Source organism: Paraburkholderia ginsengiterrae, assembly GCF_001645125.1.
In the GTDB taxonomy this organism is placed as follows: domain Bacteria; phylum Pseudomonadota; class Gammaproteobacteria; order Burkholderiales; family Burkholderiaceae; genus Paraburkholderia; species Paraburkholderia ginsengiterrae.
In genome coordinates this window covers 1-57440 of record NZ_LXKA01000033.1, presented here as the reverse complement: position 1 = coordinate 57440, position 57440 = coordinate 1, and the positions used below count along the sequence as shown (strand labels likewise).

Sequence of the window (57440 nt, the reverse complement as noted above, 5' to 3'; positions counted from 1 at the left end):
AGCTCGTGGTCCGCCTGTCCCGGCGCAATCTGGGCGACCCAGTTGGTTTCGACGCGCCGCATGCATAACGCAAGCGCCGACAGATGCTGGGACGTGCAGTGAGCGGGCAGTTCGACAAGGCCGACCTTGATATCGCCACGCTCGATCAGCCGTTCGGCCGCGGCCGTGCTTTTGGCGTGCAGGGCTTGCCAGCCGGCGGCGGCCAGAAATTCGACGAGTTTCTGATCGGGCGAACTCGACACGTACAGAACCGTGCGTTCCGTGTCCACAGGCGTGCAAGTCGTAGTCATGTTACCCCCGGTGCAATGCTGCTCTCAGGACTGCTGTTCGTCGTCATCGACACACCGGCAAATGGTGCCGACATGAGACCAACTGAGCCATCCGGGCCGATTGCTCGGACCCGGACGGGATTGGACACCGCATCCGGCTTTCCTGCATGCCGCCCGGCGGTGACGTATTCACAGTAATGGCGATGGCGGGGGCATGACCCGGGCGGCGCGAGCCGCGAGGCGCTGCACATTAAACGTACCGCGGAACGGCGTTCACCGTTGCAACCCGCCGGACGGTCCTATCCCCGAATCACAAAAACCGTTTCTTACCTCGTTGGCCTGATACGAGCGCTCTACCTGGCGCATAGCTGAACCATATGCGAAAGCGCTTTTTCGCGCCATACAAATAAATCTGGATTCAGAAACGTTTTTCGCAGCCGTGTGCGCCATCTGGCGGTTTAAAGGTTACTGAAAATTACCAGCCATGGCTGGCTATGGGCGGTATCGCACATACGGCCTCCAACAAGGTGAGGCAGGGGCGAAACCGGCCACGCTATTGCCGCGTTGAGTTGCATTGCGTTGTCTCACGCTTGCGACACATCGGGCGGCGGGCTGCGAGCGTGGCTAACGGAGCGCTTGCCGCGGCCTGTTTGAGCGGCTGCGAGACGCAACCCTTGCCCAGACGCAGGGCGCGGGGCCCGCACGGCGATCCTGCCCGCGGTCATTGTTTCCGGGGGCGCGTCGGCGGCTGAGCCAGGCGCGTGTCGAATCCGAATCAACCCGTGCGGCGGACGGCCGCCGTCCCCATGCATTGCCGCAATAATCACCGTGGCATGCGGCTTTCGGGGTGCCTGGCATGGGCGTTGCAATAAGGACATCACAGCGAATGCGTTGCCGCCGGTCCGGAGCACGGGGAAGCCAGGATGTAGAGAGGCCGGCGGCAAACACAGACTTCGTTGACGCGGCCGGGGAAGCCATATGCGTCTGACGAGGGTGCGGCGGGGCCACTGACAAGCGGACGTCAAAAAAGAACGGGGCGCATGATCGATACGGGGTATGGGTCATGCGCCACCGGACGACGCGAAGCGATGTCCTCGCCACTTTTTTCCGTCTGGTTTAACGGACGCGAACGGGTGGCGATAACGACAGATTTCACGCTCGCGCGGTTGGCGGGCGAGCCATACCAACAACAGTGACAGAACAACGACGGGGCAGCGCACGGGCGGGGACCAGCCGGCGCGAAGCAGCGGGGAGGAATGGCCAGAGTCTCCATAGAGGGGCGCTTGCTACGAGGTGGACCGGACGCCGTGTCCGCGAATGCGCGGACACGGCGCACCTGGCCGAGGTTTGGGAAGGCAAATCTTTCGGGGGTTGTCATGAACGAACAGATCATCAAGCTGACCGCGGTGTGGTCGGACCGTCAAAGCGCCGCGCGTCCTGCCGGCGTCTCCTATCAACGGCATCTCGCCGCGCCGCGCGCGTTGTTCGCAGCGCCCCCGGTCGATCTGCTGACGCTGGTCATCGCCGAGGCGGTGAAGCGGCGCGCGCAAGCGGAAATTCAGCGCGAGGCGCTGCGTGATGCGATGTACGAGATGCCCGTGGCGCCGGATCGCCATCAAAGCTACGCGCCGGACATCAACCCGTCTGATTCCGACGAATAACGGGAACGTGGAGTGTTATCGCGTTGGCCTCATTAACTGAACGGCGTCAGACCGGCGGAGAGCCGACATGATCGACATCTTCCTGATTTCATCCAGCAGCGAATGTGCGCGGCAAATCGTGGCGCGTCTCGACGCAAGCGGCGTGGCTTACCGCTTGCGCACCGCCACCGGCCCGGCGCGGCAACTGCGTACGCACGACCGTCAGATCCGCAGCGCCGATCTGCTCATCGTCGCCGATGCCGATCTGGAGCCGCGCGACCTGGATGGCGTCGAGGAGGTGCTCGCCTGCACACCGGCGCTGCATTGCATCCTGGTGACGCCGGAGCCGTCCACGGCCTTGCTGGGTGCGGCGATGCGCGTCGGCGTGCGGCATGTGCTGTCGTGGCCGCTCGACGCCTGCGAGATCACCACCGTGCTGATCCGGATCGACGCTCGCAAGAAAGACCTCACAGGACGCCGCACCGGGCGCATTATCTCGCTCGCTTCCAGCAAGGGCGGCAGCGGCACGACGCTGATTGCCGTCAATCTCGCCTATTCGCTGGCCGCGACGGGCAACCGGCACGTACTGCTGATCGACCTGAGCCAGCAATTCGGGGACGCCAGCCTGCTGCTCGCCGACAAGCCGCCACCCACCACGCTGGCCGATCTTTGCTGCCAGACGGAGCGCCTTGACGCGGCGCTGCTCGATTCCTGTGTGATGCATGTGCACTCCAATCTGGATGTGCTGGCGGGCGCCGGAGATCCGCTCAAAGCCGCTGAATTGCTGCCTGAACAGCTGGCGCGCATTCTCGCGCTGGTGCGCGAGCGCTACGATGCCGTGCTGATCGACATCGGACAAAGCCTCAATCCGTTGACGATCCATGCGCTCGATCGCAGCGATGCGATTTGTATGGTCGTGCGGCAAAACCTGCTTTATCTGCACGGCGGGCGGCGCATGCTCGATATCTTCCGGGAACTGGGCTATCCGGCCAGCAAGGTTCGGGTGGTGGTGAATCAATACGACAAGGACGCCCAGATCAACCTGCCGAAGCTCGAACAGACGCTTGGCGCGAAGGTGTCGCATCAGCTTCCGCGCGACGAAAAGCAGGTCAACGAAGCGCTCAGCCGCGGCCTGCCGCTCGTGACGCTGGCGAGAGACAGCGCGCTCGCGCACGGCATCGGCCTGCTCGCGAATATGCTGTGGCCGGCCGGCCCGGAACGCCGTAAAAGCATGATCGGCAGACTGCTGGCCGCGCGGCCGAGTGGACCGCCGCAACTCAAGCCAGGGCGGTAAGTTCATCATTGACCGCAGCGATCGCTTTCGCGAGAGCCTGAGCACCGCGAGCCTTTGGATCATTCGCGGCGCGTTCTGACGGTGTATCGTGTGGTTGCACCTGACCACTCCTGAGAACGCGACATGAGCGCAGCATCGTCCATGCAAAACGAGTCCAGCGGCTTCATTCCGATCGAGTCGATCCTGTCCAATCCGATCCTCAACACGGATTCGTACAAGGCATCGCACTACCTGCAATATCCTCCCGACGCGTCGGCCATGTTCTCGTATATCGAATCGCGCGGCGGGCGCTATGACCGCACGCTGTTCTTCGGCCTGCAAATGCTGATCAAGGAGTATCTGTGCCGGCCGATCACCCCGGCGATGATCGATCAGGCCAAGGCATTTTTCACGGCTCATGGCGAGCCGTTCAACGAAGCCGGATGGCGTCATGTCGTCGAGCACCACGGCGGCTATCTGCCGGTGCGGATTCGTGCGGTGCCGGAAGGGTCTGTGGTGCCCACGCACAATGTGCTGGTCACGGTCGAGTGCGACGATCCCCGCGTGTTCTGGCTGGCTTCCTATCTTGAGACCATGCTGATGCGCGTGTGGTATCCGATTACCGTGGCGACGCAAAGCTGGCATCTGCGCAAGACGATTCGTGGCTATCTCGAGAAGAGCAGCGACGACCTCGCGCAACTGCCCTTCAAGCTGCACGATTTCGGCGCGCGCGGAGTGTCGAGCGCGGAATCGGCGGCGATTGGCGGCGCGGCGCACCTCGTCAGTTTCATGGGTTCGGACACTGTGCTCGGCGTGGTCGCCGCGAACCACTACTACAACGAGACAATGGCGGCGTTTTCCGTGCCGGCCGCCGAACACAGCACGATTACGTCGTGGGGACGGGAGCGTGAAAGCGACGCGTTCCGCAACATGATTACGCAGTTCGGCAAGCCGGGGGCGATCGTCTCAGTGGTGTCCGACTCCTACGATCTGTTCGCCGCGCTCAAAGCATGGGGCACCGAATTGAAGCACGCGGTGATCGATTCGGGCGGCACGCTGGTTATCCGCCCCGACTCCGGCGATCCGCGGACTATCGTGCTGCAGACCTTGCGGGCGCTCGAGGCGTCGTTCGGTTCGGTAGAGAACAGCAAGGGGCGGCGTGTGCTCGACCATGTGCGCGTGATTCAGGGCGACGGCGTGAATCCCGACTCCATCGAATCGATTCTGGCCGCCATGGACGAGGCCGGATTCGCGGCGGACAACATCGTGTTCGGCATGGGCGGCGCATTGCTGCAACAGATCAACCGCGATACGCAGCGCTTCGCGATGAAGTGTTCCGCGATCCGTCTGGGCGACGAGTGGCACGGCGTGAGCAAGGACCCGGTGACGGACGCCACCAAGCGTTCGATGAAAGGGCGGCTGACGCTATTGCGCAATCGCCGCACGGGCGAGTACCGGACCACCACGCTGCCCATCGCGTGGGATGAGCGCACCGTTCAGGGCGAGTGGGATGAGGCGCTGGTGACGGTATTCGAGTCCGGCAAGTTGCTGGTCGATGTGTCGCTCGCCGAAATCAGAAGCCGTGCTCACGCGGGTGAAACTGGCTGAGGGCCGCCCGCTTGCCAGACGGCCACGCCTGACGCGCGGATCTCGACCCGGCACGGTGCGCCTTCGCGCAGGCGGGCATCTTCACTGGCAATGTCGAAACGAATCCCGGCGATATTCACACGGACATAGCGCTCGCCGCGCCGCAGTTCGACGGCGTCGATCATGCCGGCATACGCGCCGTCGGGCGTGATGACGATGGCATGTGACGAGACGCGCCACATCACGGGCACGCCCGCGGCGAGGTCGAACCCGCTCGCGTTCGTGCCGACTACCAGCGCTTCAGCAATTTCGAGCTGGCCGGGGGCGTTCATCACGCCCTCGCCGACGTTGTGCAGGCCGAGCAGCCCGGCCACCCGTATCGACACCGGCCGTTCGAACACCGCGTCGATGAAGCCCGCCTGCAGCACGCGGCCTTGTTCGACGACCAGAACTTCATCGGCCAGCAACGCCGCTTCATCCGGATCGTGCGTGACGATGATCGTCACCGCCGCAATCTCGCGCTGCAAAGCCCGCAACGACTGCTGCAAACGGCGCCGCCGCGGCGTATCCAGCGCGGCGAACGGTTCGTCGAACAGCAGCAGTTCGCTGTGCCGCGTCAGTGCCCGCGCGAGCGCGACCCGCTGCCGCTGGCCAAACGACAATTGATGCGGCAGGCGCCCAACCAGTTGCGCGAGACCCAGATGATCTAGCCAGTAACGCGCGCTGGCGGGGTCGGCGTCGACGGGAAAGGCCAGCTGGCGCGCCACGGTCATATGCGGAAACAGGCCGTAGTCTTGCGGCATGTAGCCGATCTGGCGACGCTCGGGCGGCAGCGTGTTCAGTTCCCTTGGGCCGAGCCGCACGCTGCTCGACGCATTGGACTCGAGGCCCGCAATCAGACGCAGTGCCAACGATTTGCCCGACCCCGACGGGCCGATGATCGCGAGACGCCGCGTGGCGGGCGTCCACGCAATGTCGAGGTCGAACGCGCCCAACTGGCGCTGCAAATGGAAGGCGAGGCGAGCGTCGCTGGCCGCGCCGCGGCTTGCGGTCAGATCCGCGCCGGGTTCGAGCGCGTCCTCGCCGTTTTCGGCCGACTCGAGGGCGGGCTTCTGCCGCAGACTGTAGATCGACAGCGCCGCGCAGATGATCGCGATAGCGAGCGTCGGCAGCAGCAACGGCATCATCGCCGGCAACCCCTGCCCGCCGAACACGACATAGGTATAGACCGGCAGCGAATACGGGTGATAGGCCACCATCACGGTCGCGCCGAATTCGCCGAACGCGCGCAGCCACGCGAGCACGACTCCCGCGCGAATGGCCGGCCATGCGACGGGAAGCACGACCCGGAAAAAGCGGCTGCCGGCGTGATGGCCGAGCGTCGCCGCGACGTCGTCGAGGACCGGGTCGACAGCGGCAAAGGCGGATTTCGCGGCAATGATCAGGAACGGCGCGGCCACGAACACTTCCGCGAGCACGATGCCGGCGAAGGAATCCGTCAGGACACCTTGAGTCAGCTGGCCAATCCAGCTATACGGACCGAGCAGAAAAAGCAGCAGCACGCCGCTGGTGAGCGGCGGCAGCGCCAGCGGCAACTGCACGACAAAACCGAGCAGGGCCATCTTGCGCGAATTCGAACGCGCCAGCAGATAGCCGAGCGGCACGCCGCCCAGCAGAATCGCGAGCGAGGCCACGCTTGCGCTCGCCGCCGATACGCCGACTGCCGACCACGTAGCGCGCCAGTCGACATTCGCCCAGTCCGCGGCACCGAGCTGGGGAACGCTCGCGGCAAACGGAGCGCACAGATAGACGGCCAGCAGTGCTGCCAGCCATAGCAGCGGGCGCGCGGCAGTGCGTTTCACCACCTTAATGCGCGGCGGCGTCGATCACGGCTTGCACCGAGGGCGGCATGGCTTGCACGTTGCCGCTCACGGTCGGGGTGATGACGTCCACGCCATGTTGCTTGAGCAGCGCGCGACCTTGCGCGCTCAGCAGGAAGTCGACGAAGCTGCTTGCGCCCGCGCGATTCGGCGCATCGTTGAGAATCGTCAGCGTATAGCTGGCCTTGGCTTGCAGTTCGGGCGCGGGGCGGATCGCCGGAATCTTCAGATCGGCGGTTTCCGTCGAATAGAAAAAGCCGGCGTCGAGCTGGCCGGATTGCAGACGGCCCACCAACGTTTCCTCCGGTAAAACCTGCTCGGGATTTTCCGCCGCGCCGAGCGTTTTCTCGATAAGGTCCGGCTGATGATAGAGCTCGGCCGCCTTCGTCATCATTTCGACGGTGAACGCGCCTTTAGGATCCAGTTTCGGATCGGTCCGGCCGAGGCGGATGCCCGGTTCCTGCAGCACCTGATCCCAGCGCTTGCTTTTGAACTGCGCGGCGAACTTGCTTTGCGGGTTGTAGCCGATCATCAGCGGCGATTCGGCGAAGTTCACGTACCACGTGACGTGATCGCCGTTCGCTTCGCCCATCAGGCTGTTATTCACCTTCGGGCTCGCGCTGATGAACACGTCGCCGCGGCGCAGCTTGCCCTTGATTTCGTTGGCGATCTTATTAGAGCCCGCCGCGTAGCCGCGGAAATGCTGGCCGGTGGCTTTCTCGAACGCCGGGCCGACGCTGCGCTCCATCAGGTTGACGAGCGAACCGGCGTACAGCACGTTGACCGTATCGCCACCCGAAGGCGCGTCTTGAGCCACAGCCGGCGTGGCCGTCACGATGCCGGCGGCGAGCACGAGAGAGGTGGCGAGAGAGCTGAGCAGCTTGCGAACCATGCGATAACCCCGTTGCGTTATTTAGATCGCTATATTACGACGCCGCCGCGCGATTTAGTGTGACGGCGCCGGCCGCCACCAGCGCGACCGCGCGTGCCTTGCTGGTTATGGTTGGGGACGAGCGCGGCCATGCGGCCGATATGTCCAGCGATATAGTGCGTATCGACGCCGTTTTTGCGCTGCAGCCGCCATCGCAGCGTAATATACGCACGGACATAACGAGTGAACAAGCCACTCAGGCGTCAATGCTGGAGATAACCGCGTATGGATAATGTAAATGTGATTGCCGCGCCGGCGGTCGACGCCGCACTCCTCTTGAGCGGGCGGTTCCAGCGGCCGCTGTCGTTCGGTCTCGATCAACTCAGCCGCTACGAAAGCGTGCTGGCGACGCCGTTCGATCTGCGCTGCTACACGACGAACCGCTTCATTCGCAGTGTCGAGCCCTATCGCGGCGTGCGTCTGACGACCCTCATCACGGAGGCGGGCCTGCCGAACAGCGTGCCGGGCGAATTCAAGCGCACGGTGTTCGTGGCGGTGGGGCACGACGGCTATGTCGTGACATTTTCCTGGCATGAACTCTTCAACACGCCGGTGGGCGAAAACGTTCTCGTGGCGTACGAATGCGGCGGCCGCGCGCTCACGCCGGAGGACGGCGCGCCGATTCTGTTTTCCGGCTCGGACATCCTGCCCGCGCCGCGCCACGTCAAACGTCTGGCGCGGATCGAGGCGCATGTGCTGGGGCCTTTGGCGTAGAAAGACGCGGGCGGCGAACTCTGGTGTGGGCCGTGAAGCGTGGACCGCTGGCGTAAGATGGTCCGCTGATCATCATTGCCCTGGCCCCCATGTCTGACGAACCGCTTGCACCTGCTGCCGAAGGCGCCGTAACCGGAGGCGCACCACAAGTGTTGTCTTTACCGCTGGACGCCCGGACCGCCACGCGCATGACCCGTTGGCTGGACGCGGCGACGGACCCCGCGTCGCCCGATACACGGCTCTTCGCGAAGCTGATCGCCGAGCGTGACGTGCGCCGCGAACTCGCGTTGCTCGGACTTCAGCCCGCAGTCTGGCGCGCACTGCTCGGGCGGCATTTTGCGCATGCGCCCGCGCAGGCCACGCCGCCTGTCGCCGTCATTACCGGTGAACACGCGGAGTTCGTCCGCACGCTGCATTCGCTGCTGCTCACGCACATCGGCGCGGCCGTCCACGCGGACGACGCGGCTTGCCTCGCCTCGATCATCGCGCACGCCTGTTTGCGCCCGGACCATTTGTGGCGCGACCTCGGCCTAGCCGGCCGCGATGAAGTCACGTGGATGCTGACGCGCTATTTCCCCACGCTGGTTGCGCTGAATGTCGCCAACTTGCGATGGAAGAAATTTCTAGCCGGCCAGCGCGCGCTGAGCCTGGGCCTCATGCCTGGCCCGGCGCCCGGTTGCCCGGGCTGCGAAGATTACGGACATTGCTTCCCGGACCTGCGTTGACGGCTGTTTGGCCAGGGTGGCAGCGCGAAGCGGTTCGTGTATGCTTTCGCGCATGGCCGATACCCAAAAAACCAGCTCCACACCCGCGGCAAAAAAAGTCGCGAGGGCGCGTCCCGAAGTGCGTTTCCGCATGCGCATCCGCAGCGGCGGCGCCGTCGCCCTCGGACCGGGCAAAGTCGAATTGCTCGAAGCGGTGCGTGAATTCGGCTCGATCTCGGCCGCGGCGCGCAGCCTCGACATGTCCTACCGGCGCGCTTGGCTGCTGATCGACGAACTGAACCGTTCGCTCAAGTCGCCCGCCACGCATTCGGAGCAAGGCGGCCAGAGTGGCGGCGGCTGTACGTTGACCCCGGTGGGCGAAGCCATCATTCGCCTGTACCGCGACGTCGAAGTCGAGGCGCAGCGAAGCTGCGCGAAACAGATCGCCGAATTGACCCGCCTGATCCGCGTCTGAGCGGTCGGATTCTCGAGAACGCCCTCAACCGTGCCGCAGGCAAAATGCCGAAGGCGGCGGATTGCCGGTGTGCGTGAGATGTCCAGCGGGCAGGCGGCTCATCAATTCGATAAAGCTCGCCACACTTGCGGTGCGCAACGGGTGATAGTCGATCTGATGACGCTCACACACCCGCTTGAGCGTGTTCATCGAATCGTGATCGATACAGTTGACCGGAAAGACCACGAGATCCGCTCCTGGCAACGCGCCCACAAGCAGCCCCTTGCGGTCTTCCACCCCGCCGTCGTGCACCAGCAGGTCGCCGCCGGACGCCTCCACCAGCCGCTTGAGCGCGGCATTCGAACCGGGCCTGCCGCCCACATACACAATCCGTTTGCCCTGCAAGCGCGCGAGACTCGAGCGGCGCGCGCCGGCTTCGCCCGCCGAATTCGCGACGTCCACTGTGGCGCGTTCCAGGGCATCGCACTCGCTTTGCACCAGCTTGAGCAGCCTGAGCGTTTGATCGTGGTGTTTGCGTAGCGCGAGCGCGGCTTGCTGTTCCTGGAGCGCGCGCTGCTCCGCGGCCTCGCGGCGCGTGGTATGCAGTGCGACGCGCTGATCTGCTTCGGCCAGCCTGTCGCGCAGGCGTAGCACCTCGGCCTGGAGGTCGGCGGCATTGCCGTGCAGTTGGCGGGCAGTCTGCGTCACGAATTGCGCGATCTGCTCGTTGAGCGCGGCGATCGACGCATCGCGCTGCATGCCGAGTTCCTGCATCTGGCTCTGCTGGCGCTCGAGTTTTTCTTTCAGCGCGGCGTTTTCTTCTTCCAACGCGACCAGCCGGCGGATGTCCGCGCGATTGGCGGCGCCCACCAGATGCGACAGCATGTGCAGTTCGCCGAACGCTTTCTGGCGCACCGGCATGGTGGCGAAAGGATGCGTCATCAACGCCCAGTAGGCGGGCGGAATGTCGCCGCTTTTCAGCGCATCGTCCCAGAGCGCGAGCAGGCTGACGTCGTCGGTGGCGTTGTCGAAGCGGCGGATCGCGCCTGCATACCGTTCGTCGAGCAATTTGTGGAGCGCTTTGGCGGCCGTGCCGCCCTGGCTCGCGAGTTCTACCGCCGAGTGATGAATCTCCAGGTCGCTCGCGTCACGGCGATCGAGGTCCGTGAATTTAGGCAGCAGCCTGCGCAACTCGTGCGTGCTCAGACACGTGCCGATGATCGAACAATGCAGATGGCCGTCGAGCTCCGCGAGGCGAGCGCGCCGATTGGTGTGCGGCACAGAAGCCTCGCTGGGCGTGCAGCACGGGTCGGCGGTGCGCAAGCCGGTGCTGGCAAGCTCGTCGCCGGACAGTTTCAGGCGCGTGGGCTGGGCGAGACGAAACGGGGGCGTGTGCATGGGAGTCTTGAATCCGGGGCGGCGTCAGGCGGGGCGAGCGTGCGCGTGAAAGTGCACATGAAGCGCGCCGGCATGCTGGTCGAGAACATGTCCGACGCACAGGCCCACAAAGACCGCGTCGAGCCGTTCGAGTTGCGTGACCACCTTGCGTAACGCGGCCGGGTCGTTACTGAATGCGTCCGAGAAGATCGCGTCGCGCAGTTGTTCGGCCGAGCGCGCTTCTTCGATCGCCGCCTTGAGTTCGCGCAGACGCACGAACGCCGCCGCCCTGGCCTGCTCGGCGAGCATGGAGAGCAACTGATTCAGCGACGGCGACCCGGACGTACCGACGGAGGCGAAATTCAACCGGTCCTGGCTCAGCATCAGGATGAAACGCTGGATGCTCCCGTACAGGCGCCGGTAGGCGTCGACGACGTCGCGGATCGATTCGGCGCGGCCACGATCGGACGCCGATTTCACCGCAGTGATGGTCGACGAAAGCTCGTATGGCAGGCGCTCGAGGCGTTCTGCCGGGTCGGGCAAAAGGGATCGGCTGTGCACCGTGACTTGCTCCTGCTGGCTCGTTTCGCTAGGTGGTGCGCGGCCGGAGAAGGCGTCATCACGCACCACGAAGCCTACCGTGATATTCGACAGGATATAACGAAAGGCGCCGCGAGTGTGGAACAGAAGGCGCTTCCTGGCTGCGGTGGGGCTTCTTCCTGGTTGATTTCATGCCCGCGACATTGCTGCCCGCTGTGCGGATGCGAAGCGTGGAGTCGAATGGATAGCCTGGGCGCCTTGCGCCCGCCCGCGCCAATTTCCGATATTGTGTGGTCGATGTCCGCGCCGAAGCGTCGCCGGGCATTCTCCTCGGACTGCTTGCGCGCCGGGTAAAACCCACACGACTACAACAATGACCCATCCCAACATCGAACTGATCGAGCGTTTCTACACAGCGTTTCAGCAACGCGACGCCGAAACCATGGCCGCGTGCTACGCCGACGACGTTGTCTTCAGCGATCCCGCGTTTGGCGAGCTGCATGGCGAGGAAGCGCGCGATATGTGGCGCATGCTGGTGGCCCGCGCGCAGGACTTCTCGCTGACGTTCGACGGCGTCGAAGCGGACGACCGGGCCGGCCGCGCCCGCTGGGTAGCGCGCTACCTGTTCAGCCAGACAGGGCGTCCGGTGGTCAACCGGATCGAGGCCCGTTTTGTGTTCCGGGACGGCCGCATCGCCGAGCATCGCGACAGCTTCGACCTGTGGCATTGGACGCGCCAGGCGTTGGGGATTAAAGGAACGCTGCTTGGCTGGTCGCCGTTCGTGCAGCGCGCCATCCGGTCGCAGGCGCGAAAGGGGCTCGACCTTTACCGGCGCAGGCAGCGCCGCACCTGACCCGCGCACGGCCCGCTGTCACGCTCCCTGGCGCGCTTGATATGATTCAGCCAGTTGAACCCGTAGTACTTCACGTGGACGAACGAGGATTGCTATGCCTGTAGTGGATACCGCATGGGAAGAGTGGCTGAGCACAAACGTCGCACGCGGCTGCAGTCCGGACTCGATGATCGGCGCGATGGTGCAGGCCGGCTTCGTGACTGACGCGGCGCGCGCGGCGGTGCTCAAGGCCTTCGGCGCAAGTCCGGACAGCCCCATGTTCGCCGCGGTTGCGGCGACTGAAGCCGCGCTCGCCAAAGCCGCGCCGCAAACCTATCAATACGACGAGATGCCGGTTGCGCGCGGCAATGTCATCCGTGCCCACGATCGCGACGTGCGCGTGCTGATGCGCTGCGAGCGGCCACAGGTGATCGTGTTTGCCGATGTGCTGTCGCCGGATGAATGCGCCGAGATGATCGAACGCTCGCGTCACCGGCTGAAACGCTCCACCACGGTCAATCCGGACACCGGCAAGGAAGACGTGATCCGCAACCGCACCAGCGAAGGCATCTGGTATCAGCGCGGCGAGGATGAATTCATCGAACGGATGGACCGGCGTATTGCCAGTCTGATGAACTGGCCCGTCGAAAACGGCGAAGGGCTGCAGATCCTGCACTACGGCACGACCGGCGAGTACCGCCCGCATTTCGACTACTTCCCGCCCGATCAGCCCGGCAGCGCGGTGCATACCTCGCAGGGCGGCCAGCGCGTCGCAACGCTCGTGATCTATCTGAACGACGTGGCCGACGGCGGCGAAACGATCTTCCCGGAAGCGGGCATGTCGGTCGCGGCGCAGCAAGGCGGCGCGGTGTATTTCCGCTATATGAACGGCCAGCGTCAACTCGATCCGCTGACCTTGCACGGCGGCGCGCCGGTGCTCGGCGGCGACAAATGGATCATGACGAAGTGGGTGCGCGAACGCGCTTACGGCTGAGGTGGCCTTATCCGGTGACCTAACCTGGTGGCCTTAACCGGCGGCGTTGCCGGCCGTGGCCGAGTACACGTCCGGGTTATGCCGCTCCATGTAACGTTCCGGATTCGCCGGTGCCATGAAACCATGCGGCGCGTACACGTGGTGCGCGTCCGTTGTCACCAGCATGATTCTGCGCAAACCCTGAAGCGACGGGCTCGCGAAGATGTGCTTCATCAGCGCGGATGCGTAACCTCGACCGCGGTAATCCGGTAGCACGAACACGTCGCACAGGTATGCGAAGGTGGCTTCATCCGTAACCATGCGCGCGAACGCCACCTGCTTGCCTTCGAGATATCCGCCGAAACACAGCGAGCCCGCGACAGCCCGCTCGAACGTTTCGCGCGGCATTCCCTTGGCCCATGGCGTCTCCTGAGACAGGAAGCTGTAGACCGTGTCGAGGTCCAGGTCGGCCTTGCTGCTTGAAATCGTGAGTGGGTTTGCCTGCACTGTCTGTCTCCACCTGCTTTGCCGGAATGTCCTGTTGATGGCCTAGCCCTTGGCCGGGTCTTCGTTGCCGCGCGTGCCGCCGCCGATGCTCTGTCCGGCGTTGCGCGCCAGACCCAGATAGCCGATCACGGACGCGAGCGTCACCAGGCCCGCGAACAGAAACGCAAGGCGGAAGTCGTCGAGCGTGAAGACGCGGCCTGTCGTCTCGCCGTTGAAGAATGCCGCCGCGCGCAGCGACACCGCGCCGAACGCGATACCCAACCCGATGGTCATTTGCGCCGCCGCGCTCCAGAGCGTGCTGGCGGCACTCATCTGCGGTTGCGCGACGTCGGCGTAGGCGAGGGTGGCGAGCGTCGAGAATTGCATCGAACGCGCTACGCCGTAGATAAACACCACCAACAGCACCAGCGCGAGCGGCACGTTCGGCGTCAGCAGTCCGCAGGCGATGATGAACACACCCGCCACCGTCACATCGACGATCGACACCATGCGAAAACCGTAGCGCTGCAGGATACGCGTGGTCAGCGCCTTCATGCCGAGATTGCCGAGCGCACTGGCGAGCAGCAACAGGCCCGACTTGAACGCCGACAAACCGAAGCCCACCTGGAACAGCAGCGGCATCAGATAAGGCACCGCGCCAATGCCAATGCGCGTGAACGAGCCCGTCACTACCGTCACGGAGAAGGTCGGGATTTTCAGCGTCGAAACGTCGATTAACGGATGCGGGTGGCGCTTCGCATGCTGGAACGCCACTACGCCCATCAGCAGACCGCCGAGAATGATCGCCCCGGCGATCCACGGATTTTCGCCGGGCTGGCTGGCGAGTTCCGCGCCGTACAAAATCGCCGTCAGCGTGGTGCCGCTCAGCAGCAGGCCGACCACGTCGAGCGGTTTGCGCTCGCTGCCACGCAGGTTCGGCACCAGCGCGAGCGCGACGGCCATGGCCGCCAGGCCAAACGGCACGTTGAGCAGGAAAATCCAGCGCCACGACGCGTAAGTCGTGATGAAACCGCCGATCGGCGGACCGACCACCGGCGCGGCAATCGCCGGCCAGGTGATGGTGGAAATGGCCTGCATCATGCGGCTCTTTTCCGTGCTGCGGACCACGATCAGGCGGCCCACCGGCACCATCATCGCGCCGCCCATGCCTTGCAGGAGACGGGCAGCGGTGAACTCGACGACGTTTTGCGAAAGTCCGCACAACACCGAGGCCACCGTGAACACACCGATCGCGCTGAAGAAGACCGTGCGCGACCCGCAGCGGTCGGCAACCCAGCCGCTGACCGGGATAAAGATGGCCAGCGCCAGCATGTAGGCCGTCATGCCCAGGCTGAGGCTGTTGGGGCCGACGCCGAACGAGTGCGCCATCTGCGGCAACGCCGTGGCGATCACTGTGGTGTCGAGGTACTCCATGAAGAAGGTGGCCGCGACGATATACGGCAGCCAGCCGACATGCGCGTTGCCGGTATTGCGTGTTGCGCCGCCGGTCATGACGCGATCCTCGTGGTGCGGCGAGCCTGTTCGCGTACGTCAATGCCGCGAGTGTACCGGCGCATTACGCGCGTGGTTCTGGCCTTCATGGTCTTGCGACTACCTTTAGAAATCGTGTTGCCGGCATCCGGACGAAGCGGACGGGCGAGAGGGGCGTGGCCGCCATGCGGTCTCCATTCAGGCGCTAGTGACGTCGTCAGGAGCACACGAGGCCGCCAGCCCTGAATCGTAACGCAATTAATGGCGCCACATCGTCGGCAAGGGCAACCGCCGCGCATCGGCCGGACCGGCGCGCGGCAAGGCATCTGCACAGGTCAGCCGGAAACACGATTTTCTTCGAACCGTCGCCGCTCAATCCTTCGCGGCGTACTCGCGGTCCAGCTTGTCGTACAGCGGCTTGTTGACGAGGCGTTGGCGCTCGCTGAACGGCGCGACCAGCGTCGCGTCTTCGTCGAGGCGGCCGTTGCTCTTCAACGTGCCGAGCGCGCGCTGCATGCCGAGCACCGCGCCTTGCAGCGCCGCGTTCGCGTACAGCACGATGCCGTAGCCGAGCTTGCCGAGCGCTTCGCGCGATTGCACCGGCGTCTTGCCGCCGATCACGATATTGATCAGTTGCGGCTTGTCAAACAGCGAAGGCAGACGCTCAATGTCCGCGAGCGACTCGGTTGCCTCGATAAACAGGATGTCGGCGCCGGCCTCGATGAAACGATGACCGCGCTCGATGGCGTCCTCGATGCCGTGGACCGCGGCCGCATCGGTGCGCGCCATGATCTGCAGATTGCCGTCTTCGCGGGCGTCGACGGCCGCGCGAATCTTGCCGACCATCTCGCTGGCGCTAATCACTTCCTTGCCGGAAAAGTGGCCGCATTTCTTCGGCATGATCTGGTCTTCGAACTGGATCACGTCGGCACCGCTGCGCTCGAGCACGCGTACGGTCTGGCGCACGTTCAGCGCGTTGCCGAAGCCGGTGTCGGCATCGACGATCAGCGGCAGCGCGACCGCGTCGCGAATCCGCGCCGTATGTTCGGCGACTTCGGCAAGACCGATGAAGCCGAGGTCAGGCAGGCCGAGCGACATGTTGGTCACGCCCGCGCCCGTGATGTAGATGGCTTCGAAGCCGGCGTCCTCGATCACGCGGGCGCTCATCGCATTGAAGGCGCCGGGCACCAGCAGCCCCTGGCGTTCGTTGACTTTGGCGCGGAAGGCGGCGCGGCGGGTAGCGGAAGTGCTCATGACGGTGGGTCTCCAGAAAGAAAGGTGATAAGTACGACGTACGCCTCTATACGCAGTAAGCGTGCCATTTGGCGGCGCCGGGAGTTTGTCTCAAATAATCAGTCGCTTAGTGGAAAATCGGCAGGACGGCGATTCGTGGCACAATGCGTCTGGTGTTTCGAGAAACGTTCCATGGAACGTTTCAATATTTTGAGCGGAGTGTCACGGTGTCCACTTTCACGTCGTCCCTTGCAAATGCCGATCCGGGCCGTCCCGGCGTTGCACTGGTGAGTATCAGCCGGTTGCAGTCGCTTTGCGAGACCGTCGCGCCGCGCTATGCGGGGCGGGCCCGCTTCTTTTCGGTCCGGGAAGGTTACGGCGCCGCCGTCACTGCGTTGCAGGCCTACGTGGACGCGGGCTCGGTCGACGTCGTGCTGGCCGCCGGATCGAACGGCGCCTATCTGCGCGAGAACCTGAGCGTGCCGGTCGTGACGGTCAAGGTGAACGGCTTCGACGTGCTGAGCGCGATCACCCGCGCCACCACCACGTGGCCCGGCGCGCAGATCGGCCTCGTGCTGCACGAAACCATCTCCCACGAACTCGCGGACCTGGATGCGTGGCTGAAGGTCAGCCTGAAACAGCGCGCCTATCGCTCGATCGACGAAGTGCGGCTCGCGGTCGCCAACCTCGCGGCGGAAGGCTGCGGCGTCATCATCGGCCCTGGCATGGCTTGCGATTTTGCGCAGGAGGCCGGCCTCGCCAGCGTGTTCCTGTACTCGCTCGGCGCGGTCGAGGAAGCGTTCGAGCGCTCGGTCGAACTGGCGCGCGTGAGTCGTCAGAAGGAGTCGAAACGCGTGCGCCTGAACACGATCGTCGCGCATCTGCGCGACGGTGTCGCCGCGTTCGACGAGGCCGGGCAAGTCGAAGCCGTCAATCCGGCCATGCTCGAACTGCTGGGCCTCGGTGCGTCGCAGGAAGCCTCCTTGGGAAGCAGAGACCAGGAACTGCCCGCGTTGGTCGAGCGTGCCGTCGGGCCGCTGCTGCGCGAGACGCTCGAGCACGACCAGCCGATCGAGGAACGCATCGAGCAGATTGGCGGCCGCGCGCTGATCGTCAACTGCGTGCCGATCATGGAGCAGGGCGTGCGCACCGGATCCGTGGTGACGCTGCAGGACGCGCTGGTCGCGCAGCGGATCGACCGCTCGCTGCGCACCAGCCAGCGGCCGAAGCATCTGGTCGCGCGGCACCGGCTGGACGATCTGATCGGCGGCTCGGCGGCGCTCGAACGCGTGCGGCGGCTGGCGCGCGCCGGCGCCGCACACGACGCCACCGTGCTGCTGAGCGGCGAAAGCGGCACCGGCAAGGAGCTGGTCGCGCAGGGTATTCACAACGCCAGCCGGCGGCGCGGCAATCCGTTTGTCGCGTTCAATTGCGCGGCGCTGCCCGAGGGGTTGATCGAGAGCGAACTGTTCGGCCATGAGGAGGGTGCGTTCACGGGCGCGCGGCGCGGCGGCAAGCCTGGCCTCTTTGAAATCGCCCACACGGGGACGATTTTTCTCGACGAAATCGGTGAAATGCCGGCGGCGCTGCAGAGCCGGCTGCTGCGCGTCCTGCAGGAGCGCGAGGTGATGAAACTCGGCTCGGGGCGCGCCACGCCGGTCGATGTGCGGGTGATCGCCGCCACGCACCGCGATTTGCACGCGCTGGTCGAGCAGGGCGCGTTTCGCGCGGATTTGTATTTTCGGCTCAACCTGCTTCAGATAGAATTGCCGCCGCTGCGCGAACGGCGCGGCGATGTCGCGCCCCTGGCGCGGCACCTGTTGAGCCGCAGCGCGCTCCAGTATGGGTTGTCGGCGGCGGCGCTCGACCGGGTGCTGGCGTTTCTCGAGCCCTTGTTCGAGCACTACGCGTGGCCCGGCAATGTGCGGGAGCTGGAAAATCTGCTGGTGCGCGCCGCAATTTATGTCGGCGATGATGGCGGCGAGGCGGGCCCAGACGACCAGGCGCTCTTCCCGGAATTTGGACGCATGAAGCAGGCGCTGGGCAAGTCGCCTGCGAGCGCGGCGCGTCCGGCCGCTGAAGCAGCAGAAACCGCGTCATCGCGCGCGACCCCTACCCGGGACGAGGCTCTGCACGCGCTCGAACAGGCCGGCGGCAACCGCGCCGCGGCCAGCCGGGCGCTCGGCATAGGGCGCACGACCCTCTGGCGGCTCATGAAGGAATGACTTTGTGCAGTGCGATAGTCATCGGTAGCGGGATAAATAGTAAAATTCTATCGAATTATTATAACAATCCACTTTACCTATTAAGCGTGGTCTGAGATACTAACTCCACTTTCCACCCACTCCGAAAGAGGACTCAGTAAATGCCGATCATCAACAGTCAAGTCAAACCGTTCAAAGCACAGGCTTATCACAACGGCGATTTCCAGACCGTTACTGAAGAAAGCCTGAAGGGCAAGTGGTCGGTTTTCGTTTTCTATCCGGCCGACTTCACGTTTGTTTGCCCGACCGAACTGGGCGACCTGGCGGATCGCTACGCCGAATTCAAGAAGCTCGGCGTGGAAATCTACAGCGTGTCGACCGATACGCACTTCACGCACAAGGCATGGCACGACACGTCGGACACGATCCAGAAGATCAAGTACCCGATGCTGGCTGACCCGACGCTGGCCATCTCGCGCAACTTCGACGTGCTGATCGAAGAAGAAGGCCTGGCACTGCGCGGCACGTTCGTGATCAACCCGGAAGGCGAGATCAAGCTGGCCGAAATTCACGACAACGGCATTGGCCGTGACGCCGGCGAACTGCTGCGCAAGGTGCAGGCTGCGCAATACATCGCGGCTCACCCGGGTGAAGTGTGCCCCGCCAAGTGGACGCCGGGCGCAGAAACGCTGACCCCGTCGCTCGACCTGATCGGCAAGATCTAAGGTCTCGCTACCTGTCGCAGTTAGCGCCCCATCGCACCTCGGGGCGCTTCACCGCGCGAACCTCGTCATACCGCGGTTCGCGCGTCCCCGGGCCGCACTCGTCCTATCCGGATGCGTGCGGGGCCGGGAACTCCATACCCTCGTCACGGAATCGAATCGCCATGCTTGACGCCAATCTCAAGACTCAGTTGAAATCGTACCTCGAAAAGGTTAGCAGGCCTATCGAAATCGTCGCGTCGCTCGACGACAGCGCCAAATCGCAAGAGTTGCTGGCATTGCTGAACGATATCGCGACGTTGTCGGAACGCGTCACCGTGATCGAACGCCGTGGCGACACCGAGCGCAAGCCGTCGTTCTCGATCGGCGAGCCGGGCAGGGATATCGGCATCCGTTTTGCCGGCATTCCGATGGGGCATGAATTCACGTCGCTCGTCCTCGCGTTGCTGCAGGTCGGCGGCCATCCGGTCAAACTCGAAGACGCGGTGATCGAACAGATCCGCAACCTCGACGGCGACTATCAATTCGAAACGTATTTTTCGCTGTCATGCCAGAACTGCCCGGAAGTCGTGCAGGCACTGAACGTGATGGCGCTGATCAACCCGCGCATCCGCCACGTGGCGATTGACGGCGCGCTGTTCCAGAACGAAGTCGAAGCGCGCCAGATCATGGCGGTACCGACCATGTTCATGAACGGCGAAGTGTTCGGCCAGGGCCGCAGCGGTGTGAAGGAAATCCTCGCCAAGCTCGACACCAACGCCGGCGCCCGTGCTGCGAAGGAACTGGAAAAGAAGCCGGTGTTCGACACGCTGATCGTCGGCGGCGGCCCCGCGGGCGCGGCGGCGGCCATTTACTCGGCGCGCAAGGGCATTGCGACGGGCGTGGTGGCGGAGCGCTTCGGCGGCCAGGTGCTCGACACGCTGGCGATTGAAAACTTCGTCTCGGTGACAGAAACCGAAGGACCGAAGTTCGCCGCGGCGCTCGAACAGCACGTGAAGAGCTATGAAGTCGACATCATGGACGTGCAGCGCGCCGAAGCACTGGTTCCCGGCCGCATCCACGAAGTGCGTCTGGCGAATGGGGCGGTGCTCAAGGCCAAAACCATCGTCCTGGCGACGGGCGCGCGCTGGCGCGAGATCAATGTGCCTGGCGAGCGCGAGTACCGCAATCATGGCGTGGCGTATTGCCCGCACTGCGATGGCCCGCTCTTCAAGGGCAAGCGTGTCGCGGTGATCGGCGGCGGCAATTCCGGCGTCGAAGCGGCCATCGACCTCGCGGGTATCGTGCGCGAAGTGACGCTGCTCGAATTCGGTGCGACCTTGCGTGCCGACGAAGTGCTGCAGCGCAAGCTGCGCAGCCTTGCCAACGTGACGATCGTTACGCAAGCCCAGACCACGGAAATCACCGGCGACGGCAAGAAGGTCAACGGTCTGGTCTACAAGGATCTGCGCTCGGGCGAAGTGAAGACGGTCGAACTCGAAGGCGTGTTCGTGCAGATCGGTCTCGTGCCGAACACCGAATGGCTCAAGGGCACGCTCGAGTTGTCGAAGCACGGCGAGATTGTGGTCGACGCACGCGGTGCGACGTCGGTGCCGGGCGTGTTCGCAGCCGGCGATGTGACGACGGTGCCGTTCAAGCAAATCGTGATCGCCGTGGGCGAGGGCGCGAAGGCATCGCTTTCCGCGTTCGACCATCTGATCCGCAATAGCGAGGAATTGGACGAGGTTAGTCAGGCAGAGGCGGAAGCCGAAGTAGCGGCTTGACGCGGGTAGTGTGAGTCAGGGACGGCGGCCTTTGGGCCGCCGTTTTTGTTTGTACTCGCGCGGTATTCAAGCGCGAGCACGATTCGAACCCGCAGCGTCAAGTACTCGTCCACGGCGCGGTCCTCCGCCACACCGCCCGACCCTCGCGCAAACGGCCCACACGACACCCAAAACGCCCGTTTCATACCGGCGCTCGAACCACAGCCCGCTTACCCCCTCCACGGCCCCGTTGTTTGGAGACTCCCACCTGGCGCGATTCCTTGGCTATCCCGCTCTCCAGGCCATATAAATCGGGGAGTGGGGACGGTTTCGCCGACCCGCGCGCCAGCATGCCGCCACGCGGACGTCTGGCGACACACAACAAGGAGGGAGACAATGGCAAGATCGCAAGCGGCCCCCGCGCGGTGGGTCGATGGCAAGCGCTACCTGTGGTTGCTCGGCGCGCTCACGATCACCCTGCCGCTGCACGCCGCCAATCTGGCGCTGCAGACCGGCTGGCACATCTTCTGGTGGTTCGGACCGATCTTCGTGTTCGGCATCATTCCGGTACTCGACTACCTGATCGGCGACGACCCCAGCAATCCTCCCGAAGACGTCGTCCCGACACTCGAAAGGGAGCGCTACTACCGACGCATCGTCTATCTCGCCACGTTCATCGAATACTTGTCGTTTTTCGGCGCGCTCTGGATCGTTGGGACGCATGCGCTGGCATGGTACGACTACCTGGGCTTTGCGCTGTCGCTCGGCGCGGCGACCGGCGTGTCGATCAACACGGCGCATGAACTCGGCCACAAGACCGACCGCTTCGAGCGGTGGCTCGCCAAGGTCACGCTGGCGCCGGTCGCGTACGGCCACTTCTTCGTCGAACACAACCGCGGGCATCATGTGCGGGTGGCCACGCCGCCCGATCCGGCCAGTGCCCGCTATGGCGAATCGTTCTGGCGCTTTCTGCCGCGCACGGTGTTCGGCAGCATTGCGTCCGCGTGGCGGCTCGAACAACACCGGCTCGAACGCCTCGGCCAATCGCCGTGGACGTGGCGCAACGAGGTCCTGCATTCGTGGGCGATGACCGTCGTGCTATGGGGCGCAATGATCGCGCTATTCGGCAAGACGGTGATTCCGTTCCTGCTGATCCAGGCCGTGTACGGTGCTTCGCTGCTCGAAGTGGTCAACTATCTGGAACATTACGGGCTTGGCCGCAAACAGCTCGCAAGTGGCCGTTATGAGCGCTGCCAGCCGCAGCACTCATGGAACAGCAATCGTATCGTGACGAATCTATTTCTGTACCAGTTGCAGCGCCACGCCGATCATCATGCGAACCCGACGCGCTCCTACCAGGCGCTGCGTCATTTCGACGGCGCGCCGCAATTGCCGTCCGGCTATGCCACGATGATCATGCTGGCGTACGTGCCGCCGCTGTGGTTCCGCGTGATGAATCCGCGCGTAGTCGCGCATTATCACGGCAACATGGCGCAGTCGAATATACGTCCCGCGATCCGCGAGCGCGTGCTGGCGCAGTTCGCGGGCTGACACGCGAGGTCAGACTCAAGCAAAAAGCCGCCCGGCAGTGTGAACTGACCGGGCGGCTTTCTTATGGGCGCAGCGTAAGTGGTGCGAACTTAACGGCGGTCGATCGAATACTTCCCAGGACCACTCACGCACAACAGCAGCAGACCGCCGATGATGCTGATGTTCTTGTAGAAGTGAATCATGTTGTCATACTGCACGGCGCCGGTCATGTTCCAGAAGTGGTGGCCGATGATGGCGGTGCCGAACGTGTAAAGCGCGAGCAGCAGCGCCAGCGGCCGCGTGAAGAAACCCACCAGGAGCGCGACGCCCACGATCAACTCCATCACCACGGCGATCACCGCCGACAGTTCGGGCATCGGCGCGCCGCTCGACGTCATGTACGCAACGGTGCCGCCAAAGCCGGTGAGCTTGGCCCAGCCGAACATGACGAACAACACCATCAACAGGATACGGGCAACGAGGAGAACGGAGTCTTTCTGGTTTTCAAACAGCGTGTAGCGCATGATTTTTTCTCTATAGGTAGTAAAGGTTTGGTTCGCCAGCATGGTCCCGGCGAACCCTACTTAGGCCGTTAAGCCTACAACGTTAAGCCCACAACTCCGACACTTCGTTATCGCGCAGGTCGAACACGAGCACTTCAGCGTCGTGACCTTGCGTGAAGGTCAGCGCTTGCTCGCCGCGGATACGGGCGCCGTCGCCTTCCTTGAACTCGACGCCGTTCACCGTGACGCTGCCGCGTGCCACGTGGACATACGCATAGCGATTGCTGGCCAGCTCGAGCCGGGCTGTTTCATCACCGTCGAAGAGACCGGCGTAGACCCGTGCATCCTGTTGCAACTGCAGCGAATCGTTCGCGCCGTCCGGCGAGAGCACGAGGCGCAACACGCCGCGCTTCTGGTCCGCGCCGAAGTGACGCTGCTGATAACGCGGCGTCGTGCCCATTTTGCCCGGCGCGATCCAGATTTGCAGGAAGTGCACCGGATCGCTCTTCGAATGGTTGTATTCGCTGTGCGCAATGCCGGTTCCCGCGCTCATCAACTGGATGTCGCCAGGCACGATCACCGAGCCTGTGCCCATGGTGTCCTTGTGTTCCAGCGCGCCTTCCAGCACGTACGAAAAAATCTCCATGTCGCGGTGCGGGTGCTTGCCGAAACCTTGAGCCGGCGCGACGCGGTCGTCGTTGATCACGAGCAGGTCGGAGAAGCCGTTCTGCTTCGGATCGTGATAGTTCGCAAAGGAAAACGTATGACGCGAGCTAAGCCAGCCGTGCTCCGCGCGGCCGCGTTGATTGGCGTGTCTGATTTCGAGCATCTTTTTTCTCCTTGAGGTGTGCGACGCGGTTCGATGTGAGGCCGCGATCCATGAACAGGAGTGTAGGTCAATCTGGATGGTTATAATCTATCCACAAACGGAAACACTGTCGCAATGGAGTAGACAATAAAATGCAGCTCGATGACATGCGCATCTTTATCGCCACGGTCGACGCCCACAATTTCACGGCGGCCGCCAACCGCCTGGCGCTGTCCAAGCAATTCGTCAGCCGCCGGGTGATGGCGCTGGAAGAGGCGCTCGGCGTGCAGTTGCTGATCCGCAATACCCGCAAGCTGGCGGTGACCGAACTCGGTCAGGATTTCTACGAGCGCGCCAAACGCATCCTGGGGGAGGTCGAGGACGCCGAGCAGGCCATGTCGCAGTTGCATGCCGGGCCACGTGGGCTGCTACGCGTGAGCGCGCCGATGTCGTTCGGCATGGCGCATCTGTCGCCGCTCGTGGCGACGTTTCTGCGCCAGAACGGCGACGTGCGTGTCGAGATGGAATTGAGCGACCGCACCGTCGACGTGGTGGGCGAGGGCTTCGACATGGCGATCCGGATCGGCGCGTTGCCGGATTCCACATTGGTGGCGCAGAAGCTCGTGGATATCAGGATGGTGGCGTGCTGCAGCCCAGGTTACGTGCGCCGCCGTGGCGCGCCCGCCGTGCCGCGCGATCTGGAGCGGCATTCCTGCCTGCTGTACGGCCATGGCGGCACGGTCAGCTGGGACTTCGTGGTCGACGGCGTGGCGAAAAGCGTCGAAGTACACGGACCATTGCGGGCGAACAACGGCGAACTGGTGCGCGACGCGGCGGTCGCGGGCCTGGGGATAGTTCGGCTTCCTGATTTTATCGTGGCCGATGCGCTCAGGAGCGGCCAGCTCGTGCCGGTACTGGAGGAGTTCCTGCCTGCCGCGACGAGCGTCAATGCAGTCTATCCGCAGCACCGGCAAACCTCGGTTACGATCCGTGCCTTTGTTGAGTTTCTGCGTGAACACTTGAGAAAGCGCTTGGCGGCGTGAGCACTACTTACCCGTTGCGGAAAATGAAGCTATAGCCGTTCAACGCCGGCACGCCGCCCAGGTGCGCGTATAGCACGCGCGAACCCGCCGGAAACTCGCCATTGCGCACTTTGTCGATCATGCCGTGCATCGACTTGCCCTCGTAGACGGGATCGGTCAGCACACCCTCGAGGCGCGCGCACAGGCGGATCGCCTCCAGCGTGCCGTCATTCGGCAAGCCATACTCCGGGCCGCCGAAGCGCTCGTCGAGCACCACGTCCTCGCTGGTGATGTCACGCCCCAAGCCGACTTTTTCCGCGGTTCGGCGAGCGATCCGGGTGATCTGCTCGCGGGTTTGCGCGGGCTTCGCGGACGCGTCGATGCCGATCACGCGCTCGGCGCGTCCGTCAGCGGCAAAGCCGACCACCATGCCGGCCTGCGTGCTGCCGGTCACCGAACACACCACGATGTAGTCGAACCTGAAGCCCAGTTCGGCTTCCTGCTGGCGCACCTCCTCCGCAAAGCCGACGAACCCCAACCCGCCCAGTGGATGATCGGAGCAGCCGGCCGGAATCGCGTAGGGCTTGCCGCCGGCGGCGCGCACGCTTTCCAGCGCATCTTCCCAACTCTTGCGAAAGCCGATATCGAAGCCGTCGGCGACGAGGCGCACGTCGGCCCCCAGAATCCGCGACATCTGGAGGTTGCCGACGCGGTCGTACACCGCGTCTGAATAGTTGACCCAGTTTTCCTGCACCAGTACGCACTTCATGCCCAGATGCGCGGCCACGGCCGCCACCTGCCGGGTCTGGTTCGACTGGATCCCGCCAATCGACACCAGCGTGTCGCAGCCCTGCGCGAGTGCCTCGGGAATCAGATATTCGAGCTTGCGCGTCTTGTTGCCGCCAAAGGCAAAGCCGCTGTTGCAGTCTTCACGCTTGGCGTAGAGCTGCACTTTGCCGCCCAGGTGGTCGCTCAGGCGCTTGAGCGGTTGGATCGGCGTCGGTCCGAAAGTCAGCGGGTAACGCGGGAATCGTTGCAGGTTCATGGCAGCTCCGGAGTCCGTTGATTGGACGCGAATCGCAGTGAGTCGCGTTAAACAGATGGTAGATAAAACCGCCAGAAATGAGCTTGCGAAAAAATGGCCTCAGGCATACCTTCTGAAACACAAAGTGGAAATCAAACTAATAAATCGACACAAAACTTCCTATGAGCGCAACAAAAGTTCGTCCTTCTTCCGCCTCGGCCGTGCCCGCCGAACCACCGCAACCGCTCGACCGCGTCGATCGCGCGATCCTGCGACAGTTGCAAGCCGATGCGTCGATTTCGAACGTCGCGCTGGCCGCCAAAGTCAAACTGAGCGCGCCCGCCTGCTTGCGGCGCGTGGAGCGCCTCAAGGCGTCGGGGATGATCCGCGGCGTGGTCGCGTTGCTCGATCCGAAGGCGGCGGGAGCGGGCATGCTGGTGATCATCGGCGTGGTGCTGGATCGCTCCACGCCCGAGTCGTTCGCCGAGTTCGAGAAAGCGGCGCAAAAGGTGGACGGCTGCATGGAGTGCCACGTCGTGACCGGCGAATTCGACTATTTCATGACGATCCGCACGCGCGACAGCGACAGCTTCAACCGGCTGCACGCGGAGCAGTTGCTTTACCTGCCGGGAGTCCGGCAAATCCGCTCGTTCATGGTGCTCAAGGAAATCCTGTCGACCACGAAATTTCCGCTGTAATGGCCGATGCAGCGCCTGCAGCAGTGAAAAAAGACGCGCATGCTGTCATGTATCCCACTCTCGTGCGACTAAGCATCGGGACCACTCGCGAGTGGCGAAATTCGCGCCGCAACGGGTGAACTGTACGGACTATGCGGAGCAACATCATGGCTTGCAGCAGACGGATATTCTTCAGATTAATTGGCGCGGCGTCGCTGGCCGGCGGCGCTTCGATGTGGCGGGTGGGGCGTGCGGCGCAAGGGGCGGATAGCGGCGCGGCCGCCGCCTACGAGGTGACGCACAGCGACGCCGAATGGCGCAAACTGCTGACCGACGCGCAGTACCGCGTGCTGCGCCAGGCAGGAACGGAGCGTCCCTTCAGTAGCGCGCTGAACGACGAGCATCGTGCCGGCACGTTCTCGTGCGCCGGCTGCAAACTGCCGCTGTTCTCGTCGAAGACCAAATTCGACAGTGGCACCGGCTGGCCGAGTTTCTGGCAGCCGCTCGATCATGCCGTCATTACGCGCACCGACACGTCGTTCGGCATGACGCGCGACGAAGTGCTGTGCCGGCGCTGCGGCGGCCATCTCGGGCACGTCTTCGACGACGGCCCCAAGCCAACCGGTCTGCGCTATTGCATGAACGGGCTGGCCATGACATTCACGCCCGCGGCCAACGGCGCGAGCTGATCGAATCAGGAGGCAGTTCATGAATTTCGACAAACGCATCGGCGGCAAGCCGGCCCGCTCACGCGCGGCGGCACTTTCACTCGCGCTCGGATGCGGCGCGCTGGCGTTGCTGTTTGCGCAACGCATGGCATTCTCATCGGAAACCGCGGTCGTGATCGCGCCGCCGGCGCTCGACGAACCGGTCTCCGCCACGACCGCTCACGAAGAGACCGCGGTGTTCGCGGGTGGCTGCTTCTGGGGCGTGCAGGGCGTGTTCCAGCACGTGCGCGGCGTCACCCGGGCCGTGTCGGGCTATTCAGGTGGCCAGCGCGACACGGCGCAGTACGAGACGGTCAGCGGCGGCGAGACGGGTCATGCGGAATCCGTGCAGGTCACGTTCGACCCGACCAAAGTCACCTATGGCCAGTTGCTGCAGGTGTACTTCTCCGTGATTCAGGATCCGACCCAGTTGAACCGGCAAGGTCCGGACAGCGGCACGCAATACCGCTCGGCGGTGTTTCCGCTGAACGACACGCAGCGGCAGGTTGCGCAAAGCTACATCACGCAGCTCGGGAAGGCGCACGCCTTTCCCGCGCCGATCGTCACGAAGACGGAGCCGTTCAAGGGCTTCTATCCTGCCGAGTCGTATCACCAGAACTACCTCACGCTGCATCCGGACTCCGCGTATATCGCCTTCAACGACATGCCGAAGATCGCCAACCTGAAGCGGCTCTTCCCCAATCTGTATCGTGACAAGCCGGTGCTGGTTGAAGCCGGGCAATAGCGTCAGGCAATATCACCGCAGATCTGAACGGCGCCGCCTCGCGCGGCGCCGTTCAGGCACGCCGCGCACCATTGCAGTGAAATCCGCGTTCCGCACGCCGTGCCCGCCTGGGAGCGGTTCGTCCCGGCGGCCGGCCCGCGCCGTCACTGCCTTCAGCCGATCAGCCTCCGTCAATTCGAGGTCAGGCCCGTATTTTGCAACTGCAGGTCCGTGATCCGTGTACGCGAGACTGGAGGTTTCCGGTGGTGAACAGCGGTGGAACGCGGGGCGGCAGGCCCCGCAGTCAGCAAACAATCCTTGCGGCAGCCTCACTGGCGGCCGCTACTCTTGGTGGTCTTGCCTTGTCAGCGCCCTCGGCTTGGGCGCAGACGCCTTCGCCGCTGGGCGAATGGCAATACTCGGTCGGCATTCCGTTGCAGAAAATGTGGCAACCGAATATTCCCGACTGGCAGGTGCGCATCGGCGCGGCGACCTCGTTCCAGCCGCGCTACGAAGGCTCCGACCGCTATCATCTGATGACCGGCCCGAGCATCGACGTTCGCTACAAAGACCTGTTCTTCCTGTCCAGCGGCGAGGGGTTCGGGGTCAATTTCGCGCAAGGCGAGAACTGGCGTGCCAGTCTTGCCGGCGTCTACGACCTCGGGCGGCGCGGCCATGACGATCCGCCGGAACTGAATGGCCTCGGCAACATCAATCCGGCACCGGGACTGAAACTGTCCGGTGAATACGTGATCTCGAAGGATTTCCCTCTCGTACTGCGGGCCGACGTCAGGCGATATTTCGGCGGCTCGAACGGCTGGATCGGCGACCTAGGTGCCTATATGCCGCTGCCCGGCAGCACGCAGAAGTTCTTCTGGTTCGCCGGTCCGAACGTGACGCTCGCGGACTCGAACTACATGAACAGCTGGTTCGGCGTGAATCAGAATCAGGCCGCGCATTCGTCGTATGCGCCGTACCACGCGAGCGCGGGCTTCAAGTCGGTGGGTTTTGGCGTGAGCCTCGTATGGCTGTTCGACAAGCATTGGTTCGCCACTGCCGACGGCGCTTTCGAGCAACTGGTGGGCAGTGCGGGCAATAGCCCGATTACGCACCGCAAGGCCAACGGCGTCGCGGACATCTCGATCAACTACCGCTTCTGACGGCGTGCTTGCGCGCTTCAATGCGATGAAGGTTGCGGCGATCCCTCTGTGCTACGCTTGCCGCAACCGAACCCCCACACGGCGAGCCGTTCTCCATCATGCGTTCCTGGCGCATCGCCCCTCCGCACCGAAGCGAACAGATCAGCACCGCGCGCGCGACCGACCTCGTCATGTCGATCTCGCATGCGAATGCCGACGCGCTCGCCGCCAGCATGCTGAACACCGTCGGCGAGTCGCTGCCCGTCTCGCAGTGCACCATCTTCGCGTATGAATTCGACGCGCGGCCGCGCACCGTTTCGGCGGCGGACCATCGCGGCGGCCGCTTCCTGCGCGATGTCGCCGACCGCTATGCCACGCACTTTTATGCACTCGACGGCAATCGCACGATCATCGGCGGTTCACACGGCAAATCTCCGCGCGACGCTTTGATGCTGCACCAGCAGCAAAGCGAAGAGATCGAGAACGAGGCCTATCGCGCGGCCTGTTACGCGCAGCCGAATGTGTCCGACCGCCTATCGTTGCTCGTGCAACCAATGGACAGCGTCTGGCTGTCGATCAATCTGTATCGCGACAGCGCCTATGGCGTGTTTCAGCCGGGCGAACTGGAACGCGTCGAAAGCCTCGCGCATCTGTTCGCTCATGCTGCGAAGAGCCACTACGCATTGCATGGACAACATCAGCAGGGCACGGCGGCGGCGATGCTCGCGCGTGTCAGGCGCGCTTGCCCGGCGCTCACGCCACGCGAGCTCGACGTGCTGCGCGGCACGCTCGAAGGCGCGACCGCTGCAGAAATCGCGCTGCAAATGGGCGTCAAGCCCGCGAGCGTGGTGACGTATCAGAAGCGCGCCTACGCGCGGCTCGGCATTTCGAGTCAGCGTCAACTGTTCGCGCTGTGCATGGTCCCCGAGTGGGGCTGATCCGGCGCGCCGGACAGCCGCGCATTATCCACGCCTGGGCCGCGCCTCGGCCTGGGTCTCGCGGTCCCAGCGTTTGAGCCACGGCATCAGGAAATCCGCGAAACCGTCCGCGGGCGGCGACAGCGCGCGCTCGGTGGAACGGTACACGCAGACTTCGCGGATGGTCTCGGGATCGACGATGCGTTTCATCGCCAGCCCGAAGGTGCGCGCCAGCGGCGCGACGTAGGCGGGCGCGAGCGTGACGGCGAGCCCCTGCGAGGCGATCCCGAAGGCCGTGGTTACGTTGTCCACCACGTCCACCGGAATGATGCGGGCTTCCGCCGGCAGATTGGCAAGCATCTGCTCGACCGCTCGCTCATGATCGCGGCCGGTGGCGACAATCGGCACGTCGCGCAGATGCGTCCACTGCACACGTCGCCGCGCGCTCAACGGATGGCTCGGCGCGCACCACATCACCCAGGGGCTCGCAAACGCCGGATCGCAGCGTACGCGTGCGCCGCTTTGCCGGTCGGGGCCGATCGCGAGATCCACGTCGCCGCTTTCCACGCGCTCGACCAGCTGCTCGACCACGGTGTCGCAAATGCGCACGACCACCTTCGGTTTGCCGCGCGCATACTCGGCGATGGCGGCGGGCAACGCGGTGGCCGCCAGCACCAGTGGCGCGCCGACGCGGACGATGCCGGCGGCGCGGTTGCGGATGTCGTCGGCCGATTGCGCGGCGGCGCGCACATGGCGCAGCACCGATTCCGCTGACGAAAGAAAATCCTGCCCGGCGCTCGACAGATTGACGCGCCGCGTGGTCCGGTCGAACAGCCGAAAACCGAGCTCGGTTTCGAGCTCGGCGAGCAACTGGCTGACCGCCGAGGAGGTCAGGCCGAGCCGTTGCGCCGCCGCGCCGATGCTATGCAGATCGGCAATGGCGAGAAATGCTTCGAACTGGCGGAGTGTGGCGCGAGTGAGTGGCATCGGGCGATTCTAAAGAAAAACTAACGAATCGTGAAAAATCGATTGATTGTGTGCAGAGAGCCGTTCACTGACACTTGTCCCAATCGACGCACGCCGTCAAACCCGCTTAGACTTTCGGCTCGCCACGAGGCCATACCGAGATCGCACCGAGCGAGATCGCACCGAGGCCGCCCCGAGACCCCATTCAAGGAATTGCCATGTTCGAACACATTCCCGCCTACCCCGGCGACCCGATTCTGAGCCTGAACGAAGACTTTCAACTCGACCCGCGCCCGAACAAGGTCAATCTGAGCATCGGCATCTATTTCGACGACGCCGGCAAGCTGCCCGTCATGGACGCCGTGCGCCGCGCCGAGAGCGCGCTGCTCGAATCGATCGGCCCGCGTTCGTATCTGCCCATGGCGGGCCTGCCGCTCTATCGCGACACGGCTCAGGCGCTGGTATTCGGCGCGAACAGCGAAGCGCGCGTGGCGGGCCGGATCGCCACGCTGCAAACCATCGGCGGCTCGGGCGCGCTCAAGGTCGGCGCCGATTTCCTGAAGCGCTATTTCCCCGGCTCGCAGATCTGGATCAGCGAGCCGAGCTGGGAAAATCACCGCGTCGTCTTCGAAGGCGCGGGGCTCACGGTCAATACCTATCCGTACTACGACGAACAGACCGGCGGCTTGCGTTTCGCCGACATGATCGAGACGATTGGCCGCTTGCCGGAAAAGAGCGTCGTGCTGCTGCACGCGTGCTGCCACAACCCGACCGGCGTCGATCTGAGCGCGTCGCAATGGGCCGAACTGGTGCCGGTATTGCAGCGCCGCAAGCTGATCGCCTTTGTCGACATGGCCTACCAGGGTTTCGGTGCTGGTCTCGAGGAAGACGCCGCCTGCGTGCGGCTGCTCACCGAAGCGGGCATTCCGGTGATCGCCGCGAATTCGTTCTCGAAGAATTTCTCGCTGTACGGCGAACGTGTCGGCGCGTTGAGCGTGGTGTGCCAAAGCGCGGAAGAGGCCGGCCGCGTGCTCGGCCAGCTGATGTCGACCGTGCGCTCGAACTACAGCAATCCGCCTACCCACGGCGCGCGGCTCGTCGCCAACGTGCTGGCCGATGCGTCGCTGCGCGCTTCGTGGGAGGCGGAACTCGCCGGGATGCGCGAACGGATTCTCGCCATGCGCGGAACGATTCACACCGGACTCGCCGGTCGTGTCGATGAAGTGATGCGCGCCCGTTATATCGCGCAGCGCGGCATGTTCACCTACACCGGTTTGAGCGAAAGCCAGGTCGAGCGCTTGCGCAGCGAATACGCGGTGTACGTGCTGCGCTCGGGGCGCATGTGCGTGGCCGGCCTGAACGCGCGCAACGCCGAGTATGTGGCGGCGTCGATCGCGGCGGTGGTGTCGGGCGCATAAGCACGGCTATTGTGACTCGCTTAACGATAACCATGGAGATGCAGATGAGCACCCTCGACCAGCCGGCGCCTGGCGCGCCGAAGACCCACGCGATGCATCCGGACGAATGGCAGGCGCGTGTGCAACTCGCGGCGTGCTATCGCATCTTCGACATGCTCGGCTGGACCGAGATGATCTACAACCACATCACGCTGCGCGTTCCGGCCAGCGTGAGCGGCGGCGAGCGGCAATTCCTGATCAACCCGTTCGGGCTGCACTACAGCGAGGTGACGGCGAGCAATCTCGTGAAGATCGATGCGCGCGGGCGCGTGCTCGATCACTCGCAGTATCCGGTGAATCCGGCGGGCTTCGTCGTGCATGCGGCGATTCACGAGGGCTTGCCCGACGCGCACTGCGTGATGCACACCCACACCACGGCGGGCGTCGCGGTTGCCTGTCTGGAAGACGGTTTGCAGCAGACCAACTTCTATAGCGCGCAGTTGCACGACCGGATTGCGTATCACGATTTCGAGGGCATCACGGTGCATGCCGAGGAAGGCCCGCGCCTTATCGAACATATCGGCGACAAGCAGGCGGTGATCTTGCGCAATCATGGCCTGCTTGCTTGGGGCCAGACCTTGCCGCAAACTTTCGCGGTTCTATGGACGCTCAACCGCGCCTGCGAGATCCAGATGGCGACCTTCGCCATGGGCCGTGCCCGGCCGGTGCCGGAAGACGTGGCGATTCGCTGCTCGCGCGACGCGTTGCAGTTCGATCCGCGCCACGGCGCGGGGCAGGACGTGTTCGACGCGCTGGTGCGGCGGGTGGACCGCATCGATGCAAGTTACAAGGATTGAAACAATGAAAGTCTGTATTTACGGCGCGGGCGCCATCGGCGGCTGGATCGGCGTGAAGCTCGCGCAGGCAGGCCACGAAGTCAGCGTGGTGGCGCGCGGCGACACGCTCGGCGCGCTGCACGAGCACGGCCTGCGGTTGATCGAAGGCGGCGTCACGCATGCCGTGCAGGTGAACGCGAGCGATAAGCCCGCGGACCTTGGTGTGCAGGATCTCGTCGTGGTGGCCGTCAAGGGGCCGGCCATGGCCTCGGTGGCCGCGCATATCGCCCCGTTGCTGAATGCGAAGACGATCGTGCTAACCGCGATGAACGGCGTGCCATGGTGGTTCTGTGACGGACTCGGCAGAGACTTCGCCGGCCAACGCCTGAAGTCGATCGATCCTGACGGCGCGATTGCCGCCGCGATTCCGACCGCGCAGACGGTCGGTTGCGTGGTGCATGCCAGTTGCCTCGTCGAGGCGCCGGGGGTCATCAAGCATCACCAGGGCAACGGGCTCATTATCGGCGAAGCCTCCGGGCAGGCGAGCGAACGCGTCGCCACGCTGACGGCGACGCTCGTGGCGGCGGGCTTCAATGCGTCGATGTCGGCGCAGATTCAGCGGGACGTCTGGTACAAGCTGTGGGGCAACATGACGATGAATCCGATCAGCGCCATCACCGGCGCGACCACCGACCGGATTCTCAGTGACGAACTGGCGCGCAACTTCGTGACGAGCATCATGCTGGAAGCGAAGGAAATCGGCGCGCGCTTCGGGATTCCGATTGAGCAGGCACCTGAAGACCGGCACGCGGTCACGCTCAAACTCGGCGCGATGAAAACTTCGATGCTGCAGGACGTGCAGGCGGGTAAAGCGGTCGAACTCGACGCGCTGGTGAGCGCGGTGAGCGAACTGGGGCAACTGACGGCGGTGGCCACGCCGTACACGGACGCACTGCTTGGCCTCGCGCGTCTGCATGCGAGCACGCTGGGTCTGTATCCGAAGCAATGAAGCGGAATCAGGCGCTGGTGGGACACACTCCGCTGGCGCGCTACGGCACGCACGGCGATGTATCAGCGCCTTATGCTGCGGGCGTAGGCGCGACTACCGGCAATCGCGCCGCCTCAATCAACGACAACGCGCGCTGCGGATTGTCGAGTTCGGTCATGCACAGCATCGCCAGACGGGCCAGATAGAGTGGCGCCTGCGCTTCGCCTGCGGCAGTGAGAGTCTTGCAGAGCGTCGTGTAGACGAGATCGAGATCGCTATCGGTCATGGTTCGGGGCTCCCAAGGTTAGTTCGTCAACGCCATGCGAATGGCGCGTTGCACGCCCGCAGCGCTGCCGTCGCGCCAGCGCGCGAGTACGTGGCCGTCGGGCCGGATCAGATAGACCGTGCCGGGGGTGGCGTCGAACAGGTCGTGCAGGCGGCCGGCGGGGTCGATTGCGTGTGAGCCTGCGGCGCCCGATGTCGCGTTACGCGTCAGCGTCACGGCTTTGAACGGAATGCCGTGTTCCGCGAGCGCTTTCTGCAACTGCTGCCAGGCGGTATCCTCGTGCGCGTCGGCGTGCGGGGTAAAGCGCAGCGCGGTAAAGCACGGCTCGAGCAGATCCGTGAGATGGATGTCGACGCTCGCGCCGTTCTCCACGCCTTTCAGCCGGCATTCCGGCAGAACCGTGCCAGGTGCCGGACCGTGGCTGAATGCGCCCGCTACATCGGTCGAGGCATCGTTAAGCGGCGACTGCAGATAGGCGATCGCATGCGTCTGCCGTGGATTGATCAACGGGCGCACCGCCGCGTGACGCTCGGCGAGACTGAGCACGGCGGTACGCATCAGGTCGAAGGCGAATGAGGGCGGCGCCATGAACTCCGTGCTCTTCATGCCGTAGCTCAGATTCTCACGCGCCGCGTACACGCGCTCGTCGCTGTAACTGTCGAGCAGCTCCGCCGACGCCACGCCGTTCACGACGCAAGCGAGTTTCCAGCCGAGATTGTCCGCGTCGTCGATGCCGGAGTTGGCGCCGCGCACGCCGAAGATCGGCACCAGATGCGCGGCGTCGCCCGCGAACAGCACCGAGCCATGGCGATAGCGCTCGAGCGTCAGCGCGTTGGCCTTGTAGACGGTGATCCAGATCGGTGACCAGTCGCCGGTTTCGTTCATCGAGTCGAGCAAGCTCTGCACGCGTGGCATGACGTTTTCGGGTTTCACGGCGGCTTCGGGATCTTCGTCGTCGCGCAACTGATAGTCGATGCGCCAGACGTTGTCAGGCTGCTTGTGCACCAGTACGGTCGAGCCGGGATTGGACGGTGGATCGAAATAAGCGAGCCGTTCCGTGGCGCGCGTGCTGTCCAGTTCGATATCGACAATCACATAGCGGCCTTCGTACGTGGTGCCGGCGAGCTTGAGGCCGAGCGCCTCACGAATCGTGCTGCGCCCGCCATCGCAGGCGACCACCCAGTCGGCCTCCATCTGCCACGCGGTGTCACCGGTGCGCAACGTGAGTGTCGCGCCTCCTGTGCCGCTTGCGGCTGGCTGCTGTTCGATGCCGGTTACGCGGGTCTGCCAGCGGACGTCAATCAGATCGGCATGCCGTTCTACTTCGTCGAGCAGCAATTGTTCGATCTGATATTGCGCGATGTTGATCATCGGCGGCAGAGATTGTTCGTCGTCCTGATGCATGGCGAAGCGGAACACTTCGGCGTCGCGATAGAAGCTGCGGCCGCCGGTCCAAGGCAAGCCTTTCTCGAGGAAGCCCTGCACGGCGCCAAGGCGCTTGAAGATCTCCAGACTGCGCCGCGAGATGCAGATCGCGCGGCTGCCGGTGCATACGCCGTCGTCGGCTTCGATCAGCACGGCGTGCACCCCCCGGCGGGCCAGGGTGAGCGCCAGCGTCATGCCGACCGGACCGCCGCCGACGATCGCCACGGATCGTCTGACAGGGTCGCGCCCGTCTGCCAACGGGGGCACGACGCCCTCGTAGTGGCGTGGCGAAAACGGATAAGGTTTGAAGGGGCGGTTCATGCGTGTCTCCTGTCGATCGGAGTTAGTGCTTCAGCACTTACTCCGATCCCATGCAAAGCTGTCGATCGGAGTTAGTGCTTCAGCACTTACTCCGATCCCATGCAAAGCTGTCGACCAGAGTTGGCGCTTTAGCGCCTTACTCTGGTCCCATGCAAAGCTCGACCAGAGTTGGCGCTTTAGCTGTCGACTGGAGTTCGCGCTTTAGCGCTTACTCCAGTCCCACGCAACGCGCCTTACTCTGGTCCAATGCAAAGCTCGATCTTCGATGCCGGGAATTCGCCCACCGGCGCAGTTTCGCGCTTGACGACAGGCGGGGCGAATCGATAACGAAGTATGAAGGAGGGTGTGCGCCGCGCTGTCCTCATTTTGGGTACAAGGCGCCGGGCGCGGCGACACGGATTAGCGGCTTGCTGATGCCGTGGTGGTCAGACGATCGGCATTGGCGCGAAACCATTCGACCGAAAAATCGACGAACGAGCGGGTTTTCGCGGAGATGTGGCGGCGATCCGCGTAGACGAGCGCCAGTTCCTTGTCAGCATTAGCAATGCCGTAGTCCGGCAGGAGTTGCATGAGCGCCCCCTCGCGCAAATCGGCCAGCACCTGATTTTCTGGCAATACCGCCACGCCCATGCCGGCGAGTGCGGTTTGCCGCAGCATCAGGGCGTTGTTGACCACCAGCGCCGCCTCCAGCGTCACGCGGCGCTCACGCTTGTCGGGCGCGACAAACACCCATTCGCCGTCATGCGAGCCTGAAGCGAGTGCGAGGAACGTGTGGGTAGTCAGATCCGACGGTTTCGACGGCAAACCTTTCGCCGCGAGATAGCCGGGAGAAGCGACTGCAATCGGACGCACACTCAGCAATGTGCGTTTGATCATGGTCGTGCCGCTGATCTGTTTGGGGAGGACGATACCGACGTCGAAGCCTTCTTTCACGAAATCGACGTGTTGATGGAGGAGTGTGAGTGCAAGTTTGACGTTCGGATACCGCTGACGATATTCCTGCAGCAACGGTGTCAGATTGGACAGTGAGAAGGAGGCGCCGGCCGCTATCCTCAAGGTGCCGGAAGGTTCGGTAGTGCCGCGAATCGCAACCAGTTCGATTTCCTCGATTTCGTCGAGTATGTTGCGGCAACCCCTTGAATATATCTCGCCCTCCTCAGTGAGCGAGAGGCTGCGCGTATTGCGATTGACAAGCCTGGTATTGAGATGAGCTTCAAGCTGCTCAAGATAACGCGTGACCATTGCGTTTGAAATGCGGAGATTGGCCGCGGCCTGACCGAATGACATGGTTTCAGCGATGTTTATAAAAACCCGCATGGCCTGAAGCTGATTCATGATTTTACCAACACGCTAAAAATATGAGAATGACGGATTCAAGGGTGAGGTAATCAAAGTATGTCGTGGCGTATGGATTATCAATAAGAATGAGTGAAATCTATTTGGGCGATGCAGGGTATCGGCAATTTCCTCTCAAAAAAAGGGGGGGATTTGTTTTGTTGGGGATCAGCAACGGTGAACTCAATTGGAGCGCCCGGTCAGATGATCTGACAATCTTTCACAGACGTTGTCACGCGTGACTTGTGCTTGGCTCGTGACGCCGTCTTAAAATAAAGTCAAAAATACTTTTGCAGGTATTTATCCGGGTGCTGGGGAGATCGGGAATCTAGAATTCGGCTTGCACATATAGCTTGTATTCCACGTTGATTTAAATGGAACGGGGCAGGTGCATGATGGTCTCGGAGGCGCTCGAGCCATGTCGTCAACTGAATTTTAAGATTTAACGCCAGGGTAATTACATGAAGAAAATCATTACTGCTACCGCTGTCACGGCAACTTTTGCGTGCGCAGCGCACGCGCAAAGCAGTGTCACGCTTTACGGCATTGTTGATGCGGGGCTCACCTATGTCAGCAACGAAGTCGGCGACAAATCCACCTTGACACCCGACGGTCGTGTCGTGGGCGGCAAGGCCGTGTTCGGCATGACCGGCGGCAATGTCCAGCAGAGCCGTTGGGGGCTGCGCGGGGCCGAAGACCTGGGCGGCGGCCTGAAAGCGGTCTTTAATCTCGAAAGCGGATTCAACATCGCGAACGGCGGCCTGGCGGCGTCCAATACGCTGTTCAACCGTCAGGCTTACGTGGGGCTGTCCAACGAATACGGTACGGTCACGCTCGGCCGCCAGTACGACTCGGTCGTCGATTATGTGGCTCCGCTGACCGCGACCGGCAGCTGGGGCGGCACGTATTTCGCGCATCCCTACGACAACGACAACGCCAACTCTTCAGTCAGCGTCAACAACACGATCAAGTTCCAAAGCGCGAACTACAGCGGCTTCTCGCTGGGCGGCACGTATAGCTTCTCGAATCAGGCGGGCTTCGCCAATAACCGGGCCTACAGCGTCGGTGCGGGATACCGGAACGGCGGCTTCCAGCTGGGCGCCGCGTATAGCCAGTTCCAAGGTATCAACACCAACCAGAGCGCTGGCGCGATCCAGGGCGGTGTGTTCGAGGACGGCATTCAGAATGTGCGCACCTGGGGTCTTGGCGGAAACTATGCATTCGGTCCGCTCCTGGTGGGCGCAGTCTTTACGCAAACCCGCTTCCAGGACAAGCTCGCGGATATCTCGGACCGTTACAACAACTACGAGATCAACGCACGCTACAACCTGACGCCTGCGTTGGCGCTTGGCGCAGCCTACACCTACACTCAGGCGTTGCGTGCGACGCCGGGCACCGGCGATTCGAACACCGGTGCAGCGCACTGGAACCAGTTCGGGCTACAGGCCGACTACTCGCTGTCCAAGCGTACGGATCTATATGCGGAAGCCGTGGCGCAGGTCGGCGCTAACAACAGCCGCGGCACCAACATCATCCAGATCAACGGTACCGCCGCGCCTTCCACGGGCAGCAATCAGGTTCTCGTGACGACCGGCATCCGTCACCGGTTCTGATTCCGCGCTTCTGTGGGTTTGCCGGTCAGCTTTCCGGCAGCCCTCAGTCCGCCGCGCCGACCTGTGCGGGATGGCGCGCGTGCTGCACGCCCGAGGCCGACTGGCATTCCTCGATCATCGCGCGGAAGCTGGGCGCCGCGTGTGAAGCGCCGGTCGCGCCCGCCTCCGGGGTACCCTCGGGCGCGCTGCCCACTCCGACCACGAGCGTGGCGCGCGGCCGCCATTCGCGTGTGCGCCGCAGCATGTTGCGCAGGTACGGCGGCGACTCCGGCGCATCGAGCGAGACGACGCAGATGATCGGCGCGTCCTTGAAGCTCGGCTCATCGGCGCGCGCGCTGCGATAGCCCGAGTGCGTGGCCATCATCGGCGCGAGGCCGTGGCGGCCCAGCAATTGCACCGCGATCGCGGTCGTGACCTCGTCGAACGCGCCGCGGCCGGGCACGCACAGCACGGACGTTTTGGCTGCCGCTGGACGTGCCTGCGAGTGGGCCACAATGTGGCTGTCGTGCCGCCCGGCGAGATCGGCCGAAGCTGGAGCCGGAGCCGAAGAGAACAGGGAGCCCGCTGTTTCGGCCGGTTCCGTGCGCGACAGCGGGTCCGGCAAGCCGTCCGCGACTTCCAGGTTTTCAACGATATCCACCAGCGCGTCGTTGACGCGCTGCAACTGCTCCGGCATCAGCACGCCGCGCATCGCGTCGTTGCGGGCGAGCTTGAGGCCTTCCAGCGCCACCTTGTCGTAGTAGTCGATCAGCGACATCTCGCGCAGCAGGCGCTCGGCCTGCACGATGGCCTCATGCGGATCGTCCGCAAGCAGCCGCTGATAGAAAGTCTGCGCGGGCGTGAGCGCGGGCTGATCGCCGAGCAGCACGGTGAGGAAATTCAGCCGGTCGGCGTAGCGTCCCAGCGTCACCACGCACAACGTGAGCGGTGTCGAGAGCACCAGACCGACCGGTCCCCACAGCCAGCTCCAGAAGATCGCCGCGACTACCACCGCCAGCGGCGACAGGCCTGATTGATGCCCGTACAGCACCGGCTCGGCAATTTGCCCGGCCACCACGTCGACCACGATGAACAGGATCAGCGTGTAGACCGCCATGGTCCATTGCGGCTGGATCGCGGCGGCGAGGAGGAAGGCGAGCAACGCCGCGATCCAGATACCAATATACGGTACGAAGCGCAGCAGCGCGGCGATCACGCCGAACAGCAGTGCGCCCGGCACGCCGATGATCGCGAGGCCAATGGCGATAGCGCCGCCCGCGCTAAGGTTCACGCCCAGTTGCGCGACGAAGTAGCGGCTCAGACGCCCAGCGGCGTCGTTGATCGCGGTCGTGGTCCGGTGCAGGTCGCGTGAGCCGAAGAGACTAATCAAACGGTCGCGCAAATCCTCGCGTTGCAGCAGGATGAAAATCGTCACGACCAGCACGATGAAGGTCGTTTCGATTGGCGCAATGGCGGGCGACAACGCGCGTTGCGCGAGCTGGATCGGCGTGGGCGACGGCTCGTGCACCTCGACCGGAGTCGGCACCGCGGGCGCGTTGCGCGCGACGCGCCCGGTGGGGCGCGGCGGAAGCGGCTTGGGTGGCGAGACCCGCTGCAGCGCGACGGCGGCGCGGCTCATCAGCGAATCGGCTCGGCCGACTGTTTTCTCCTGCACCGTTTCGATTTTCTGTTCGATGGCCTCCTGATACTGCGGCAAGTCGCCCGCGAGTTGCACCAGTTGCGCGCCGATCAGCGTACCCACCGCGAGCAGGGTTGCGAGGGCAAACAGCACGGCAATGAAGATCGACGGCAACTGCCCCATGTGAAAACGCCGCAACATCTGCACGAGCGGCGCAAGCAGAAAGCTCAGCAGCACCGACAGCGTTATCGGAATCAGCACCTCGCGACCGAAGTACAGCCCGGACACCACCACCACGCCGGTAATAATCGAGGCAAGACCATGCAGACTCGGCGTGCCTGGCGGGTACACGCGGTTCGGCCGCCCATTCGGCGGTAACGATATTTTCATGAGCACACTTTCCGGTTGAGAGGCGCGGCCGTTTTTGAGCGGGCCGTGCACGCCAGCGTGTCGTTCCGGCGTGGTACCTCAGCAAATCATATGCCCGGATTGTAGGCGCTTTGCCGGGGCCAGGCCCATTGTTTGTCCTCTGTGCTTATCCCACGTGCAGGCGCAGCAACTCGAACAGTTGCGAGCTCGCGTAGAGCAGCAGGCCGATAAAGCCGCCCACAATCGTCCCGTTGATGCGAATGTATTGCAGGTCCTTACCGATGTTCAGTTCGATCTGCCGCGACATCTCGCGCGAGTCCCAGTTCTTGACCGTGTCGCTGATGTGGCGCGTGAGGAACTGCGCAAAGTCCGGCGCCATGGCGCGGGCCGCTTCCTCGAGGTGGTCGTTCAGCGATTGGCGCAGCGCCGGATCGTTCGCGAGTTCGCGTCCGACCCATTGGCCCATTGCCGTCACGCGCGCGTGCAACGCCGAGTCGCTGCTTTGCAGATCGCGCTTGAGCCACGCGCGCAATTCGCCCCACATGTCCTTGATATACGAACTGAGGGCGTCGCCTTCCATCAGATAACGCTTGAGTTCCTCGCCTTTCTGCAGGAAGGCGGGATCGGTTTTGAGCTTGACGATCAGCTTGTGCGTGGCCTCGTCGAACTTCTGGCGCAACTGGTGCGTAGGGTTCTCGCTGATCTGTTCGAGCATGCGGTTCACGACATTGGCAATCGCCTCCGCGCCTTTTTCACTGAGCCATGCCGAAGGCAGGATCTTCTCCATGGTCGGATACTCGCTCTTCACCCAATCGACGATACGCGCGGCGATAAATTCACGCGCCTGAGGTTCGCGCAGCAGCGTCACGACCTGGTCGATGCCGGCGTCGAGCAGTTCCTGATGGCGGCCGTCCCTCGTCAGCGTGTCGAGAATGGCGCCCATAGATTGCGACAGATCGACCCTCGCCAGCACGCCGCGCAACGCGTCCTTGATGAAGACCTGGATACGCACGTCGTCGGTCAATTCCAGAATGCCGCCGGTGAGCTTGACGACGTAGTCGCCAAGACGCGCGGTGTTGGCCGGTTGCGTGAGCCAGCCGGTGATGCTTTGCGCCGGGTCGTGCTTCTGGATCAGTCCGACCAGCGAGGGCACGTCGAGAAACTTGTCCTGCACGAACACGGCCAGGTTGTCGGCGATCTTGTGCTTGTTGCGCGGAATGATCGCGGTGTGCGCGGAGACGACCGGAATCGGCACGCGGCGGAACAGGGCGGCCACCGCGAACCAGTCGGCGAGCGCGCCGACCATCGCGGCCTCCGCGATGGCCTTGATGCCGTCCACCCAGAAGCCGCGCGGCATGAACGCGGTCACCACGAAAATGCAGGCGGCGGCGAGCAGGAGCAGCAACGGGGTGCGCTTGGCCTTGGTCAGTTCGATTGCTTTGTTCATCGGCGGCAGGGCAGCGGGTCCAGGTCGATTGCGGGAGGCGGTGCAGCGCAAGGCGCGCGTCCAGAAACGCGAGTGTAGCGCCGGCGGCACGGCAACGTGGCCACCGCCTAGGACTATCTTTGCCGCGCCGGCACGGTAACATCTGCGGTTAGACTGCGACGCCTTGTTCGAGAGGGGCACAAGCAACCCACGGGCGAGGCATAGGGACGATGCAATTGAACGGAATGGAGGCACAGTGATCAGGTTTCTGCACACCGCGGACTGGCAGATCGGCACGCAATTCGGTCAGTTCGAACCCGACGAGGCGGCGCACCTTGCCGAGGCGCGCTTCGAGACCGTGCGCCGGATCGCCGCCGAAGCCGCCGCGCGCAAGGTCGACGCCGTGCTGGTGGCCGGCGACGTGTTCGACCTGCAAACCGTCTCGGATACGGTGATCCGCCGTCTGTTCGGCGCGCTGCAAGCCTTCCCGGGGCCGTGGGTCATGCTGCCGGGCAATCACGACGCCGCGCTGGTCGAGAGCGTGTGGACCCGGGCCCAGCGCCTGAACTGCATCGCGCCGAACGTGCGCGTGGTGCTCGAACCCGGCGTGGTGCTGCTGGAAGCCTGCCGCTGCGCTTTACTGTGCGCGCCGCTCACGCAACGCATCACCTACGACGATACGACCGGCTTCTTCGACACCACGGAAACGCCGCCCGGCTACCACCGCGTCGGCCTCGCGCATGGCAGCGTGAGCGGGATTCTGCAGGAAGGCATCGACTCGTCGAATCCGATCGCGCCGACGCGGGCCGCGAGCGCGCGTCTCGACTATCTCGCGCTGGGCGACTGGCATGGCCATCTGCGTGTCGACGAGCGCACCTGGTACGCCGGCACCCACGAGCAGGACCGCTTCCGCGCCAACGATCCGGGCTTCATGCTCGACGTCACGCTGAGCGAGCCAGGCGCCGCGCCGGTGGTTGAGGCGGTGCCGGTCGGTCAGTATCAATGGCATCGGTGGGAAGAAATCATCGCGGTGCCGACGGATGTGGACTCGCTTAAAACGCGGCTCGCCGCATTGGGCGGTCACGACGTGCTGCGGGTGAGCGTCACGGGCACCGCCGCGCTGGCGGACGCCGAAGCGATCCACGTGGCCGTGGAGGAAACCCGGGCGCGCGTGCGGGCCTTGCGTGTCGACCTGAGCGGCCTGCAAGTGCTGCCCACCGCCGACGACCTTGCCGAACTCGGCGCACAAAGCGGCTACCTCGCGAAAGTCGTGGCGCGTTTGCGCGGCTTGCAGGAAGACCCGCAATCCGCCCCGCACGACATCAAGCGCGCGGCGGAGGCCTTATTGCTGCTGGCGCGTTTTCAACGTGAATTGCCGCGCGAAGCGAGGTCCGCATGAAGCTGCACAGCATCGCGATTCAGGAGTTCAAACAGTTCGGCGGACGGCTCGTCATCGACGATCTGCAGCCGGGGCTCAATCTCTTCACCGGTCCGAACGAGGCGGGCAAAAGCACCATTGCGGAAGCGGTGCGCGCCGTGTTTCTGGAGCGCTACAAAGCCTCGCATCTGAAAGACCTGTTGCCATGGGGCAAGGCGAGCGGGCAGCCGTCGGTGGAAGTGAGTTTCGATCTGGACGGCACCGCGTGCACGCTGTCCAAGCAGTTCGTCACGCGTCAGCGCTGCGAGCTGAAGATCGGCCAGACCGCGTTCGGCGAGGATGAAGCTGAAGACAAGCTCGCAGCCTTGCTCGGATTTTCGCGGGCCGCGCGTGGACCGTTGAAGGCGGAGAACGCAGGCGTGCCCGGTCTCTTGTGGGTGCAGCAAGGCGGCACGCAGGAGGTGCGCGACTCGACGGGGCACGCGGTGCAATATCTGCGCGATGCGCTGACGCAACTCTCCGGCGGCAGCGAATCGGCGGGCGAGGATGCGCTGATCGCCGCCGTGCAGCGCGAGCTTCGGCAACTGCTCACCGCGCGTACGCAGAAGTCCACCGGGCCGCTGGCCGAAGCCGAACAGAACCTCGCGCGTCTGACCGAAGAGCGCGACGCATTGGAACAGCAGCGCCGCCAGTTCGAAGAGAACATCGCGCGCCTCGCCGCGTTGCAGGAAGCTTTCGACGACACGCAGCACAAGCGTCCGTGGGAGCTTCACGAGCAGAAGGCCGCGCTGGCGCAGCAACGCGCCGATGCCGCCGCGGAACTCGAGCGCGGCCTTCAACAGCTTGCGCAATCGCTGCAGGTCAGCGAAGCGGAGCTAGCGCTGTCGTTGCAGCAGGAGCAAAGCGCGCTCGAACTCGAAGCGGCCGTCACGCGCGATCGGCAGCAACTCGACGCGGCGCGGGCGGCCGTGTCGGCGGCTCAAATCGAGCATGCGGACGCGACGGCCAGCGTGACGCAATTCGAACAGGCTTCCAACGACGCCAACCGCGCACTCGAACTGGCGAACGCCGCCGTGACCGCGGCCGATCTGCGCAGCCAGATCGGACTTCTTCGCGCCGAGAACGAGCGGCTCGACGCCGCGATCGCGGACGCCAGCAAAGCGAACGATGCCGTGCTCGCGGCCACGCGCGACGCGGCGGCGCTCGAAATCGACGAGGCGAAACTGAAGCGGCTCGCCAAGCTAGCGAGCGAGTTGAGTGTCTTGCGTGCCCGCACGGAAGCCGCGATGACACGCATTGAATACCGCTTGAATAGCACGATCACCGTCGACGACGCACAAGTAAGCGGCGATGGCGTGCTGCGTCTGGAAGGAGAGAAGCGGATTGGTCTCGGCGCGCTTGGCGAATTGCGGGTGATTCCCGGCGTTTCCAATCTGCCCGCGCAATTGTCAGAACTCGCGTCGCTCGAAGCGCAACAGTCGCAACTGTTGCAAGCACTGGGCGTCGCATCTCTCGGTGAAGGCGAGTCGCGCCACGAGCAGTGGAAGGCGCTGGTCGCGCAGCAGAAGAGCCAGGCGAAGATTCTCGAAGTCCACGCGCCGCAGGGCATCGAGGCACTGCGTGCGGCATCGGCAACGGCCGCCGCGCGCATGGATGCCTCGAATGAGCGGCTGGCGGGCTTGCCCGACGTGTCCGCCGCGCCGCCACTCGACGAAGCGCGCCGCAACGCGGAGATCGCACGCGATGCACTGGAGGCAGCCCGCAAAGTGCTGGCTCAAGCCGCCGAAAAGCGCTCGACCGGCATGGCGACGGAAGAATCGCTCGCGGCCCAGTTGCAGCGCAAGGAAGCGCAATTGAGTGGCGCCGCGTTCTGCCGCAACCGCGCGCAGTGGCAGGCGAAAATCGTCGAACAGCGCGTGCAGGTCGACGCGGTGAGGAAGCAGCGCGAAGGGCGCGAGCGCGAACTGGAAGCGGCGCGCCTCGACGATCCGGCGGCCGAGGCGAAGCGCTACCGCGCGTCGGCGGAACTCGCGCGTGGCGAGCAGAACGAGCGGCAGGTCAAGATTGCCGGCTTGCGCAGTCAGCTGGAGACGGTCGGCGCATCCGGTCTCGGCGAGCGTCTGGCGGCGGTGGAGGCCAAGGTCGAGCAGGCCACGCGCCGCAAGGAAGAACTGGGTTTGCGCGCAAGCGCGCTGAGCCTGCTCGACGAAGTGCTGGTCGACGAACGCGACGCGGCGGTCGCGCAATTGCGCGCGCCGCTGACCGAGCGGCTCGGGCACTATCTGAAGCGGATCTTCCCGCAGTCGGCGATCGCGCTCGGCGACGATCTGAGTCCCGCCACGCTGGAGCGCGACGGTCGCGCGGATACGCTCGATGCGTTGAGCTTCGGCACGCGCGAACAGCTCGGCATTCTGACGCGCCTCGCGTATGCGGATTTGCTGAAGGCGTCGGGCCGTCCGACCTTGCTCATGCTCGACGATGCCGCTGTGCATACCGACGCCGCGCGGCGGGACGCCATCAAGCGCGCGCTGATCGACGCGGCCACGCGGCACCAGATTCTGGTGTTCACGTGCCATCCGGAGTTGTGGGACGACCTCGGCGTGCGGCAGCGGGCGATTGATGATTTGAAGGTGGCGGCTTAGGCAGAAGGCGTCTGCGGTCACCTTCGCTGAAAGAGTGGCTGACGCCGCGCGGGCGGCGTCATCTGCTTACTCATACCACCGCGGCGTATAGACCCACTCAACACCACCCGCGCCGCTGGCAAACCGCCGCGTCGTCGACGACCCAACGATCACCATCGTGCGCATATCCACATCGGACGAGCGCAGCTCGCCAAGCGTGATCGTGCGCAGCGTGCCCCCGGGCCGGCCAATGTCGCGGCCGAGCACCACAGGGGTGTCCGCCACGCGATATTCCCGCACGATATCGAGCGCCTTATCAAGCTGCCAGGGCCGGGCGCGCGAAATCGGGTTATAGAACGCCATCACCAGATCCGCCTCGGCGGCGTGCCTGAGGCGTGTTTCGATGATCGTCCAAGGCTTCAGGTTGTCGGACAGCGACAGCATGCAGAAGTCGTGTCCGAGCGGCGCGCCGGCTTGCGCCGCGGTCGCGAGCGCGGCCGACACGCCGGGCACGATCGACAGTTCGACCGCCGCCCACTCCCTGTTCTGCGACGCTTCGAGCGCTTCCAGCACCGCCGCCGCCATCGCGAACACGCCCGGATCGCCCGAGGACACCATCACCACCGAGCGTCCCTCGCTTGCCAGCTCGAACGCATGCCGCGCGCGCTGCATTTCCTCGCGATTGTCCGTACCGTGCACGCGCTGGTCGGCGCGCAACGGCCCGGCCATTTTGACGTAGGTGTCGTAGCCGAGAATGTCGGTGGCTTCGTTCAGCGCGGTGCGTGCCGCGGGCACCATCAGGTCGGCGCGGCCGGGGCCGAGGCCGATCACCGTCAGACGGCCGCGCGCACGGCCGATCGTATCCGGATCAATGGCCAGAGGCGCAAGCGCCAGCGCAACGCCGGCCGCCGACGCGTCACGCAGCGTTTCATACGGAACGCGCAGTGCGGCATGCAACAGGTTGTCCGGCGGCTCGCCATCGCCGGGATGCGGGTGGACGAAGCGCAACGGCACGTTCAGGTCCGCCGCGGCCGCGGCCAGCGCCGGCTCCGACATGCGTTCAGCGGGAGCCAGCAATGCCGCCAGCGCGAGCGGCGCGAGACCGTGCGCCGCCAAAGCCTCGCGCACGCGCGCCGCCATACCGTCGCCTGAACCCGTCACCGCCGCAACGATACTGCGCGGATGAATCACCAGCTCGTCCTCACGCCCATCCCATGCGCGCGGTGTCACGCGAATCGCCAGACGCGCCGATGCCGAGCGGGGCAGTTGCGCGTCGTCGAGCCACGGCGCGTCGCCTTCGATGCGCGTGCTTTCGCCAGCCAGCAGATCCGACACGAAGCGTTTGCCCTGGCCGAGGTCGGCGAGCGCATAACCGTCGGGCGGATTGAGCACGCAGGTGCCGAAGCGCAATTCGCCGCTCGTCGTGATGGCGGGCGGCACGGCGAGCGCAGCGGCAATCTCGCGCGCCATCACGTTGACGCCGGCGAGTCCGCCAAGCAGTGGCACGACCGCGCTGCCATCTTCGGCGACGGCCAGCACCGGCGGCTCGATACCTTTGTTCGCCAGCAACGGCGCGACGCAGCGAATCACGATGCCCGCCGCGCACAGCGCGACAATCGGCGTGCCACGGGCGTAAAGCTCCTGCAGATGCGCGCCGAGTTCGCTGTACGACACATCGGCCGGGGCCTGGACATCCACCCGGCCGCGCAGCGCGTGGACCTGGCTATCCTCGTACAGCGACTGAATACGGCGCGCCGTCGCCAATGCACCTGCGCCGAGAATCACGATGGCGGGCGCGCTCATCCTTGCCATTTTTCCCCCGGCACGACGAGCAGCGAAAAATACGGCGACGCCATCGGATCGACTTCGGCCAGCGGCACGATGCGCTGATTCGCCATCGTCGCGCGCTCGACGTACAGCGCGCGGTCCGCGAGACCAAGGTCGCCGAGCACGCGCCGCACCTTGTCGAAGTTTCGGCCGAGTTTCATCACGACAGCAGCATCGGCGTCGGCGAGACGGCGGCGCAGTTCGTCCTCGGGCAGCACGCCGGAGAGCACCGACAGGCTCTGGTTGCGGTACACCAGCGGCGAGCCGAGCACGGCCGCGCCGCCAAGCATCGAGCACACGCCCGGCACGACCTCGCTGACGTAGCGCGGCGCGAGCCGGTCGTGCAGATACATGTACGAGCCGTAGAAGAACGGATCGCCTTCGCAGATCACGGCGACGTCGCGGCCCGCATCGAGATGATCGGCGACGATCTGCGCGGCCGTGTCGTAGAAGTCTGCAATGATCGCTTCATACGAAAGCGGCGGCTCCAGGGCTTCGGTCGTGACGGGGTACACCAGCGGCAGATGCTGCTGCGCGTCGTGCAAATGCGCTTCGATGATGCCGAAGGCGTTGCCTTTCTTCCCCTTGGCGACGAAATACGCGACCACCGGCGCGGCCTTCAGCAAGCGCAGTGCCTTCAGCGTGATGAGTTCCGGGTCGCCGGGGCCGACGCCGAGTCCGAGCAAACGTCCTTGCGCCGTCATTTATTCGGCCTCCGTGGCCAGCGCGTTGACGGCGGCGGCCGCCATGGCGCTGCCGCCGCGCCGGCCATGCACCACCACGAAGGGCACGCCGCGGCTGTTTTCGGCGAGCATCGCTTTCGATTCGGCCGCGCCGACGAAGCCCACCGGGAAGCCGAGAATCAAGGCGGGCTTCGGCGCGCCCGCATCGAGCATGTCAAGCAGATGAAAGAGGGCGGTCGGCGCGTTGCCGATCACGACGACGCTGCCCGCCAGATGCGGACGCCACAATTCGAGCGCGGCCGCGGAGCGCGTATTGCCGAGTTCGCGCGCGAGCGACGGCACCTCGGGATGCGTGAGCGTGCAGATCACCTCGTTGTTCGCGGGCAGCCGCGCGCGCGTGATGCCTTGCGCAACCATGCCGGCATCGCACAGAATCGGCGCGCCTTGTGCGAGCGCGGCGCGGCCCGCGGCGCCCGCGTCCGCGGAGAACTGCAGATCGCGGGTCACGTCGACCATGCCGCACGCGTGGATCACGCGCACCGCGAGTTTCTCGAGGTCGGCGGGGATGTGCGACAGGTCGGCCTCCGCGCGGATCGTCGCGAAAGATTGGCGATAGATCTCCTGACCGTCGCGAATGTAATCAAGCATGGGTGTCACTCCGGGCGAGGCGTTCGAGCATGTCGGCGGCCTCGTCGATCGTCAATGGGTCGGCGGCGATGCGCTGGCCGAAGCCTGGCCGGCCATCGCGCCGATAAAGTTCGTAGAGGCCGGGTGCTGCCGCCAGCAGCGTATACGGTGCGCAGTGCGCGGCGGCGCATGAGCGGGTGCAGCCGCTCAGATGCATGTCGACGCCGGCGGGCAGGCGGGTGGCGAGAAGCAAGGCGTCGGCTTTGGTGTCGGCCAGGCTCTTCGCGCATCCGCTCGAACCGGCGCACGCGATCAGGTGCGTGATGGCTTGTGCGGAGTCGCAGGCGAGGCCGAGCTTGGTCAGTTTGCGTAACACGGCGTCGACGGCGTGCGTGGCGATGTCGGGCAGCAGCACGCTTTGCCACGGTGTGATGCGCAGCGTGTCGTTGCCATACTGTTCGGATAGCGCGGCGAGGCCGTGCAGGGTGTCGGCATCGAGGCGGCCGAGCGGCGGCTGGCCGCCTGCGTGCCACAGACCCGCGTCGCGTTGTGGGTGCGCGCCGAGGCGAAGGCTGGCATCGGCGCGTGTGGCGCGATGCCAGCCGGCTAGTGATGCATCGTGTGCAAGCGGGAAATCGACGTAACGCTGGGCGTGCCGCAAGAGCTCGTCGGCGCTGTGCGTGGCCAGCAGGTGGCGCATGCGTGTAGCGTCGGCGGCGGCGAGGTCGAGGAAAGTGAACAACAGCGCGCGTACCAGCGCGGCGACTTGCGAAGGCAATAATGCGGCTAACGCGTATGTGCCATCTGCGCGGGTCTTTTTAGCGTCGCTATGCGGACCGGGCTGTTCGCTGGGCGACAGTGCTTCAGCTTCAGCCTCAGCGTCAGTGCCAACGTTCGCGCTTTCGCTTTCAGGCGGACACCCCGCCAGCCCGACCACGAAACGCACGCCATCGGCGCTTTGCGTCGCGGCCAGCCAGACATCATGCGGATGATCCACTCTCGCAAGCCGCTCGCCGCCGTCCAGCAGCAGCGCGAATTTCGGCGACAGCGCCGCGAAGCGCGCTTCGCTTTGCAGCAGCGCGAGCAGGTCGGCGTACAGCGGCCTCGTATCGAACAGGGCGGACGGATCGCGTCCGGCGGCGGGGCTGATCATGACGTTACGCACGTCGTCGGCTGCGCTTTGGGTGAGGGCGCGGGCCGCTGCCGCAGCGTAATCCGCCACCGCCAGCGTGCTCGCGCAATTCGCCCCACCCGTTGCCGGCGACGGACCAAGCCCTGCTTCGACAAGCGCCGCAATCAACGCCGCCTCCTCACCGGGTTTCACACCCCGCACCTGCAGATTCGCACGATTGGTCAATTCGATCACCCCGGCAGCATACTTTGCGCTGGCAGCGGCAATCGCCCGCGCCTGCGCCGCGCTCAGTTCGCAGCCGGGCAGTTTGATCCGGCAAATCCCGCCGTCGCGAGCGGCGACAATGCGCAGCAGCCCCGGACACGCCGAGGGGCGCGGCGTGCAGGCCGGGTCGGATGAAACGGTGGAAGGCGAAGCTTGATTCAAGACGGACACCGGGTTGAGCGTCGCGTGGCGGCCCGAGCAAGCCGCATGGCGGGCCTTGCTGCGGCATCGGTACACCCCGCCCGATGTTGGCTGGCACGAACAGTCTGGCCGGCAGGTCTCCTGGCTGGCAGGTCATGGTCCGCCGCGGCCTTCCCGGTCAATCCAGTGGCGCGCGGTGCAGGCGGACTCGCTGCATACAGTTGCGGGGGCAGCCACAGTGGCACTGTGTTCCCTCTTCGGCCCCGAAGGGCACCGGCGGCTGTATTATGCCTTTTTTCGAACCGCACAACGAGGCTGTACGCTTTGACCGGCGTGGCGCAGCGCATGATTTGAAGACACAGAATGAGGATGGATGCATGCCGGCATGGCTGACCGTGGTGGGCATAGGCGACGATGGTTTCGCCGGGTTGGGCAGGCCCGCGCGGCGCGCGTTGCTGGAGGCATCGGTGGTGTACGGCGGCGAACGCCATCTGGCGATGCTGCCCGCGCGTCTCGCCGCGCGCCGCGCCGCGTGGCCGCGGCCGTTCGATCTCGCACCCTTGCTGGCCGAACGCGGCGGCACCGTGTGCGTGCTCGCGAGCGGCGACCCGATGCTGTTCGGCGTCGGCGCCACGCTGGCGCGGCAGGTGCCGGCGGATGAGTTGCGGGTGCTGCCCGCACCGTCGTCGGTTTCTCTCGCGGCCGCGCGCCTCGGCTGGCCGTTGCAGGAGGTCGCGACGGTTTCGCTGGTGGGGCGGCCGCTGGCCGCGTTGAACATGCATTTGCATGACGGTGCGCGCGTCATCGTGCTGAGCGCGGACGGCCGCACACCCGAGGCGCTCGCCGGCTTGCTGAACACGCGCGGTTTCGGCGCAACGCGCATGACCGTGCTGGAACATCTGGGCGGCGGCGAGGAACGCCGTATCGACGGCCGCGCGGATCAGTGGTCCGCATGCGGCGTGGCCGCGCTGAATCTGATCGCGCTCGAATGCCGCGCCGCGGAAGGCTCGCCGCGTTTGCCGCTGACTTGCGGCTTGCCCGACGACGCATTTCGCCACGACGGCCAGTTGACCAAGCGCGATGTACGCGCCATCACGCTCGCACGCCTTGCGCCAACACCGGGCGAGTTGCTGTGGGACGTGGGCGCGGGCAGCGGTTCGATCGGTATCGAATGGATGCGCGCGCACCCGGCTTGCCGCGCAATCGCGATTGAAGGGCACACGGAGCGCCAGCGTTTCATCGAACACAATCGCGATGCGTTGGGCGTGCCGGGCCTGCAACTCGTGGCCGGCCGCGCGCCTGAAGCGCTGCGTGGACTGCCGGTGCCGGACGCCGTGTTCATCGGCGGCGGCTCGACTGTGCCGGGGGTGCTGGAGGCGTGCTGGGAAAGTCTGCGCGACGGCGGCCGGCTGGTCGCCAACGCGGTCACCTTGCAGGGCGAGGCGGCGCTCGCGGCGTGGCGCGAGCGGCACGGCGGCACGCTGACGCGAATCGCGCTCGCGCACGCGCAACCGCTCGGCGGTTTCGATACGTGGCGGCAGGCGCTGCCGGTCACGCTGCTCGAGGTGGTCAAGCCAGTCAGCGGCAGTGGCACAGGCAGTGACACAGGTAGTGACATGTAATGCGCGAAGAAACACCCGAACACCCCGCGCCGCTGCGTAGCGGCTACACGACCGGCAGTTGCGCCACCGCGACGTCGCTGGCGGCGGCGCGCCTGCTGCTCACGGGCACCGTCAGCGAAGTGGCGGAGATCGTGTTGCCGAAGGGGCAGCATGTGCCGATGCCGCTGGTGTTCTGCCGGCTGATCGAGGGAGGCGCCGAAGCCGGCACCGTCAAGGACGCCGGCGACGATCCGGACGTCACGCATGGCGCGGTCGTCTTCGCGCGTGTGCGCCTTGTTGCAGAGCCAGGCGTCATTTTCCGCGCGGGACCGGGCGTCGGCACGGTGACGCGTGCCGGGCTGACGCTGCCGGTCGACGAACCGGCGATCAACCCGGTGCCGCGCAAGAGGATGACGGAGCATCTCGGCGAACTGGCCGCCGAGCATGGGTATCGCGGCGGCTTCGAGGTGACGGTCGGGGTGGAGGGCGGCGAAGCGCTCGCGCTCAAAACGATGAACCCGCGCCTCGGCATTGTCGGCGGCCTGTCGATCCTCGGCACCACCGGCATCGTGCGGCCGTTCTCGTGTTCGGCGTATATCGCGTCGATCCATCAAGGTATCGACGTCGCGCGCGCGAACGGCTACACGCATCTGGCCGCCTGCACGGGCAATGCGAGCGAAGACGCGATGCGCGCGCACTACGGTTTGCCGGATATCGCGCTGATCGAAATGGGCGACTTCGTCGGCGCGGTGCTCAAGCATATGAAGCGCGCGCCGGTCGAGCGGCTAAGCGTGTGCGGAGGCTTCGGCAAGCTCAGCAAGCTGGCAGCGGGCCATCTTGATCTGCATAGCCGCAACTCGAGCATCGATCTCGAGCGTCTCGCGCAGTGGGCCGCCGAGCACGGCGCCGACGCCGCGCTGCAGGCTGCGATCCGCGCGGCCAATACGAGCCAGCAGGCGGTGGCGCTGGCGCGCGCGCAGCAGGTGCCGCTCGGCGATATCGTCTGCCGGCATGCGCTGGCGGTGGCGCGCGACATTGTGCCGGCGCAGGTCAACGTCGAAATGTTCGCGATCGACCGTCAGGGCAACCTGATCGGAGCCGCGCGATGAAGCGCATCTTGCTGTTGGGCGGCACCGGCGACGCGTTGCGGATCGCGCGGCACCTCGGCGCCGGGCACGTGTACAGTCTCGCGGGCCTGGGCAAGGTGCCGGACGACCTCGCGTGCGCGGTGCGAGTGGGTGGTTTTGGCGGCAGCGAGGGTCTCGAGCGCTACATCGAAGACGAAGCCATCACGCTCGTAATCGACGCGACCCATCCGTACGCTGCCCAGATCAGCGCGAATGCGGCGCGGGCGAGCCGTGCAGCGCACGTTCCATACTGGGCGCTGCGCCGCCCTGGCTGGCAGCCAAAAGCAGGCGACGATTGGCGCATGGTGGCCGACTGGGACGAACTCACGGAGGCGCTTGCGCCGTTCAGAAAGCCGCTCTTCACGCTCGGCCGCGAACCGCTCGCCCATCTGGATGAAATTCCGCCACACCAGTTCTGGATGGTGCGCTGTCTCGATCCTTATCCGGACACGGCGCGTGCGCGGATACTCGCGGCACGCGGCCCCTTTGCGCTCGAAGGCGAACGCGCGTTGTTCGCGCTGCAAGCATTCGACGTGGTGGTCAGCAAAAATAGCGGCGGCAGTGCGACCGAAGCGAAACTCGACGTCGCGCGTGAACGCGGTTTGCCGGTCGTGATGCTGCGCCGTCCCGAGTTGCCGGCGGCGGATCGGGAATTCGAACAGAGCGCCGATCTGCTCGACGCGCTGCAAGCAGCAGAGTGAGCGGTGTCCTGAAGCGCGCGTGCGCTTCAGGACACCTCAATGAATCATGGAGTGTTGAATGACGGTGTTTTTTATCGGCGCGGGTCCAGGCGATCCGGAACTGATCACGGTGAAAGGCCAGCGCCTGGTGCGCAGCGCGCCGGTGATCCTGTACGCGGGTTCGCTCGTGCCGGCCGCGGTGCTCGAAGGACATACGGCGGAGCAGGTCGTCAACACCGCCGAGCTCGATCTCGATCAGATCGTCGCGTTACTCGCGGCCGCGCATGCCAAAGGCCAGGATGTGGCGCGCGTGCATTCCGGCGATCCGTCGCTGTACGGCGCGATCGGCGAACAGATCCGCAGGCTGCGCGAGCTCGGGATTCCGTACGAGATCGTGCCGGGGGTGACCGCCACCGCGGCCTGCGCGGCGGCGCTCGGCTGCGAGCTCACGCTGCCCGATATCTCGCAGACGATGATCCTCACGCGCTTCGCGAGCAAGACCAGCATGCCCGAAGGCGAACAACTCGCCGACCTCGCACGACACCGCGCGACGATGGCCATCCACCTCGGCGTGCGGCATCTTGCGCGCATAGTCGATGAATTGCGGCCGCATTACGGCGGCGCGTGTCCGATCGCGGTGATCTATCGCGCGAGCTGGCCGGACGAGGAGAAAATCACCGGTACGCTCGACGACATTGTCGGCAAGGTGCAGTCCACGTCCATCGAACGGACCGCGCTGATTCTGGTCGGTCGGGTGCTGGCCGCGGAAGGGTTCGCGGAGTCGACGTTGTACGCGAAAGAGTAAGGCAGCGAACGTGAAACCGTCCATCCGCGCGGCACGGCAAAGTGCGCGGATGGACGTGGCGCTCAATCACCGCGTAATCGCTGGGCAATCAAGCGGCAATCCTGCAACCACATCACGCGGTTATTTCATCCACCTGCCGCGCCGCGAGCTTCACACGCAACGCCTTCGCGGCCTGCACCATATTCGTCAACGCCGCCTCGGTTTCAGGCCAGCCGCGCGTCTTCAGCCCGCAATCCGGATTGACCCACAAACGTTCGGCCGGAATCACTTCGCAGGCGCGTTCCAGCAGGCGTTGCATCGCTTCAGTGCCCGGCACGCGAGGCGAGTGGATGTCATACACACCCGGGCCGATTTCGTTCGGATACGCGAACGCGCCGAAGCCGTCGAGCAGTTTCATCGCCGAGCGCGAGGTTTCGATGGTGATCACGTCGGCATCCATCGCGGCGATCGAGGGCAGTATGTCGTTGAACTCCGAATAGCACATATGCGTGTGAATCTGCGTCTGATCGGCGACGCCGGCCGCTGAAATGCGGAACACGCGTGTGGCCCATTCCAGATACGCGGGCCAATCGGCGCGACGCAGGGGCAAACCTTCGCGGAAGGCCGGCTCGTCTATCTGGATGATGCGAATACCGGCCTTCTCGAGATCCACCACCTCATCGCGAATCTCGAGCGCGAGTTGCAGCGCGGTGGTCGCGCGCGGCTGGTCGTCGCGCACGAACGACCATTGCAGCATCGTCACCGGGCCGGTCAGCATGCCTTTCATCACGCGCTGCGTGAGCGACTGGGCGTAGCGGGTCGTCTCGACCGTCATCGGCTCGGGACGGTAGACGTCGCCGTAAATGATCGGCGGCTTCACGCAGCGCGAGCCGTAGCTCTGCACCCAGCCGTTCTCGGTGAACGCGTAGCCCCACAACTGCTCGCCGAAATATTCGACCATGTCGTTGCGTTCGGCTTCGCCATGCACCAGCACGTCGAGTCCCAGTTCTTCCTGCTTGCGCACGGCGAGGGCGATTTCAGCGCGCATCCGCTGCAGATAATCGAGCGCGCGCAGTTCGCCGCGTTTGTAGGCGGCGCGTGCCTGGCGGATCGACGCCGTTTGCGGGAACGAGCCGATCGTGGTGGTGGGCAGGAGCGGCAGCCCGAGAGCTTCGCGCTGCACGCGATTGCGTTCGGCGAACGGGCTTTGCCGTTGCGCCATCGCGGCGCTGACGGCAGCCACGCGTTTTTGTACGAGCGCGTTGACGACCGCGCCGGAGTGGCGGCGTGCGTCGAGCGCGAGGCGGGCCGCGGCGAGCTTCGCCTTGGCGGCTGCGGGTTCGCGCAAGGCGAGGGCGAGCGTGGCGACTTCGTCGAGTTTCTCGGTGGCGAAGGCGAGCCACGATTTCAGATCGGCGTCGAGTTTCTGTTCAGCGTCGAGCGACACGGGCACATACAGCAGCGAGCAAGACGGTGCGATCCACAAGCGTTCGCCGAATTCCGCATGCAGGCCTTGCAACGATTCGACGATGCCGCCGAGGTCCGCGCGCCAGATATTGCGGCCGTCGATCACCCCCGCCGACAGCACCGCATGCGCGGGCAACGCGGCGCGCCACGCGTCGATCTGCTGCGGAGCGCGCACCAGATCGAGATGCACCCCGGCGACAGGCAAGCTGGCGACGCGCGCCGCGTGCTCGGCCGAGCTCTCGACGTACGTGGCGAGCAGCACCTTCACGCCGGCGTTGCCGAGTCCGTCATACGCGGCGGACAACGCTTCGCGCCATTCGGCGGGCAGTTCGACGCCCAACGCCGGCTCATCGAGCTGCCCCCATTCGCTGCCGCGCTGCCGCCGTCTCTCCAGAATCCGGCTGGAGCGGATCCCGCGCTTTGGC

Annotated in this window: 50 protein-coding genes and 1 riboswitch (1 of these 51 running past the window's edge); of the genes, 28 read left to right on the top strand and 22 right to left on the bottom strand. The window is 64.7% G+C overall.

Going from position 1 to position 57440, the window contains the following annotated elements; genetic code table 11:
- On the bottom strand, positions 1 to 290 hold the start of the coding sequence (locus A6V37_RS02365; RefSeq protein WP_064265899.1) for a sigma-54-dependent transcriptional regulator. Its footprint begins 1144 nt before the window's first position; only the first 290 of its 1434 coding nucleotides appear in the window; its start codon is at positions 288 to 290; the stop codon falls past the left edge of the window.
- Between the two features lie 1355 nt (positions 291 to 1645).
- On the opposite strand from A6V37_RS02365, the gene A6V37_RS02360 reads away from it, so the two are divergent.
- From A6V37_RS02360 to A6V37_RS02350, 3 genes are all read left to right on the top strand, one after another.
- On the top strand, positions 1646 to 1930 hold the full coding sequence (locus A6V37_RS02360; protein ID WP_064265900.1) for a hypothetical protein: 285 nt from the start codon (positions 1646 to 1648) through the stop codon (positions 1928 to 1930).
- Between the two features lie 67 nt (positions 1931 to 1997).
- Entirely contained in the window at positions 1998 to 3203 is a 1206-nt protein-coding gene (locus tag A6V37_RS02355; protein ID WP_064265901.1) for a CpaE/TadZ family protein, read from the top strand.
- Positions 3204 to 3344: 141 nt separating this feature from the next.
- On the top strand, positions 3345 to 4790 hold the full coding sequence (locus A6V37_RS02350; RefSeq protein ID WP_064265959.1) for a nicotinate phosphoribosyltransferase: 1446 nt from the start codon (positions 3345 to 3347) through the stop codon (positions 4788 to 4790).
- Here A6V37_RS02350 and A6V37_RS02345 read toward each other — a convergent pair.
- Both A6V37_RS02345 and A6V37_RS02340 read right to left on the bottom strand, forming a co-directional pair.
- Complete coding sequence (locus tag A6V37_RS02345) at positions 4769 to 6631, bottom strand: ABC transporter ATP-binding protein/permease (protein WP_064285761.1); 1863 nt, start codon at positions 6629 to 6631, stop codon at positions 4769 to 4771. The genes A6V37_RS02350 and A6V37_RS02345 overlap by 22 nt on opposite strands.
- 4 nt (positions 6632 to 6635) lie before the next feature.
- Entirely contained in the window at positions 6636 to 7541 is a 906-nt protein-coding gene (locus A6V37_RS02340; protein WP_064285745.1) for an extracellular solute-binding protein, read from the bottom strand.
- 264 nt (positions 7542 to 7805) lie between these two features.
- Between A6V37_RS02340 and A6V37_RS02330 the strand changes: the two genes are divergently transcribed.
- From A6V37_RS02330 to A6V37_RS02320, 3 genes are all read left to right on the top strand, one after another.
- Positions 7806 to 8294 (top strand): molybdopterin-dependent oxidoreductase, encoded by a 489-nt coding sequence (locus tag A6V37_RS02330; RefSeq protein ID WP_064285743.1) that lies wholly within the window; start codon positions 7806 to 7808, stop codon positions 8292 to 8294.
- Between the two features lie 188 nt (positions 8295 to 8482).
- On the top strand, positions 8483 to 9019 hold the full coding sequence (locus tag A6V37_RS02325) for a nitrogen fixation protein NifQ (RefSeq protein WP_064265904.1): 537 nt from the start codon (positions 8483 to 8485) through the stop codon (positions 9017 to 9019).
- Between the two features lie 52 nt (positions 9020 to 9071).
- Positions 9072 to 9473 carry a winged helix-turn-helix domain-containing protein gene (locus A6V37_RS02320; protein WP_242665730.1) on the top strand — a complete coding sequence of 134 codons (402 nt, stop codon included), beginning with the start codon at positions 9072 to 9074 and terminating at the stop codon, positions 9471 to 9473.
- A gap of 24 nt (positions 9474 to 9497) precedes the next feature.
- On the opposite strand, the gene A6V37_RS02315 is transcribed toward A6V37_RS02320, so the two are convergent.
- Complete coding sequence (locus A6V37_RS02315; protein ID WP_064265905.1) at positions 9498 to 10850, bottom strand: DUF2325 domain-containing protein; 1353 nt, start codon at positions 10848 to 10850, stop codon at positions 9498 to 9500.
- 24 nt (positions 10851 to 10874) lie between these two features.
- Complete coding sequence (locus tag A6V37_RS02310) at positions 10875 to 11390, bottom strand: hypothetical protein (protein ID WP_242665731.1); 516 nt, start codon at positions 11388 to 11390, stop codon at positions 10875 to 10877.
- A 352-nt stretch (positions 11391 to 11742) separates the two neighbouring features.
- On the opposite strand from A6V37_RS02310, the gene A6V37_RS02305 reads away from it, so the two are divergent.
- A complete protein-coding gene (locus tag A6V37_RS02305) occupies positions 11743 to 12222 on the top strand; it encodes a nuclear transport factor 2 family protein (RefSeq protein ID WP_064265907.1) in 480 nt (159 codons plus the stop codon).
- 94 nt (positions 12223 to 12316) lie between these two features.
- Entirely contained in the window at positions 12317 to 13195 is an 879-nt protein-coding gene (locus tag A6V37_RS02300; RefSeq protein ID WP_064285742.1) for a 2OG-Fe(II) oxygenase, read from the top strand.
- Between the two features lie 33 nt (positions 13196 to 13228).
- Here the strand turns inward: A6V37_RS02300 and A6V37_RS02295 are convergent, their stop codons facing one another.
- The 3 genes from A6V37_RS02295 to A6V37_RS02285 form a co-directional block, all read right to left on the bottom strand.
- Positions 13229 to 13681 (bottom strand): GNAT family N-acetyltransferase, encoded by a 453-nt coding sequence (locus A6V37_RS02295; protein WP_064265909.1) that lies wholly within the window; start codon positions 13679 to 13681, stop codon positions 13229 to 13231.
- Positions 13682 to 13723: 42 nt separating this feature from the next.
- Complete coding sequence (locus A6V37_RS02290) at positions 13724 to 15172, bottom strand: MFS transporter (protein ID WP_064265910.1); 1449 nt, start codon at positions 15170 to 15172, stop codon at positions 13724 to 13726.
- Positions 15173 to 15523: 351 nt separating this feature from the next.
- A complete protein-coding gene (locus tag A6V37_RS02285; RefSeq protein WP_064265911.1) occupies positions 15524 to 16405 on the bottom strand; it encodes an isocitrate lyase/PEP mutase family protein in 882 nt (293 codons plus the stop codon).
- A gap of 206 nt (positions 16406 to 16611) precedes the next feature.
- Here A6V37_RS02285 and prpR point away from each other — a divergent pair, with 206 nt between their 5' ends.
- The 4 genes from prpR (at position 16612) to A6V37_RS02265 (ending at position 22603) form a co-directional block, all read left to right on the top strand.
- Complete coding sequence (prpR, locus tag A6V37_RS02280) at positions 16612 to 18609, top strand: propionate catabolism operon regulatory protein PrpR (RefSeq protein WP_064285760.1); 1998 nt, start codon at positions 16612 to 16614, stop codon at positions 18607 to 18609.
- A 140-nt stretch (positions 18610 to 18749) separates the two neighbouring features.
- The gene (gene ahpC, locus A6V37_RS02275) at positions 18750 to 19313 is read left to right on the top strand and encodes an alkyl hydroperoxide reductase subunit C (RefSeq protein ID WP_063499251.1); all 564 of its coding nucleotides are present in this window, start codon (positions 18750 to 18752) and stop codon (positions 19311 to 19313) included.
- 161 nt (positions 19314 to 19474) lie between these two features.
- Positions 19475 to 21073, top strand: a complete 1599-nt coding sequence (ahpF, locus tag A6V37_RS02270; RefSeq protein ID WP_064265912.1) for an alkyl hydroperoxide reductase subunit F — start codon at positions 19475 to 19477, stop codon at positions 21071 to 21073.
- A 375-nt stretch (positions 21074 to 21448) separates the two neighbouring features.
- On the top strand, positions 21449 to 22603 hold the full coding sequence (locus A6V37_RS02265; RefSeq protein WP_064265913.1) for an alkane 1-monooxygenase: 1155 nt from the start codon (positions 21449 to 21451) through the stop codon (positions 22601 to 22603).
- Positions 22604 to 22692: 89 nt separating this feature from the next.
- Here the strand turns inward: A6V37_RS02265 and A6V37_RS02260 are convergent, their stop codons facing one another.
- Complete coding sequence (locus A6V37_RS02260; protein ID WP_064265914.1) at positions 22693 to 23106, bottom strand: DoxX family protein; 414 nt, start codon at positions 23104 to 23106, stop codon at positions 22693 to 22695.
- An 82-nt stretch (positions 23107 to 23188) separates the two neighbouring features.
- Complete coding sequence (locus A6V37_RS02255; RefSeq protein WP_064265915.1) at positions 23189 to 23914, bottom strand: pirin family protein; 726 nt, start codon at positions 23912 to 23914, stop codon at positions 23189 to 23191.
- Positions 23915 to 24045: 131 nt separating this feature from the next.
- On the opposite strand from A6V37_RS02255, the gene A6V37_RS02250 reads away from it, so the two are divergent.
- On the top strand, positions 24046 to 24936 hold the full coding sequence (locus A6V37_RS02250) for a LysR family transcriptional regulator (RefSeq protein ID WP_064265916.1): 891 nt from the start codon (positions 24046 to 24048) through the stop codon (positions 24934 to 24936).
- 7 nt (positions 24937 to 24943) lie between these two features.
- Here the strand turns inward: A6V37_RS02250 and A6V37_RS02245 are convergent, their stop codons facing one another.
- Positions 24944 to 25960, bottom strand: coding sequence for a 1-aminocyclopropane-1-carboxylate deaminase (locus A6V37_RS02245; protein WP_064285741.1), 1017 nt, complete (start codon positions 25958 to 25960; stop codon positions 24944 to 24946).
- A 161-nt stretch (positions 25961 to 26121) separates the two neighbouring features.
- Here A6V37_RS02245 and A6V37_RS02240 point away from each other — a divergent pair, with 161 nt between their 5' ends.
- The 5 genes from A6V37_RS02240 to A6V37_RS02220 all read left to right on the top strand — a co-directional run bounded on the left by A6V37_RS02240 (position 26122) and on the right by A6V37_RS02220 (position 30124).
- Positions 26122 to 26637 carry an Lrp/AsnC family transcriptional regulator gene (locus A6V37_RS02240; protein ID WP_064265918.1) on the top strand — a complete coding sequence of 172 codons (516 nt, stop codon included), beginning with the start codon at positions 26122 to 26124 and terminating at the stop codon, positions 26635 to 26637.
- Positions 26638 to 26783: 146 nt separating this feature from the next.
- A complete protein-coding gene (gene msrB / locus A6V37_RS02235) occupies positions 26784 to 27305 on the top strand; it encodes a peptide-methionine (R)-S-oxide reductase MsrB (protein ID WP_064265919.1) in 522 nt (173 codons plus the stop codon).
- A gap of 19 nt (positions 27306 to 27324) precedes the next feature.
- Positions 27325 to 28068, top strand: a complete 744-nt coding sequence (msrA, locus tag A6V37_RS02230; protein ID WP_064265920.1) for a peptide-methionine (S)-S-oxide reductase MsrA — start codon at positions 27325 to 27327, stop codon at positions 28066 to 28068.
- 242 nt (positions 28069 to 28310) lie between these two features.
- Positions 28311 to 29207, top strand: a complete 897-nt coding sequence (locus tag A6V37_RS02225) for a MipA/OmpV family protein (RefSeq protein WP_064265921.1) — start codon at positions 28311 to 28313, stop codon at positions 29205 to 29207.
- 98 nt (positions 29208 to 29305) lie between these two features.
- Complete coding sequence (locus tag A6V37_RS02220; RefSeq protein WP_064265922.1) at positions 29306 to 30124, top strand: helix-turn-helix transcriptional regulator; 819 nt, start codon at positions 29306 to 29308, stop codon at positions 30122 to 30124.
- A gap of 24 nt (positions 30125 to 30148) precedes the next feature.
- Here A6V37_RS02220 and A6V37_RS02215 read toward each other — a convergent pair whose 3' ends face one another.
- Entirely contained in the window at positions 30149 to 31090 is a 942-nt protein-coding gene (locus A6V37_RS02215; RefSeq protein ID WP_064265923.1) for a LysR family transcriptional regulator, read from the bottom strand.
- A 197-nt stretch (positions 31091 to 31287) separates the two neighbouring features.
- Here A6V37_RS02215 and A6V37_RS02210 point away from each other — a divergent pair, with 197 nt between their 5' ends.
- Genes A6V37_RS02210 through A6V37_RS02200 form a run of 3 tightly spaced genes read left to right on the top strand, consistent with a single transcriptional unit; the run spans position 31288 to position 34311 of the window.
- Positions 31288 to 32487 (top strand): amino acid aminotransferase, encoded by a 1200-nt coding sequence (locus A6V37_RS02210; RefSeq protein ID WP_064265924.1) that lies wholly within the window; start codon positions 31288 to 31290, stop codon positions 32485 to 32487.
- Between the two features lie 44 nt (positions 32488 to 32531).
- Entirely contained in the window at positions 32532 to 33323 is a 792-nt protein-coding gene (locus tag A6V37_RS02205; RefSeq protein WP_064265925.1) for a class II aldolase/adducin family protein, read from the top strand.
- A gap of 4 nt (positions 33324 to 33327) precedes the next feature.
- Positions 33328 to 34311, top strand: a complete 984-nt coding sequence (locus tag A6V37_RS02200; RefSeq protein WP_064285740.1) for a 2-dehydropantoate 2-reductase — start codon at positions 33328 to 33330, stop codon at positions 34309 to 34311.
- A gap of 70 nt (positions 34312 to 34381) precedes the next feature.
- On the opposite strand, the gene A6V37_RS02195 is transcribed toward A6V37_RS02200, so the two are convergent.
- From A6V37_RS02195 to A6V37_RS02185, 3 genes are all read right to left on the bottom strand, one after another.
- Complete coding sequence (locus tag A6V37_RS02195; RefSeq protein ID WP_064265927.1) at positions 34382 to 34576, bottom strand: hypothetical protein; 195 nt, start codon at positions 34574 to 34576, stop codon at positions 34382 to 34384.
- A gap of 18 nt (positions 34577 to 34594) precedes the next feature.
- A complete protein-coding gene (locus A6V37_RS02190) occupies positions 34595 to 36322 on the bottom strand; it encodes an FAD-dependent oxidoreductase (protein WP_064285738.1) in 1728 nt (575 codons plus the stop codon).
- Between the two features lie 399 nt (positions 36323 to 36721).
- Positions 36722 to 37657 (bottom strand): LysR family transcriptional regulator, encoded by a 936-nt coding sequence (locus tag A6V37_RS02185; protein WP_064285736.1) that lies wholly within the window; start codon positions 37655 to 37657, stop codon positions 36722 to 36724.
- Positions 37658 to 38118: 461 nt separating this feature from the next.
- Between A6V37_RS02185 and A6V37_RS02180 the strand changes: the two genes are divergently transcribed.
- Positions 38119 to 39270, top strand: a complete 1152-nt coding sequence (locus A6V37_RS02180; protein WP_064265929.1) for a porin — start codon at positions 38119 to 38121, stop codon at positions 39268 to 39270.
- 43 nt (positions 39271 to 39313) lie between these two features.
- Here the strand turns inward: A6V37_RS02180 and A6V37_RS02175 are convergent, their stop codons facing one another.
- A complete protein-coding gene (locus A6V37_RS02175; RefSeq protein WP_064265930.1) occupies positions 39314 to 41278 on the bottom strand; it encodes an AI-2E family transporter in 1965 nt (654 codons plus the stop codon).
- 145 nt (positions 41279 to 41423) lie between these two features.
- A complete protein-coding gene (locus tag A6V37_RS02170) occupies positions 41424 to 42704 on the bottom strand; it encodes a DUF445 domain-containing protein (protein WP_064265931.1) in 1281 nt (426 codons plus the stop codon).
- 235 nt (positions 42705 to 42939) lie between these two features.
- Between A6V37_RS02170 and A6V37_RS02165 the strand changes: the two genes are divergently transcribed.
- Both A6V37_RS02165 and A6V37_RS02160 read left to right on the top strand, forming a co-directional pair.
- Positions 42940 to 44082: a metallophosphoesterase family protein gene (locus tag A6V37_RS02165; protein ID WP_064265932.1), complete on the top strand. Its 1143-nt coding sequence runs from the start codon at positions 42940 to 42942 to the stop codon at positions 44080 to 44082.
- The gene (locus tag A6V37_RS02160; RefSeq protein ID WP_064265933.1) at positions 44079 to 46703 is read left to right on the top strand and encodes an AAA family ATPase; all 2625 of its coding nucleotides are present in this window, start codon (positions 44079 to 44081) and stop codon (positions 46701 to 46703) included. The genes A6V37_RS02165 and A6V37_RS02160 overlap by 4 nt, the downstream gene beginning before the upstream one ends.
- A gap of 66 nt (positions 46704 to 46769) precedes the next feature.
- Here A6V37_RS02160 and cobJ read toward each other — a convergent pair whose 3' ends face one another.
- From cobJ to A6V37_RS02140, 4 genes are read right to left on the bottom strand one after another with little or no spacing between them, the layout of a single operon-like run.
- Complete coding sequence (cobJ, locus tag A6V37_RS02155; RefSeq protein WP_082902596.1) at positions 46770 to 48485, bottom strand: precorrin-3B C(17)-methyltransferase; 1716 nt, start codon at positions 48483 to 48485, stop codon at positions 46770 to 46772.
- Complete coding sequence (locus A6V37_RS02150) at positions 48482 to 49213, bottom strand: precorrin-2 C(20)-methyltransferase (RefSeq protein WP_064265935.1); 732 nt, start codon at positions 49211 to 49213, stop codon at positions 48482 to 48484. The genes cobJ and A6V37_RS02150 overlap by 4 nt, the downstream gene beginning before the upstream one ends.
- The gene (locus tag A6V37_RS02145) at positions 49214 to 49840 is read right to left on the bottom strand and encodes a precorrin-8X methylmutase (RefSeq protein ID WP_064265936.1); all 627 of its coding nucleotides are present in this window, start codon (positions 49838 to 49840) and stop codon (positions 49214 to 49216) included. It lies immediately after the preceding gene.
- Positions 49833 to 51386 (bottom strand): oxidoreductase, encoded by a 1554-nt coding sequence (locus A6V37_RS02140; RefSeq protein ID WP_064285759.1) that lies wholly within the window; start codon positions 51384 to 51386, stop codon positions 49833 to 49835. Before A6V37_RS02140 ends, A6V37_RS02145 begins: the two co-directional genes overlap by 8 nt.
- Positions 51387 to 51470: 84 nt before the next feature.
- Positions 51471 to 51649, bottom strand: a riboswitch (cobalamin riboswitch).
- 84 nt (positions 51650 to 51733) lie between these two features.
- Here A6V37_RS02140 and A6V37_RS02135 point away from each other — a divergent pair.
- From A6V37_RS02135 to cobM, 4 genes are read left to right on the top strand one after another with little or no spacing between them, the layout of a single operon-like run.
- Positions 51734 to 52978, top strand: coding sequence for a bifunctional cobalt-precorrin-7 (C(5))-methyltransferase/cobalt-precorrin-6B (C(15))-methyltransferase (locus tag A6V37_RS02135; protein ID WP_064265963.1), 1245 nt, complete (start codon positions 51734 to 51736; stop codon positions 52976 to 52978).
- Positions 52978 to 54066: a cobalt-precorrin-5B (C(1))-methyltransferase gene (locus tag A6V37_RS02130; RefSeq protein ID WP_064285734.1), complete on the top strand. Its 1089-nt coding sequence runs from the start codon at positions 52978 to 52980 to the stop codon at positions 54064 to 54066. Before A6V37_RS02135 ends, A6V37_RS02130 begins: the two co-directional genes overlap by 1 nt.
- A complete protein-coding gene (locus tag A6V37_RS02125; RefSeq protein ID WP_064265938.1) occupies positions 54063 to 54785 on the top strand; it encodes a cobalt-precorrin-6A reductase in 723 nt (240 codons plus the stop codon). The genes A6V37_RS02130 and A6V37_RS02125 overlap by 4 nt, the downstream gene beginning before the upstream one ends.
- A 58-nt stretch (positions 54786 to 54843) precedes the next feature.
- Complete coding sequence (gene cobM, locus A6V37_RS02120) at positions 54844 to 55569, top strand: precorrin-4 C(11)-methyltransferase (RefSeq protein WP_064265939.1); 726 nt, start codon at positions 54844 to 54846, stop codon at positions 55567 to 55569.
- 112 nt (positions 55570 to 55681) lie between these two features.
- Here cobM and metE read toward each other — a convergent pair.
- The coding region (metE, locus tag A6V37_RS02115; RefSeq protein WP_064285732.1) for a 5-methyltetrahydropteroyltriglutamate--homocysteine S-methyltransferase at positions 55682 to 57440 on the bottom strand (1759 nt) is incomplete at its 5' end.

Excerpts from the sequence above, each read along its gene's own strand:
- A6V37_RS02360 (WP_064265900.1), top strand. The coding sequence starts at position 1,646 with ATGAACGAACAGATCATCAAGCTGACCGCGGTGTGGTCGGACCGTCAA.
- A6V37_RS02355 (WP_064265901.1), top strand. The coding sequence starts at position 1,998 with ATGATCGACATCTTCCTGATTTCATCCAGCAGCGAATGTGCGCGGCAA.
- A6V37_RS02350 (WP_064265959.1), top strand. The coding sequence starts at position 3,345 with ATGCAAAACGAGTCCAGCGGCTTCATTCCGATCGAGTCGATCCTGTCC.
- A6V37_RS02340 (WP_064285745.1), bottom strand. The coding sequence starts at position 7,541 with ATGGTTCGCAAGCTGCTCAGCTCTCTCGCCACCTCTCTCGTGCTCGCC.
- A6V37_RS02330 (WP_064285743.1), top strand. The coding sequence starts at position 7,806 with ATGGATAATGTAAATGTGATTGCCGCGCCGGCGGTCGACGCCGCACTC.
- A6V37_RS02325 (WP_064265904.1), top strand. The coding sequence starts at position 8,483 with ATGACCCGTTGGCTGGACGCGGCGACGGACCCCGCGTCGCCCGATACA.
- A6V37_RS02320 (WP_242665730.1), top strand. The coding sequence starts at position 9,072 with ATGGCCGATACCCAAAAAACCAGCTCCACACCCGCGGCAAAAAAAGTC.
- A6V37_RS02315 (WP_064265905.1), bottom strand. The coding sequence starts at position 10,850 with ATGCACACGCCCCCGTTTCGTCTCGCCCAGCCCACGCGCCTGAAACTG.
- A6V37_RS02305 (WP_064265907.1), top strand. The coding sequence starts at position 11,743 with ATGACCCATCCCAACATCGAACTGATCGAGCGTTTCTACACAGCGTTT.
- A6V37_RS02300 (WP_064285742.1), top strand. The coding sequence starts at position 12,317 with ATGCCTGTAGTGGATACCGCATGGGAAGAGTGGCTGAGCACAAACGTC.
- A6V37_RS02290 (WP_064265910.1), bottom strand. The coding sequence starts at position 15,172 with ATGACCGGCGGCGCAACACGCAATACCGGCAACGCGCATGTCGGCTGG.
- A6V37_RS02285 (WP_064265911.1), bottom strand. The coding sequence starts at position 16,405 with ATGAGCACTTCCGCTACCCGCCGCGCCGCCTTCCGCGCCAAAGTCAAC.
- ahpC (WP_063499251.1), top strand. The coding sequence starts at position 18,750 with ATGCCGATCATCAACAGTCAAGTCAAACCGTTCAAAGCACAGGCTTAT.
- ahpF (WP_064265912.1), top strand. The coding sequence starts at position 19,475 with ATGCTTGACGCCAATCTCAAGACTCAGTTGAAATCGTACCTCGAAAAG.
- A6V37_RS02265 (WP_064265913.1), top strand. The coding sequence starts at position 21,449 with ATGGCAAGATCGCAAGCGGCCCCCGCGCGGTGGGTCGATGGCAAGCGC.
- A6V37_RS02260 (WP_064265914.1), bottom strand. The coding sequence starts at position 23,106 with ATGCGCTACACGCTGTTTGAAAACCAGAAAGACTCCGTTCTCCTCGTT.
- A6V37_RS02255 (WP_064265915.1), bottom strand. The coding sequence starts at position 23,914 with ATGCTCGAAATCAGACACGCCAATCAACGCGGCCGCGCGGAGCACGGC.
- A6V37_RS02250 (WP_064265916.1), top strand. The coding sequence starts at position 24,046 with ATGCAGCTCGATGACATGCGCATCTTTATCGCCACGGTCGACGCCCAC.
- A6V37_RS02245 (WP_064285741.1), bottom strand. The coding sequence starts at position 25,960 with ATGAACCTGCAACGATTCCCGCGTTACCCGCTGACTTTCGGACCGACG.
- A6V37_RS02240 (WP_064265918.1), top strand. The coding sequence starts at position 26,122 with ATGAGCGCAACAAAAGTTCGTCCTTCTTCCGCCTCGGCCGTGCCCGCC.
- msrB (WP_064265919.1), top strand. The coding sequence starts at position 26,784 with ATGGCTTGCAGCAGACGGATATTCTTCAGATTAATTGGCGCGGCGTCG.
- msrA (WP_064265920.1), top strand. The coding sequence starts at position 27,325 with ATGAATTTCGACAAACGCATCGGCGGCAAGCCGGCCCGCTCACGCGCG.
- A6V37_RS02220 (WP_064265922.1), top strand. The coding sequence starts at position 29,306 with ATGCGTTCCTGGCGCATCGCCCCTCCGCACCGAAGCGAACAGATCAGC.
- A6V37_RS02215 (WP_064265923.1), bottom strand. The coding sequence starts at position 31,090 with ATGCCACTCACTCGCGCCACACTCCGCCAGTTCGAAGCATTTCTCGCC.
- A6V37_RS02210 (WP_064265924.1), top strand. The coding sequence starts at position 31,288 with ATGTTCGAACACATTCCCGCCTACCCCGGCGACCCGATTCTGAGCCTG.
- A6V37_RS02205 (WP_064265925.1), top strand. The coding sequence starts at position 32,532 with ATGAGCACCCTCGACCAGCCGGCGCCTGGCGCGCCGAAGACCCACGCG.
- A6V37_RS02200 (WP_064285740.1), top strand. The coding sequence starts at position 33,328 with ATGAAAGTCTGTATTTACGGCGCGGGCGCCATCGGCGGCTGGATCGGC.
- A6V37_RS02195 (WP_064265927.1), bottom strand. The coding sequence starts at position 34,576 with ATGACCGATAGCGATCTCGATCTCGTCTACACGACGCTCTGCAAGACT.
- A6V37_RS02190 (WP_064285738.1), bottom strand. The coding sequence starts at position 36,322 with ATGAACCGCCCCTTCAAACCTTATCCGTTTTCGCCACGCCACTACGAG.
- A6V37_RS02185 (WP_064285736.1), bottom strand. The coding sequence starts at position 37,657 with ATGAATCAGCTTCAGGCCATGCGGGTTTTTATAAACATCGCTGAAACC.
- A6V37_RS02180 (WP_064265929.1), top strand. The coding sequence starts at position 38,119 with ATGAAGAAAATCATTACTGCTACCGCTGTCACGGCAACTTTTGCGTGC.
- A6V37_RS02175 (WP_064265930.1), bottom strand. The coding sequence starts at position 41,278 with ATGAAAATATCGTTACCGCCGAATGGGCGGCCGAACCGCGTGTACCCG.
- A6V37_RS02170 (WP_064265931.1), bottom strand. The coding sequence starts at position 42,704 with ATGAACAAAGCAATCGAACTGACCAAGGCCAAGCGCACCCCGTTGCTG.
- A6V37_RS02160 (WP_064265933.1), top strand. The coding sequence starts at position 44,079 with ATGAAGCTGCACAGCATCGCGATTCAGGAGTTCAAACAGTTCGGCGGA.
- cobJ (WP_082902596.1), bottom strand. The coding sequence starts at position 48,485 with ATGAGCGCGCCCGCCATCGTGATTCTCGGCGCAGGTGCATTGGCGACG.
- A6V37_RS02150 (WP_064265935.1), bottom strand. The coding sequence starts at position 49,213 with ATGACGGCGCAAGGACGTTTGCTCGGACTCGGCGTCGGCCCCGGCGAC.
- A6V37_RS02145 (WP_064265936.1), bottom strand. The coding sequence starts at position 49,840 with ATGCTTGATTACATTCGCGACGGTCAGGAGATCTATCGCCAATCTTTC.
- A6V37_RS02135 (WP_064265963.1), top strand. The coding sequence starts at position 51,734 with ATGCCGGCATGGCTGACCGTGGTGGGCATAGGCGACGATGGTTTCGCC.
- A6V37_RS02130 (WP_064285734.1), top strand. The coding sequence starts at position 52,978 with ATGCGCGAAGAAACACCCGAACACCCCGCGCCGCTGCGTAGCGGCTAC.
- A6V37_RS02125 (WP_064265938.1), top strand. The coding sequence starts at position 54,063 with ATGAAGCGCATCTTGCTGTTGGGCGGCACCGGCGACGCGTTGCGGATC.
- cobM (WP_064265939.1), top strand. The coding sequence starts at position 54,844 with ATGACGGTGTTTTTTATCGGCGCGGGTCCAGGCGATCCGGAACTGATC.